We start from the raw sequence: 56,225 nt of genomic DNA, 5'->3' as shown, positions 1-56,225 counted from the left end.
ACGGCGAAGGCGATATCGGACGGCGGGGCAATGGCGTCGGTGGCGTAGTGACAGAGGGCCACGGCACCGTCGGCATAGCGCCGGTACGGCGGCGGCTGGCGCGTGCAGCGCTCGTCTGCCATCGGGCAACGTGAAACGAACAGGCAGCCAACCGGCGGACCGTAGGGATTCGGCAATTCACCGTCGCGAGCCTGATAGTGCGCGAATGCGGTCTGGCCCGGCATCGCCGCCAGCAGGGCTCGCGTATACGGATGGCGCGGTGCGCCGAACAGCACGTCGCGGTCGGCCTGCTCCATCAGCTTGCCGAAGTACATGACCAGCACGCGATTGCTGATGTGGCGAACCACCGCCAGGTCATGCGCAATGAACAGGATCGCGAGATCGAAGCGACGCTGCAGATCGCGCAGAAGATTGATGATCTGGGCCTGTACCGACACGTCGAGCGCGGAGACCACTTCGTCGCAGATCAACAGTTTCGGCCTTGCAATCAGCGCGCGCGCGATTGCAATGCGCTGGCATTGGCCGCCGGAAAATTCGCGCGGGTAGCGCTCGGCGTCGGCCGCCGACAAGCCTACCTGTTCGAGCATTTCATGCACGCGCGCGCGGCGCTCCCCGCGGCCGAGTTCCGGGCACAGAATTTTCAACGGCTCGCCGATGCTGCGGCCGATCTTGAGACGCGGATTGAGACTCGCCTGCGGGTCCTGGAACACCATCTGGACGTCACGGCGCAGTGCGCGCCAATCCTTCTTGTCGAGTCCCTTCAGCTCACGGCCCTCGAAGCGTACCGAACCGGCCTGGATCGGCTGCAGGCCGACCAGTGCGCGCGCCAGCGTCGACTTGCCGGAACCCGATTCGCCGACCACGCCAAGCGTCTCGCCACGCCGCAGATTGAAGTTGATGTCGTCGACCGCGCGCAGCCTCGGCATCGCTTGCCAGGGCAGCCAGCGGCGGCCGGGATACTGGATGCGAAGCTGGCGAACCGCCAACAGCGGCGAATTGGAATCGGTGTTGCTCAAGGAAATTCTTTTCGGGCTTAACAGCTGCTGCAGAGGCGCGTAAGGCGTCGTCGTGAGCAGCCCCGAGTTCGCATTGGCGGCGCGCAAGCTGTGCTGGGCACAGCGAGCACCGCCGATGCGAGATCGGGGGGCGCAGCAGACGGATCGCGTCTTACTCCAGAAGCGAGCGGAGCATCCATGCGGTCTTCTCATGCAGCTGCATGCGCTGCGTCAGCAGATCGCAGGTGGGCTCGTCCGCCGCCTGCTCGGCGGTGCCGAAGATGCTGCGTGCGGTCTTGGCGCAGGCTTCGTGGCCCTTGACCAGCAGACGCACCATTTCCATGGCCTCGGGCACACCGTCGGTTTCCGGGATCGAGGACAGCGCCGCGTACTGCTTGTAGGTACCGGGCGCCGGAAAACCCAGCGCACGGATGCGTTCGGCGACCAGGTCGACCGCGGTCGCCGATTCCATGTAGTGACCTTCGAACATCAGGTGCAGGGTGTTGAACATCGGGCCCGTGACGTTCCAGTGGAAGTTGTGGGTCTTCAGGTACAACGTATACTCGTCGGCGAGCAGGCGTGACAGGCCATCGGCGATGTTCTTGCGACCGGTCTTGTCGATGCCGATGTCGATCTTGGCGCTCGGCGCTTCCTTGCTCGGCTTCTGCTTGCTCATGGAGATCTCCGTCAATGGGGCGAGCGCGCAGTCTAATCCGCCGATGCTGAATGGCGGAAATCAAGTCTTTGGCGGTTCACGATTGGCACTGGCTATGGCCGCCCGGGTCCGTTTCCGCCGGCGGCGCTAGGCCGACAGCAGCTTGTGCTTGCGGTAGTAGCTGAAGATGTCGTTGAGATTGCGCTTCGGCTTCCAGCCGAAGGTCTCGCCGAACAGGCTGCCGTCGATGATGACCGGGTACTTGAAGTAGTTGATCAGGTAGGGCGGGAAGAAGCTGTTCCAGTTCAGCGCGCCGCTGATCAGCTTCGGCAGCAGCGGCGGGATCGACGGCACCGGCAGCTTGCGGCAACCGGCCTGCTCGACCGCGACCTGATAGGTCACGTAGTCATCCGGTGCGACGTTGTAGATGCCCGGCTTGTTGCGCTCGAACGCGAGCACCAGCGCGTCGGCCATGTCATCGACATGCAGGAACTGCATCAGCGGCGAGAAGCCGACCAGCACCGGCACCAGCGAGCGCGACAACAGCAGCGACATCGTGTTGCGCACGCCGGGACCCAGCACGTTGCAGGGCCGCAGGATGGTGATGTTCAGCTCCGGCGCCTTCCACAGGTAGATCTGCGCGAGGTTTTCCAGCTCGACCGAATCGACCAGGTCCTGCGTCACCTCGCTGGCCTTCAGCGGCGTGTCCTCGTCGAGCAACGCCGGGTTGTAGGCCGACGCGCCGTAGACGAAGTAGGTGGAGTGCACCAGCACCTGACCGACCCCGTACTTGCGGCACAGCTCGAACAGCTTCTTGCTGCCCAGCACATTGGCGTTGTAGCGGCGCGTGCGGTCGTGCTCGTGCGGGAAGATGCGTCCGATGTGCAGGACCGCGTCGATCCTGTGCTTGCGGAACACATCCTCGAAGCCACGCTTGTGGATTTCGACCTTGTACGACGGAATATCGGCGTCGGTTTCGACCTTGCGGCGGAAGTCGACCGCGACCACATTGTAGCGTCCGTGCAGCCGCGCGATGACGCGCTTGGCCAGCGAGCCGGCGGCGCCGGTGACGAGGACGGTTTTCATTTTCTCGTTCATGAAAGTGCGCCGCTCAGAACACGCTCGTCCGTTCTGCCAGGCCGCGATCGATCAGCTCGCGGATCTTGTCCTTGACCAGTTCGACGCGGGCGGTGACTTCCTCTTCGCAGCTGGCGGTCTTGTCGAAGCACATCGCTTCACCGAAATTGAGATACACCCTGGCCGGCAGCGGCAGCAGCGGGCCGAGCGGCACATACGGCAGGCCCAGCAGCTTCGCCAGTGGTGACAGATTGGCGAGTGAAGGCATCGTCTCCTCGCAGCCAACCACGCCGACCGGCACGATCGTCGCACCGGTCTGCATTGCCATGTGCATGAAGCCGTTGCCGAAGCGCTGCAGCTGGTAGCGGTGGCGGTAGAGCTTCCCGGAACCGCGCACGCCTTCCGGGAAGACAATGATGGCCTCGCCCTGCTCCAGCATCTTGATGCAGTTCAGCGGGTCGCCGATCACGGCGCCGATGCCGGTCAGCATGCTGCCGAGCCACGGAACGGTCGGAAAGAAGCGCTCGACCATTGCCCGCGGTGCGCGCGGTCCGTCCGGATTCATCGCCATCGCGCCGGCGATCATCACGCCGTCGAGCGGCAGCTGCCCGGAGTGATTGGCCACCAGCAGTACCGGGCCTTGCGCGGGAATGTTCTCGACGCCGTGCGAGGTGACGCGGAAGTATTTGTCGTACAGCAGCTTGACGACACCCAGACCGAGCTTGGCGGCGTTCTCGTTGTAGCCCCAGGCATCGTAGCCGAAGCTGCCGACCGGCTTGGGCATGCGCGCGATCCGCTCCTCGATCTCGGGGGTGACGATCTGCCGGTACAGCGCCTCGCGCGAAGCGAGCCTGGTCAGCGCTTTCAACATGTCGTAAGCCTGCATGCCGCCACCGGTTGCCCCGGCTCCCCTGATCGTGTCGATCACACGTTATGCGAAAGCGATGCCAGAAGGCCAGCATCGGGCGCAGGCTGATGCGCCCGGCATGATCAGCCCGCCGGAATCAGCGTCGACACCTGCAGCAGATGGATGAACGGCTGCGGGAAGATGCCGAGCGCCAGCATCAGCAACATTGCCAGCAGGGTCATGATGCCGCCCGTACGTTGCGCCCAGTCGAGCGGCGCGCTGAAGCGGTGCTTGCTCGGATCGAGCAGGAACAGCGAGATCATCAGGCGCAGGTAGTAGTACAGGCCGATCGCGCTGCCGACGACCACCGCGCCAAGCAGCCACCACAGGTGCGCATCGACGCCGGTCGTGATCACGTAGAACTTGCCGATGAAGCCCGCGGTCAGCGGAATGCCGGCCAGCGACAACAGCATCGCGGTCAGGATCGAGGCAAGATATGGCCGGCGCCAGAACAGGCCGCGATAGTCGTAGATGACGTCGGCGTCGCGCTCGCCCATCGGGCTCGAACTCAGCGTCACGACACCGAAGGCGCCGAGTGAGGTGACCACGTAGGTCAGCAGATACGCGCCGACCGCTTCGACCGCCAGCGGACCACCGGCGATCAGCGCCACCATGCAGTAGCCGAAGTGGGCGATCGACGAATACGCCAGCATGCGCTTGACGTTGTTCTGCCGGACCGCGAGCAGATTGCCGACGACGATCGAGGCGAATGCGAGCCAGCTCAGCACTTGCACCAGCGAGGCCTGGTAATAGCCGCCGGCCTCGACAAAGTAGCGCATCAGCACTGCGAATACCGCCGTCTTCGACGCCGTCGCCAGATAACTGGCGACCGGCGCCGGTGCACCCTCGTAGACATCCGGCGTCCACAGATGGAACGGCACCAGCGAGAGCTTGAACCCGAGGCCGATCAGCAGCAGCGCACCGCCGAGCATGCCGATCCGGCTGCCCCCGGCGGCAAAGTAGCCGCCGACGTCGGCGAAGCTCAGGCTGCCTACCTGCGAGTAGATCAGCGCGATACCGAACAGCAGGAAGGCCGAGGCCACCGCCGACAGCACCAGATACTTGAGGCCGCCCTCGAGTGGCCGGCGACTCTTCACCGGGTAGGCGATCATCGCGTACAGCGGGATGCTGAGCAGTTCCAGGCCGATGAACAGCGATGCGAAGTGCTGCGCGCAGGCCAGCGTCAGACCGCCGAGCGCCGACAGGCACAGCAGCAGGTACATCTCTTCCTTCTCGCCCTTGAAGCCTTCGAGATAGGCGTGCGAAAGCGTTGCCGTCGCCAGCGTCGCGACCAGGATCAGCGCCATGTAGAACAGCGCATAACCGTCGACGACCAGCAGCGGCGTGACCGTCATCGCCGGCTGCGCAACGTAGATCATCGCGCCGCAGGCGATCAGTGCCAGGTTCAGGCCGATCACCGACAAGGTCGCGTTGCCCTGGTGATGGCGCTTGCAGGCGATCGCCAGCATGACGACGACGATCGTCGCCGAGACCAGCAGCAGAGGCGACATCGCGGCGAACTGGATATCCGTCAGCATCATGGCGCGACTCCGTTCAGAGCCTGCGCGGCACTGTAGATGCTGTGTACCTGATGCATGGACGCCGCCGACGTATCGAGCACGAGTTGCGGATACAGGCCCAGACCCAGCAGCAGCAGCATCAGGACTGCCATCATGCCCAGTTCACGCTTGCCCAGATCCTTGAGCGGCGGCGCGCCTTCGGCCGGCGCCCCGTGGAATGCACGCTGCACGAGGATCAGCGCATAGACCGCGCCGAACACCAGACCGCTGGACGCGAGGATCGTGATCAGCGGACTGATCGGCCAGCTGCCGAGCAGGATCAGGAACTCGCCGACGAAGTTGCCGAGTCCCGGCATGCCCAGCGCGGCGATCGTGAAGAACAGCGCGATCGGCGGCAGGTACGGGAAGCGCGCCCACAGCCCGCCCATCTTGCTCAGTTCGCGGGTATGGATGCGCTCGTAGATTTCGCCGCAGAGGATGAACAGCGCGCCGGCCGAAAGTCCGTGCGCGAGCATCTGCACGACCACGCCCTGCAGGGCCTGCGGCGTGCCGGCGTAGATGCCGATCAGCACGAAGCCCATGTGGCTGACCGAGGAATACGCGACGAGACGCTTGATGTCGTTCTGCGAGAAGCACAGGAATGCGCCGTACAACACGCCGAGCACACCGAAGCTCATCGCCACCGGCGCGAATTGCGCCGAAGCATTCGGGAACAGCGGCAGCGCGAAACGCAGCATGCCGTAGGCCGCCGTCTTCAGCAGGATGCCGGCGAGATCGACCGAACCCGCAGTCGGCGCCTGCGAGTGCGCATCCGGCAGCCAGGAATGCAGCGGCACCATCGGCGTCTTGACCGCAAACGCGATGAAGAAGCCGAGCATCAGCATCATCTCGACCTTCGGCGCCATCACCGTCTTCAGCAGCACCATGTAATCGAAGGTGATCGTGCCGGTCTGCTGGTAGTGGACGATGACCAGACCGAGGATCGACAACAGCATGATCAGGCCGGACGCCTGCGTGAAGATGAAGAACTTGGTCGCCGCGTAGATGCGTCCCTTGCCGCCCGGGGAGTTGTGTCCCCAGAGCGCGATCAGGAAGTACATCGGCACCAGCATCATTTCCCAGAGGAAGAAGAACAGGAACAGGTCCAGCGTCAGGAACACGCCGACCACGCCGCCGAGATTCCACAGCAGGTTGAGATGGAAGAAGCCGACATTGCGATCGATTTCCCGCCATGAGCAGGCCACCGCCATCACGCCGAGCAGGTTGGTCAGCACCACCAGCAGCAGCGACAAGCCGTCGATGCCCAGATGCAGGGAGATGCCGAAGCGCGGAATCCACGGCAGCTGATATTCGATCGTCCACTGCGGCACGCCACCGATCGCGGCCAGCGAGTAGTCGCCGACACACCACAGCCAGACCGAGATGCCGAGCGCGATCAGCATCGTCGCCAGCGCGATCCAGCGCGGGAAGCCGCGGCCGACGACACGCTCGCCCTGCCAGGCCAGCAGGCCGCCGATGAAGGGAATGAGAATGAGCCAGAGCAGAATCATGGTGGGCGGCTTCTACAGGAGGATCACGGCGGCGACCACGACGACCGCACCGGCCGCCGTCGCGCCCGCGTACCAGCGCAACTGGCCGGTTTGCGTGTGCGTGAACTGCGCGTTCAGCGCCATGGTCAGGCGCGGGATCAGGCCAATGGTCTGGTCCGCGACATCGCGGCGGTTGACGCGGACGAGGAACAGATAGGTCTGCACGAACAGCTTGTCGTACAGCCAGTCGAAGCCGAACGCCGCCCGCCACCAGCGGAACAGCAGGGTGCCGAGCGTCGAATTCCTTATCGCCGCCGCGGCCGCGCGATTCTTCAGGAAGAAGAACCATGCGCAGAAGATGCCGGCGAACGAGGTCAGCACCGACGCCGCCATCAGCGTGTGCTCGATCTGTTCGGCGCTCTCGCCGATCGCCGCCTGCGGCAACACCGCATCGAGCGGGATATGGATCCAGCCACCGAACAGGGCGGCGACGGCCAGCACCGCCAGCGGCAGCGAGTGATCGGCGCCGTGCGGCTTGTGGATCTCGTGCGTGTGACCGTGCTCGTCGACGTGCGGAGCGCCGAAGAACGCGATGAAGATCAGGCGGAAGGTGTACAGCGCCGTCATGAACGCGCCGGCCAGCCCCATCCAGTAGAACTCGCGATGGCCGTAGGCCCAGGCCTGGAACAGGATCTGGTCCTTGGAGAAGAAGCCGGAGGTCAGCGGGAAGGCCACGAGCCCCAGCGAGCCGATCAGGAACACCCAGAACGTGAACGGAATCTGCTTGCGCAGACCGCCCATCTTGAAGATGTCCTGTTCGTGGTGGCAGGCAAGGATCACCGAGCCGGCCGACAGGAACAGCAGCGCCTTGAAGAACGCGTGCGTCATCAGGTGGAACACGGCCGGCTGATACGCGCCCGCGCCCAGCGCCAGGAACATGTAGCCGATCTGCGACATCGTCGAGTACGCGAGGATCTTCTTGATGTCGCTCTGCGTCAGGGCGATGAAGCCGGCCATCAACAGGGTCAGACCACCGACCCAGCCGACCAGGTTCAGCACGTCCGGCGCCAGCTCGAACAGTACATGCGTGCGGGCGATCAGGTAGACGCCGGCGGTCACCATGGTCGCCGCGTGGATCAGTGCCGAAACCGGCGTCGGACCGGCCATCGCGTCCGGCAACCAGGTCTGCAGCGGCAGCTGCGCCGACTTGCCGACAGCGCCGCCGAGCAGCAATAGCGCCGCAGCGGTCACCATCGGTCCACCTTCGGCCCATTTCTGCGGCGCCAGCATCATCAGCTGCTGGATGTCGAGCGTGCCGAGACCGTGGAACAGGATGAACAGGCCGATCGCCATGAAGGTGTCGCCGATGCGCGTGACGACGAAGGCCTTGCGCGCGGCCGCACCGTTGGCCGCGTCCTTGTACCAGAAGCCGATCAGCAGATACGAGGCCAGACCGACACCTTCCCAGCCGAAGTACAGGAACAGCAGGTTGTCGCCGAGCACGAGGAACAGCATCGCCGCCACGAACAGGTTCATGTACGCGAAGAAGCGCGGATACGCTTCATCGCCGCGCATGTACCACGACGCGAACAGATGAATGAAGAAGCCGACGCCGGTGATGACGCACATCATCAGCATCGACAGCTCGTCGAGTCGCAAGGCGAACCGCGGCGCGAAGCCGTCGACGTCCATCCAGGTCCACAGCACCTGGGTGTACGACTCGCCGGCCGGCAGCTGGTAGAACTGCCAGCCGATCGTCGCCGTCAGCAGCGCCGACAGACCGATCGAGCCGACGCCGATCACCGCGGCGGCGTTTTCGGAAATGCGGGTACGCCCCAGGGCCAGCACGAGAAAGCCGAGCAGCGGGAAGGTGAAGACGAGGAAAAGGAGATCGAGCATCAGCGCGTTTTCCGGGAGCACAGTGACGCCATCCCTGGCGCGACGTTGACTCGGTGAGCAAGGCCCGGCCCGGGCATCCGTGCCCGTGCGTTCAAGACCGCTGAAAACTTCGTTTTCATGGCACGGTCTCTCACCCTCGCATCTCGCTCGCAGCATCCACATCCAGGGTGCGGAAGCGGCGGTACAGCTGGATCAGGATCGCCAGACCGACGGAGGCTTCGGAGGCGGCGAGCGACAGCACGAGGATGAACATGATCTGGCCGTCCGGCTGCTGCCAGCGGCTGCCGGCCACCACGAAGGCGAGCGCCGTCGAGTTCATCATCACTTCCAGCGACATCAGCATGAACAGGATGTCGCGCCGCATCATCACGCCGGCCAGCCCGAGCGCAAACAGGATGGCGGCGACCGCCAGTCCGTGTTCCATCGGGATGCCGACCAGACCTGTCGTTTCCATAACTTTCTTGTCGTTGTCCTAGTCGTGGCGTCCGAGATGGTAGGCCGCGACCAGTGCCGCGAGCAGCAGCATCGAGCCGAGTTCGACTGCCAGCAGATAGGGACCGAACAGATGCACGCCGACCTGCCTGGCATCGATCTCCGCAAGTCCGGCCGCATGCAGCGGCCCGCCGAGCAGTACGTCGAGCAGGCCGGCCAGCAGCAGACCCGCCAGCACCGCTGGCGCAAACCAGGTCTTCGGCGTCAGCCAGCGACGCTCCTGATCGGTGGTCGCGGTGCCGAGATTGAGCATCATCACCACGAACACGAACAACACCATGATCGCGCCGGCGTAGACGATGATTTCCAGCGCGCCGGCAAACGGCGCCCCGAGCATGAAGAACATGCCGGCGACCGCGAGCAGCGACACCACCAGATTCAGCAGCGCATGTACCGGATTGCGGCCGGTGATCACCAGCAGCGTGGCGGCGATCGCGATCGCCGCAGCGAGATAGAAGAAGAACGTCATGGCAGCAGCCCCTTGACGTCGACCGGTGCGGCCTCGTTCGCCGCCGTGCCCTTGGGCTTGCCGGCGATCGCCATGCCGGCGACACGGTAGAAGTTGTAGTCCGGATACTTGCCGGTGCCGCTGATCAGCAGGTCTTCCTTTTCATAGACCAGACTCTGACGCTTGTACTCGGCGAGTTCGAAGTCCGGCGTCAGCTGGATCGCCGTGGTCGGACAGGCTTCCTCGCACAGGCCGCAGAAGATGCAGCGCGAGAAGTTGATGCGGAACCACTCGGGATACCAGCGGCCGTCCTCGGGCTTCTCGGCCTTCTGCAACGAGATGCAGCCGACCGGGCAGGCGACCGCGCACAGATTGCAGGCGACGCAGCGCTCTTCGCCGTCCGGATCGCGGGTCAGCACGATGCGGCCGCGATAGCGCGGCGGCAGATAGGGCTTCACTTCCGGATACGGAATGACGTCCCGCTTGCGCCACGAGTGCGAGAAGATCATGACGATCGTGCGCAACTGCGTGTACACGCCCCACAGCAGCGCCTTGATCTGCTGCCACCAGGTCCGCTTTTCAGCAGCTTGATAAGCCATCTCAGGCTCCGTGCGAACGGGCGACGACCACGGCCGCCGTTCCCAGCAAATTGATCAGACTCAGGGGCAGGCAGACTTTCCAGCCCGCGGCCATCATCTGGTCGTAACGCGGCCGCGGCAGCGACGCGCGCAGAAGGATGAAGCTGGACATGAAGACCAGGCACTTGATCGCGAACCACGGGAACGCCAGCCACGGATGGCTGTCCACGCCCGGCCCGCTCCAGCCGCCGAAGAACAGCGCGACCGTGATGGCCGATACCAGCACGATGCCGACGTATTCGCCGACGAAGAACATGCCGAACTTCATGCCGGAATACTCGGTGTGGAAGCCGGCCGCGAGTTCCGACTCGGCTTCCGGCAGATCGAAGGGCGTGCGATGCACGACCGCGATCGCGGCGAGCACGAACGTGCAGAAGCCGAAAAACTGCGGAACGATGTACCAGCCGTGTTCGGCCTGGGCAACGACGATGTCACGCAGATTGAACGAGCCGGCGAGCATGACGATGCCCATCAGCGCGATGCCCATGAACACTTCGTACGACACCGTCTGTGCGGTAACGCGCAGACCGCCGAGCAATGCGTACTTGCTGTTGCTGGACCAGCCGCCGAGCATCACGGCGTAGACCTCGAGCCCGGCGATCGCCAGGAACAGCAGCACACCGACGTTGAAGTCCGCGACACCCCAGGTTGGTGTCACCGGCACCAGCGCGAACATCAGCAGCATCAGGCCCATCGCAAGGCCGGGCGCGAGGATGAACGTGAACTTGTCGACGAACGGCGGCAGCCAGTCTTCCTTGAAGAAGATCTTGACCATGTCGGCGATCACCTGGCCGAGACCGAACGGCCCGATGCGGTTCGGACCATAGCGGTCCTGCCACAGGCCGAGCAGGCGACGTTCGAGCCAGATCATCCACGCCGCGACGACGACCGTGACCAGCAGGATGACGATCGCCTTGACGCTGGCGATCAATGCCGCGGTGAACTGCGGGTGCGCGGCAAACCAGTTGACGACGGTATCGAGCATCGTCTCAGCCTCCGCTCACGGTGGCCATCAGGCCGTCGGCGAGAAACGGAATGCCGGCAAAACCGGCCGGCAGGCCGATCGTGCCGGCCGGCAGGGTCTCGCTGATCCTGGTCGGCAGCTGCAGCAGCGTGCCGGCGATCGCGACGGTCGCGTGACCGTTGGCGCCGGTCTTCGCGAAATCGACGCGCGGGATGGCGACGAACGCCGGAATCGCGCGCTCGCGAATCGGTTCGGCGCGCGACGACAGTTCGTCGCCTCCGAAATGCAAATGCAGCGCCAGCACGCGGAAGGCATCGCCGGACGCCACGAACGCCGCCGGCACGTCGCTGAAATAGCGTGGCGTCGCGCCGCCGGCAAACAACAGCTTGCCAGGATTGCCGCCGCGCAGATTGCCGCCGACTTCCTGCTGCAACTTGTTCCACGCCGACGGACTGTTCCAGCCCGGCGCCCAGGCGTACGGCAGCAGTTCGGTCGGCCGATCGAGACTGCCGGTGCCGTTGTAGCCCTCCATGGAGAAGCTCAGCGCGGTGTCGGCGTCCTGCGGCTGACGCGGCTCGTGCACGCTCTGGTTGGCGCGCATTGCGGTGCGGCCGGAGTAGCGATGCGGCTCGCGCGCGATCTTCATGCCGTCGATGCGGAACGCCGCATTCGGCGCCGCGTCGACGATGCCGGCCAGCGCCGGGACGGCCTGCGCACAGGCGGCGGTCATGTCGTCGAGAATCTTCCAGCGGCTTTCGCCATCGACGCTCGCCAGCCAGCGCCAGGACTCGGTAAGACCGATGCTGGCGTCGTAGTAGCCGGGATCGAAGACCTGGAAGTGACGCTGCGCGCGGCCCTCGTAGTTGACCAGCGTGCCGTCGCCTTCGAACACCGTCGCGGCCGGCAGCACGACCTGCGCACGCGCCGTCGTCGCCGACGCGCTGTGATCGATGACGATCAGATTCTTGACCTTGGCCAGCGCCGCATCGAGCAGCGCCTTCGGCGCGCGACGCTCGAGATCGTTCTCGAGTACGACCAGGGTGTCGGCTTCGCCACTGCTCAGCGCGGCAAGCGCCGCGGCCAGCGGCTGCGGGTCGAGCAGCGCGAGCCCGTAGCTGTTGGCCTCCGGCAGCGTCAGCACGAGGCCGGTGTCGGCAGTCTTCGCCTTCAGCGCCCAGGCGATGTTCGCCGCGGCCTGCATGACCGCCGCGGAACCGGCACCGGTGCCGGACACGATCAACGGCCGCTTGGCCCCGGCGAGCACCTCGGCGACGGTCCGGGCCAGCGCTGCGCTCCGGTGATCAAGATCGCCGACCGCAGGTGATGCGCCGTCGAGTTCGTGCGCAATCGCGAAGCCGAGCCGCGCCAGGTCTTCCGGCGCCGCACGCAGCTTGTCGCGTGCGATGTCGTCGAGCCGCGTCGCATCGACGCTGGCGACGAACACCGGATAGCTGTCGCGCTGCAGCAGGTCGGCCAGCGCGATCGTCTGCCATTCGGCAACTTTCTTCTCGGCGGCCAGCGCCTGGCCCTTGCCGCGTGCCGCCTGTCGCAGCGCCAGCGCGACACGCGGCGCGGTTGCCGTCACATCTTCGCCGAGCACCAGTACGGCATCGGCATTCTCGATTTCGGTGATCGTCGCGGCCCGCACCGGACCCTCGCGAACAATCGACAGTGCCAGCTTGACCAGCGCGCCTTCCCCGGTCGCGTGACCATCGTGGAAGTTCGCCGCGCCGACCAGTTCGCGCAGCGCGTAGTTGGCTTCGACCGACGCGCGCGGCGAACCGATCGCAAGCGTCTTCCTTGCGCCGTTGATCGCGGTGCGCGCCGCGGCGACGGCGACGTCGCCGGCCACGGTCTGGCCATTGATCAGCGCCTGCCGCGGACGATCCTTCAGATTCGTGTAGCCGTAACCGAAGCGGCCGCGGTCGCAGAGGAAGTAGCCGTTGAGATCGCCGTGGTAGCGATTCTCGATGCGGCGGATCTCGCCGTAGCGCTCACCGGGCGAAACATTGCAGCCGACCGCGCAGCCCGTGCAGATGCTCGGCGAATACTGCATGTCCCACTTGCGCGTGTAGCGCTCGGAGTGGGTCTTGTCGGTGAACACGCCGGTCGGACAGACCTCGGTGAGGTTGCCGGAGAATTCGGATTCCAGCGCGCCGTCCTCGACGCGGCCGAAGTAGACGTTGGCCGCCGCGCCGTAGACGCCGAGATCGGTGCCGCCGGCGTAGTCCTTGTAATACCGCACGCAGCGGTAGCAGGAGATGCAGCGGTTCATCTCGTGCCCGATGAACGGGCCGAGATCCTGGTTCAGGTGCGTGCGCTTGTCGAAGCGATACGAACGGCTGTGATGCGCCGTCATCACTGTCATGTCCTGCAGGTGACAGTGGCCGCCTTCCTCGCAGACCGGGCAGTCGTGCGGGTGATTGGTCATCAGGAACTCGACGACCGAGGCACGGAAATCCTTGGCTTCGTCGTCGGCGATCGAGATATAGGTGCCGTTCGACGCCGGCGTCATGCACGACATGACGATGCGGCCCATCTTGTCGGTCTCGTCGCGGTAGGACTTGACCGCGCACTGGCGGCACGCGCCGACGCTGCCGAGCGCCGGATGCCAGCAGAAATACGGAATGTCGAGGCCGAGGTTCAGACAGGCCTGCAGCAGGTTGTCTGCCCCGTCGACTTCGTACTGCTTGCCGTCTACGTGAATCGTGGCCATAAATTAATCGACTAAGCGACTTTGGCGTCGAGGACGCCGGTTTGCGCGAGATCGTGCACGTCGTCGGCTTTCGCCGCCGTCGGCGAAACCCCGGCTTCGAATTCGGCGCGGAAGAATTTCAGCGCGGACTGCAGCGGTTCCATCGCCCCGGGCGCGTGCGCGCAGAACGTGCGGCCCGGGCCGAGCAGCCTGGTGAGACGTTCCAGTTCGGCGAGATCGTCGGCGTGGCCGCGGCCCTGCTCCAGCGCCATCAGCATCTTCACGCTCCACGGCAGACCGTCGCGACACGGCGTACACCAGCCGCAGGATTCGCGCGCGAAGAACTCTTCGAGATTGCGCACCACCGACACCATGTTCTGCTTGTCGTCGACGACCGTCAGCAGGCCGGTGCCCATGCGCGAGCCGGCCTTGGCGATGGTGTCGAAGTCCATTGCCAGATCGAGATGTTCGGGCAGCAGGAAGTCGGTCGACGCGCCACCGGGCAACCAGGCCTTGAGGCGGTAGCCGTCCTTCATGCCGCCGCCATGATCCTCGAGGATTTCGCGCGCGCTGGTGCCGATCGGCAATTCGTAGACACCGGTGCGCCTGGCACGGCCGGACACGCCGTACAGCTTGGTGCCGCCGTCCTTGGACTTGCCCTGCGACAAACCCTTGAACCAGTCGGCGCCGTTGATGACGATCGGCGGAATGTTGAACAGCGACTCGACGTTGTTGACGACGGTGGGCCGCCCCCAGGCGCCGGCGATCTGCGGGAACGGCGGTTTGGCGCGCGGATTCGCGCGGCGCCCTTCCAACGAATTGATCAGCGCGGTTTCTTCGCCGCAGATGTAGCGGCCGGCGCCGGTGTGCACGAAGCAGTCGTAGTTCCAGCCGGAACCGAGGATATTCTGGCCGAGCAGTCCGGCCGCACGCGCTTCGGCCAGCGCCTTGTTCAGACGTTCGGCGGCGACCACGTATTCACCGCGCAGGAAGATGTAGCCGGTACAGGCGCCGATCGCATAGCCGGCGACGATCATCGCTTCCACCATCTGGTGCGGTGCGCCTTCCATCAGCAGGCGATCCTTGAAGGTGCCCGGCTCCATTTCGTCGGCGTTGCAGACCAGATATTTGGCGCCGGCATCCGGGCCCATCGGCACCAGGCCCCACTTCACGCCGGTCGGAAAGCCCGCGCCACCGCGACCGCGCAGATTCGAATCCTTGACCCGCGACTGCACGTCGGCCGGCGACAGCTCCTTGAGCGCCTTGCGCAGCGCCAGGTAGCCGCCACTGGCTTCGTAGGTGCGCAGATCCTGCGGCGCGGCGAGATTGACGCGCGCGGTCAGCGGCTTGACCAGCAGGTCCTGTTCGAGACTCATTACTTGTAGGCCTCCAGCATCGTCGCGACCTTGTCCGGCGTGACGTCGCCATGCAGATCGTCGTCGATCATCAGCGTCGGGCCCTTGTCGCAGGCCCCGAGACAGCAGATCGGCAACAGCGTGAAACGGCCGTCGGCCGTGGTCTGACCGTAGCGGATGCCCAGCGCACGCTCGAGCGCGGCCCTGATCTCGTCATAGCCGGTCAGAAAGCATGAAATGCTGTCGCAGACCTTGATCACATGACGGCCGACGGGCTTGCGGAAGATCAGCGAGTAGAAGGTCGCGACCCCTTCGAGTTCGGCGGCACCGATGCCGATGATCTCGGCGACCGGCGCGATCGCGCCGTCCGGCACCCAGCCGCGGCTCGCCTGGATGATCTTCAGCGCGCCGATGCTCGCGGCGCGACCATCCGGATAGTGCGCGACCTCGTGCTCGATCGCGTGGCGTTCCTCGCCCGTCAGCACGAATGGCGGCTCGACCCTGGCGGCGGTCTTGCCGGTCAGTTCCGCGAGTTTGATGACCGTATCGGATGTGCTCATGTCAGCGGTCCACGTCGGCCATGACGAAGTCGATCGACGCGATGTAGGCAATCAGGTCGGGAATCATCTGTCCGCGGATCACGCTGGGAATCTGCTGCAGATGCGCGAAGCTCGGCGTGCGGATGCGCGTGCGGTAACTCATCGTGCTGCCGTCGGAGGTCAGGTAGTAGCTGTTGAGGCCCTTCGTCGCCTCGATCATCACGCTCGCCTCGCCCGCCGGAATCACCGGCCCCCACGACACCTGCAGGAAGTGCGTGATCAGGGTTTCGATGTCCTTGAGCGTGCGGTCCTTCGGCGGCGGCGTCGTCAAGGGATGGTCGGCCTTGTACGGACCCGACGGCATGTTGTCGAGGCACTGCTGGATGATGCGCACCGACTGGCGCATTTCCTCGACACGCACGATCAGACGGTCGTAGGCATCGCCGTACTTGCCGGTCGGGATTTCGAAATCGAAATTCTCGTAGCCGCAGTACGGCCGCGTCTTGCGCAAATCGTAGGCCATGCCGGTGGCACGCAGACCGCCGCCGGTCGTGCCCCATTCCATCGCCTGGGCGGTGTCGTAGGCCGCGACGTGACGCGTGCGCGAAACGACGATCGAATTTTCGAGCGCCGCCTTCTGGTACTCGTCGAGCCGCTTCGGCAGATGCTCGATGAACTCGCGGACCAGACGGTCCCAGCCCTGCGGCAGGTCGTGCGCCAGGCCGCCGATGCGATACCAGGCCGGGTGCATGCGAAAGCCGGTGACGGCCTCGATCACGTCGTAGGCCTTCTGGCGATCGACGAACGCGAAGAACACCGGCGACATCGCGCCGACGTCCTGCAGGAAAGTGCCGAAGAACAGCAGGTGCGAGGTGATGCGGAAGAACTCCGACATCATGATGCGCACGGTCTGCGCACGCGCCGGCACCGTGATGCCGGCGAGCTTCTCGACCGCCATCACGTACGGCAGATTGTTCATCACGCCGCCGAGATAATCGATGCGGTCGGTATACGGAATGTACGAGTGCCAGCTCTGGCGCTCGCCCATCTTCTCGGCGCCACGGTGGTGATAGCCGATGTCCGGCACGCAGTCGACGATTTCCTCGCCGTCCAGCTGCAGGACGATGCGGAATGCACCGTGCGCGGACGGATGGTTGGGCCCGAGGTTGAGGAACATGAAGTCCTCGTTGTCGGTGCCCTTCTTCATGCCCCAGTCTTCGGGCTTGAACAGCAGCGCTTCCTGATCGAGATCCTGGCGCATCTGGTCGAGCACGAACGGATCGAACTCGGTGGCGCGCGCCGCGTGTTCCTTGCGCAGCGGATGGCCGACCCAGCGCGGCGGCAGCATGATGCGACGCAGGCTCGGGTGGCCGTCGAACACGATGCCGAACAGGTCCCAGACTTCGCGCTCGTACCAGTTCGCGTTCTCGTAAACGGTCGTCGCCGTCGGCAGATGCGGGTACTCGCCCTTCAGCGCAACCTTCAGCCGGATATCGGGACTGCCGCTGCGCGTCATGTCGCGCTCGATCGACAGCAGCTGGTAGACGACCGTGAAGTCGGCGGCCGGCAGATCCTGGCGATGCTTGCGCAGGCGCTCGTCGACCGCGGTCAGGTCGTAGAGCATCTTGTACGGCTTGGCGACGCCATTCTTGAGGTGGCGCAGCACGTCGACGATCTGCTCGGCGCGAACCCAGAGGGTCGGCATGCCATCGCGCGTGCGCTGCGGCACGAACGCGCTTTCACCGAAGCGCGCGTACAGATCGCGGATGACCTCGTTCTCGAGGCCAGGGACGGAGAGCGGTGCGTCGTCAGCCATCGCGACTCAAACCTGGTCCGGAGTGCGCAGCGTCGTCTGCGCGCTGCGCTCGGGTCGCAGCGTCTCCCGCCGCGATGGAAAATCGGCCTTGTAGACGCCCTGGTCACCGACCACCCACGACAGCGGCCGGCGCTCCTTGCCGATCGCGTCCTGCAGCAGGTTCAGCGCCTGCAGGAAGGCTTCCGGGCGCGGCGGGCAGCCGGGCACGTAGACGTCGACCGGCAGGAACTTGTCGACGCCCTGCACCACCGAGTAGATGTCGTACATGCCGCCCGAGTTCGCGCAGGAACCCATGCTGATCACCCACTTCGGTTCGAGCATCTGCTCGTAGAGGCGCTGCACCACCGGCGCCATCTTCATGAAGCAGGTGCCGGCGATCACCATCAGGTCGGCCTGACGCGGTGACGCGCGTATGACCTCGGCGCCGAAACGCGCGAGATCGTGCGTCGGCGTGAACGCGGTCGCCATCTCGACATAGCAGCAGGACAGGCCGAAGTTGTAAGGCCAGATCGAGTTCTTGCGGCCCCAGTTGACGACGCCATGCATCATGTCCTCGAGCTTGCCGAGGAAGATGTTCTTGTTGAGGTGCTCTTCGAGCGGATCGGCAACCTTGCTGCGCTGCTCCATCGGGTAGCGCGGCGCGTTCTTGTCGATGCGGGTGAGGGTGTATTCCATGGCTGCTTGCTCTGGTGGCTGGCGGCGACGCTTAGCGCGCGGGACCGGCGGATCGTTCCGCCGATCGCTCCTGCTGCAGGCGCGCGCGTGAAGCGGGCGCCCATTCCAGCGCGCCGATCTTCCACAGATAGACGAGGCTGGCGCCGAGAATGAAGATGAAGACGAAAGCCTCGATGAATCCGGCCCAGCCCGCTTCGCGAACCGATACCGCCCAGGCGTACAGGAACAGGGCTTCGACGTCGAAGATCACGAAGAACATCGCGACCAGATAGAACTTCGCCGAGAAGCGCAGGCGCGCGCCACCCTGACCGACGACACCGGACTCGAACGGCTCGTCCTTGGCACGCCCCCAGTCACGACCGCCGAGTACCCACGACAGCCCGAGCATGAGCCCCACGATGCCCAGGACCGCCACGACGTAGACGATCAAAGACCACGTGTCTGCTGACCATGCGCTGATGGGGGCCATCGCAAGCCTCGTTGGGTACTTTCTGGATCGGCGCCGCGGCGACATTGCCGGCCGGCATCCGCTTGAGTCGCGGAATTGTATATGACTGAACGCGCAATGCCGACCGTTTGCGGGAGGAAATGTCGGCACATAGGCGCTAAATGGCGGGCGATGCCGGTGAAGCTTTTGTCATCTGCGTTCGCATGACCGGCATCGTCACGGCGCGCGAACGCCCCGCCCGCTTCCCTGTTGCCGCCTCTTCAGACCACGCGTGGCTGGCTGCGGCGCGCACGCTTGAGCGCCCGACGCGCGGCCACGATATTGCGCGCGACCCCCGCCGCCGTCTCCGGCGCATCGAAGCGGGCGACGTGGAACAGGGCGTCGCCTTCATAGACCAGCGGCAGCGCCGTGCTGCCGACGACCACGCCATGTGCGCTGGCCAGCACCGGCGTCTCCGGGCCGCCGAAGGGATCGCCGATCACGCCGAGCACCTCGCCCTTGCGCACCTGCTCGCCGAGCGCCACCTGTACGCGCAAGACGCCGCTGGCGGCCGCGCGCACCCAGCTGCTGCTGCGCGCGATCACCGGTTCCGGCAGGCGCGTCGCGGCACGTGCCGCCGGCAGCATGTCGAGGGCGCTCATGACATTCAGCAGGCCGCGCACACCGGTGCGAATCGCCATTTCGTCGAAGCGCAGAGCCTCGCCGGCTTCGTACAGCAGGACCGGGATGCCGTGCTCGGTCGTGTACTCGCGCAGCGTGCCGGAGCGCGGCGTCGAATTGAGCAGCAGCGGCGCGCCGAATGCCTGCGCCAGCCGCAGGGTCTGCGGATTGGCGAGATCGCCGCGGATGTGCGGCAGGTTCGGCCTGTGGATCGCGCCGGTGTGCAGGTCGACACCGTATTGCGAGCGGCCGACGATCTCGCGCAGGAACAATTTCGCGAGCCGCGCCGCCAGCGAGCCCTTGTCGCTGCCGGGAAAGCTGCGATTGAGATCGCGGCGGTCCGGCAGATAACGCGACTGGTGAAGGAATGCCAGGGTGTTGACGACTGGCACCGCGAGCAGCGTGCCGCGCAGCTGCCGCAGGCCGCGCTGCAACAGCAGGCGGCGAATGATCTCGACGCCGATGATTTCGTCGCCATGCAGCGCCGCGCTGACGAACAGGGTCGGCCCCGGCTCACGGCCGTGCAGCACCCGCACCGGAAGGCTGACCGGGGTATTCGTATAAAGACTGACGACCGGCAGCTCGACCAGCCGGCCTTCGCCCGGCCGCAGCACCTGTCCGCCGATCTCGAAGTTGCCGGCCATTGCCGTCATCCCCTGGCCTTGCCGCGCGAACCCCGCGGCTGCGCGTGGCCTTCGATGAACTCGATGATGCGCTCGGCGATGTCGATGCCGGACGCGGTCTCGATGCCTTCCAGCCCCGGCGAGGAATTGACTTCCATGACCATCGGCCCGGACGCCGACCGCAGCAGATCGACGCCGGCCACATTGAGTCCCATGATCTTCGCCGCGCGCAACGCAGTACGCCGTTCCGCGGGCGTGATCTCGACCGGGCTGGCGCTGCCGCCGCGGTGCAGATTGGAGCGGAACTCGCCGGAACAGGCGGTACGCTGCATCGACGCCACCACCTCGTCGCCGACCACCAGGCAACGGATGTCGCAGCCCTGCGCTTCGCGGACGAATTCCTGCACCAGGAAATACGCATCGAGTCCGCGGAATGCCTCGATCACCGATGACGCGGCATTGGCGGTCTCGGCCAGCACCACGCCCTCACCCTGCGTCCCCTCGATCAGTTTGATCACCATCGGCGCGCCGCCCACCAGTTGCATCACGCCTTCGGTGTCGTCCGGCGCATGCGCGAACGCGGTGCGCGGCAGACCGACCCCCTTGCGCGCCAGCAACTGCAGGGCGCGCAGCTTGTCGCGCGCGCGCGCGATCGCCACCGATTCGTTGAGCGTGTAGACATCCTGCATCTCGAACTGGCGCACGACGGCCGTGCCGTAAAACGTCACGGACGCACCGATGCGCGGGATCACCGCATCGAAACGTTCGAGCCGTTTGCCGCGGTACCAGATCTCCGGATTGCCCGGCTGGATATTCATGTAGCAGCGCAGCACGTCGATGACCTGCACCTTGTGGCCGCGCGCTTCGGCCGCCTCGACCAGGCGCCGGGTCGAATACAGCCTGCGGTTGCGGGACAGCAGCGCGATCTTCATGCCGCCACCTTCGGCCGACGGATGCGACCCTGCACGAAGCTGGCCGCCGGATCGACCGCGAAGCGCCCGGCGATCGCCGTGCGGCCCAGCAGCATGCGGAAGCGCAGAGCATGCCGCGCGCTCAGCGAGACCTCGACATTCCAGCGCTCGCCACCGAGCAGGATCGCGGTGCTGATGAACGGACGCAGTTCACGGTGACCGCCGGAGTCCGTCACCCAGCGCCGATCGATCAGTTCGGCTTCGCACCATTGTTCGTCCGTCGATTTCTGCAGCGGCTGCAGCGAAAAACGCACACGGCCGTTGTCCAGCGTTTCGATCGTCGTTGCGTGCAGGGCCGACGAGCGTGCGCCGGTATCGACCTTGGCCTTGATTCTGGCGATCCCCAGCTCCGGCAACGCCAGCCATTCACGCCAGCCCAGCACCGGCAAATCCGTCGCCTCGCCTCGCTTCACCGACCGCTCCTGTCGCAGAACGCCATGACCGGCCGCTAGCATAGCGGCGACAAGCGGCGAACGCGCCTATACTTCGCCGCATCGCCGATGGGGGTTACAAGATGGCCGAGTCGCAGTTCAATTCGTTTGCCGAGTTCTACTCGTTCTACCTGTCCGAGCACGCCAACACGACCGCGCGGCGCCTGCATTTCATCGGCAGCTGCCTGGCGCTGGCCTGCTTCGCGTTCGGCCTCGCCAAAGGCATCTGGTGGTACTTCCTCGCCGCATTGATCGCCGGCTACGGCTTCGCCTGGGTGGGCCACTTCTTCTTCGAGAAAAACCGGCCGGCAACGTTCTCGCACCCGTTCTACTCGTTCGCCGGCGACTGGCGCATGTGGTGGGAAACGCTGATCGGCAGACTGCCGTTCTGAAGTGACGCCGGCGCACATCGACGATCGCGAACTGCTCGCCGGTCTCGCCGATGGCAGCCTGCCGGCGGCCCGCTTCGATCACGAAAATCATGTGCGCGTCGCCTGGCTGTGCTTGCGCGATGCAGATGGCCGCGCCGCCGGCGAAGCACGGTTCTGCAATCTGCTGCGCACGTACGTCGCCGGGCTCGGCGCCAGCGACAAGTACCATCACACGCTGAGCGTCGCGCTGCTGCGCCTGATCGACGCGCGTCGGCGCGTGCGCCCGGAACTGGACTGGCCGGCGTTCGCGGCGCTGCATCGGGAACTGTTTGTCGACGCGCGCGGCCTGCTGGCGCGACACTATTCGGCGGCGCGCCTGAACAGCGCCGCGGCGCGGCGCGAATTCGTCGACGCCGATGGTGAGCCACTGCCGTAGACCGATGGGCAATTTCTGCCCGACGACAACGGTTTCGGCGTAGAATCCGCGCCCTTCGCGGACTCCTTTTGCATCATGCCGGACCTTCATCATTTTGACGTCATCGTCATCGGCGGCGGCCATGCCGGCACCGAAGCGGCGCTCGCGCCGGCGCGCATGGGCTGTCGCACGCTGCTGGTCACGCAGTCGATCGAAACGCTGGGCCAGATGTCGTGCAATCCGGCGATCGGCGGCATCGGCAAGGGCCATCTGGTCAAGGAAATCGACGCGCTCGGCGGCCTGATGGCGCGCGCTGCCGATCGCGCCGGCATCCAGTTCCGCATTCTCAACGGCTCGAAAGGTCCCGCGGTGCGCGCCACGCGCGCGCAAGCCGACCGCATGCTCTACAAGTGGGCCGTGCGCGAAGCACTGGAAAACCAGCCGAACCTGACGCTGTTCCAGCAGGAGGTCGAAGACCTGATCGTGGAAGGCGGAGCGGTGCGCGGCATCGTCACCCGGCTCGGCCTCAGATTCCACGCCCCGGCCGTGGTGCTGACCACCGGCACCTTCCTCGGCGGTCGCATTCATGTCGGCATGGAAAACCATCAGGGCGGACGCGCCGGCGATCCGCCCAGCAATGCGCTCGCCACGCGCCTGCGCGAGCTGCATCCACGTGTCGGTCGCCTGAAGACCGGCACGCCGCCACGGCTGGACGGCCGCACGATCGACTGGGATGTGCTGACGCCGCAGCCGGGCGACATGCCGACGCCGGTGTTCTCGTTTCTTGGCTGCCGCGCCGATCATCCGCGCCAGATACCCTGCCATCTGACCGCGACCAATGCCGAGACGCACGCGATCATCCGCAGCGGCTTCGATCGTTCGCCGATGTTCACGGGCGTCATCGAAGGTGTCGGCCCGCGCTACTGCCCTAGCGTCGAAGACAAGGTCAACCGTTTTGCCGGCAAGGACAGCCATCAGGTGTTCCTCGAACCGGAAGGCCTGAACACGCGCGAGATCTATCCGAACGGCATTTCGACTTCGCTGCCGTACGACATCCAGGAACGCTTCGTGCGCACGATCCGCGGCCTCGAAGCGGCGCGCATCACGCGTCCCGGCTACGCGATCGAATACGACTACTTCGATCCGCGCGATCTCAAGCGTTCGCTGGAAACCAAGCTCATTGACGGCCTCTATTTCGCCGGCCAGATCAATGGCACGACCGGCTACGAGGAGGCCGCGGCGCAGGGTCTGCTGGCCGGACTCAATGCCGCGCTGCAGGTGCAGGGTCGCGAAGCCTGGACGCCGCAGCGCCACGAGGCCTACATCGGCGTGCTGATCGACGACCTGACCACGCGCGGCACCACCGAGCCGTACCGCATGTTCACGTCGCGCGCCGAACACCGCCTGCTGCTGCGCGAAGACAATGCCGATCTGCGCCTGACCGCCCAGGGCCGCGAACTCGGCCTGGTCGACGACCTGCGCTGGGACGCCTTTGCACGCAAGCGCGACGCAATCGACGCCGAACGCAGCCGCATCGACGCACTCTGGCTGAAGCCGGCGCAGCTGGCGCAGCCCGCGTTCACCGAACATTTTGGCGCCGCGCCGGTCGACAGCGGCGCCTCGGCGCGTGATCTGCTGCGCCGCCCGGAAGGCAGTTACGCGCTGCTGCAGACACTGGAACTGGCGCCGGCCGACATCGATCCGCAGGTCGCCGAACAGGTCGAAGTGCAGGCCAAGTACGCCGGCTACATCGAACGCCAGCAGTTCGAGATCGATCGCGTGCGCCGCTACGAAGACGCGCGACTTCCGCTCGATCTGGACTACGTGGCGGTTACCGGCCTGTCCAATGAAGTACGCCTGAAGCTGGCCGAACACCGCCCGGAAACCGTCGCCCAGGCCGGCCGGATTTCGGGCGTGACCCCGGCGGCGGTGTCGCTGCTGCTCGTTCATCTGAAGAAAATCGGGCAGTTGCGGCGTTCCGCCTGAACGGTTCATTTTCGATTCAGGGCCTGACGGTATCTTGCTAGCCAAGGCCAGTCCCCCAAGTCCTGCATCCCCCCAGCAGGACGCCCCGAAGGGCTCTCTCATCCCCCCCCGAGAGAGCCCTTTTTTTGTGTCCGGACGCCGGCCACTTGCGCCCTCGCCATGCGCGACCGATGATGAATTCCCACGCAACGATTAGGGGGAATTCTCATGCGCAAGCGCGTCGCGCCGCTGCTGGCGGCAAGCCTGCTGATCCCGATCGCCAGTGCTGCGTTCGCGGATGCCGGCGTCCACGAAGGGCAATGGCGCTATACGATGAAGATGGACGGCATGCCGATGCCACCGGAGATGAAAAACTTCGATGCGTCGGAGCTGCCCCCGGAAGTCCGGTCGCGGATGCCGCAGTTCAACGGCAACACCATGACCATGAATTTCGAGCGCTGCCTGACCGAGAAGGATCTGGTCCCGCACCAGGAAAACGGCAAGGAACACTGCAAGATCACCAAGATGGATCGCCACGGCGGCACGGTCGACTGGTCGTCCACCTGCGATACCCCCAAGGGCAAGATGGATGCCGTCGGGACGGCGACGTACAGCGGCGACACGATGACCGCCACCACGCACATGACCGGTACCGGCGATGACGGCAGGCCGCTCGACATGACGCAGAACATGACGGGCCAGTATGTCGGGCCCTGCCCGCAATAGAGATCCGGCCGGTTCAGAACCGGTTCAGTGTCGCATTCCAGAATCGCCAGCCTTCCACCGGAGTGATGCCATGAAATACCGCCTTTCAGCCCTCGCCCTCATTGCCGCCGCAGCCGCGATGAGCGGCCCCGCATTTGCCGCCAGCGTCGATGTCGGCGCGCATGTCGAGGCGGCACCCGCAGCCAGCGCCGATGCCGACGCCAGCGCCGCCACGACCACCGACAGCATCAAGGCTGCCGGCGCCGAAATGGGCCATGAAGCGAAGGTCGACGCACAGGCCGGCGTTGCCAAGGCCGGCGATGCCGCCGCCGCGACCGGCGCCAAGGTCAAGGCGGGTGCAAAGACCGCCGCACACAAGACCAGGCATGTCGCCAAGTCGGCGGCCGCCGCGACCGGTTCGGCGCTCGGCGCCGTCGGTGGCGCTGTCGGCGGTGTGGTGCACGGCACGGCCGACGCCGCGACCACCGGCGTCAGCGTCGACGCGGATGCCAAAGTCGGCGCGCAGTAGGCACGCCATTGCTTGCAGGCAAAGGCCCTCTCGTGAACGAGAGGGCCTTTGCCTTGCCCGCCGTCAGCAGCAGTGGCTGATCGCGCGCAACACGTCGGAGCGCGAGATCTGACCGACCAGCTTGCCGTCGTCGACGACCGGATAACGCCGGAAGTGGCTGTTGTTGATGAACAGCCCCGCGAGGTGGGTCAGGCTCGTGTCGGAGCTGACCGTTTCGACCGTGGTACTCATGTACTGGCTGATCGGCCCGGCCACGCAAGTGTCCTGCGCGGCGACCATCGCGATCTGCAGGCAATCGCGCTCCGAGAGCATGCCGACCAGCTTGCCGCTGGCGTCAACTACGGGCGCCCCCGAGTGGCCGCTCTTGACCAGCTGGTGCACCGCGTTCATCACTTCCATTTCCGGCGTGAACGTCATCAGCCTGGAGCTCATGTAATCACGAACACAGACTTTTTCCAGCGTGGCCATATCGCTCTCCTCGACCGCCGTGCGCTTCTGCCGGTGGACGATACCGGCTGCTTGACGACCGCTCAAGCCTACGCTGATTTATGTGTCAGGCGCTGCGCGAAAATGCCGCGACATTGTCGACTCAGTCACGCATCAGCCAGCCGTGCAGCTGGTGCCCGCGGTCGCGCAGCCAGCGTTTGTGCTGCTCGAAATCCGGCATCTGCCGCTCGACCAGCGCCCAGAAACGGGACGAATGGTCCATGTGCATCAGATGACAGAGCTCGTGCACCGCGACGTAGCGGAACACCTCGACCGGCGCCATCACCAGCCGCCACGACAGGCAGATCACGGCGCCCGGATTGCAGCTGCCCCACTGCGTCTGAGGGTCATTGATGCGCAGCTCGCGGTAGACGACACCGAGCGGCGCAGCGGCAGCGTCCAGATGCGTGCGCGCATCGAGCCGGGCCTTATGGATCAGCGCCTGACGCAGGGCGACATCGAGTTTCGCGGTCTGCCCGTCCGCCGGCGCCGCCAGCACGACGACGCGATCCGTTTCGAAGCGCACCGCCGCCCGCCGCAGCCGCGCCGCTTCGAGTCTCAGCGGCAGCTCGCGGCCGCGCAGCAGCAGCCGGTCGCTGCCGTCCCAGCGCAGGCGGGCCGGCGCCGGATGCGCCGAGCTCTGCAGCGCCAGCTCCAGCAGCTTGCTGCGCACCCAGGCTTCGCGCGTACGGAAGAACGCCACGGCCTCGGCGCGCGCCACCCAGCGCGGATAGATCAGCGACACGCTGCGATCGGGCCGCACTTCGATGCGGATGTTGCGGGCCTTGGCGCTGACCCGCTCGGTCAGCGTGTAGTCCTCGCGGAACAGCTCGATCTGGCGATCCGTCTCGTTCATGGCGCGGCGGCTGCGACCAAAAAGTGGCCGTGACGCTCGACAGGCGCTTCAGGGCGGACTATCGGCATCTTCATGCGCCATCTATCCACAGGCTTGTCCCCGGATTCTGGGAATAAGTCAGTCGCATGTCAGTGCGCGACATACCCGATCTTCGCGAGCACGCCGTCGAGCTCGTCCAGCGAGTGGAACTTGACGCGCAGCTCGCCCTTGCCGGCCTTGTCGGCTGTCACGATCACCGGGCACGCGAGATGGTCGGACAGATCGCGCTCCAGCACCTGCCAGTCGGTCGGCTTGCCCGGCCGGAACACGACCAGCTTGTCGCGCGTGGCCGCGATGCGCTGTTCGAGGCCGCGCACCGTCAGCTTGTGACGGATGATCTCGTCGGCCCAGCCGAGCTGCTGCTCGAACGGCACGCCGGCCAGCACCTTGGCGTGGCCGAGCAGGATGTGTCCTTCGTTGACCAGCTTGGCGACATCGGGCACCAGATTGAGCAGGCGCAGATAGTTGGTGACGTACTCGCGCGACTTGCCGATGCGCTCGCCGATCGCCGCGTGCTTGAGATCGAACAGTTCGCCGAGCCGCTTCAGGCCGGCAGCGGTTTCCATCGGCGTCAGCGATTCGCGCTGCAGGTTTTCGATCAGGCCGAGCACGAAGGCTTCGGTATCGGACAGATCGTCGCGAATGATTGCCGGCATCTCGTGCAGGCCGGCCTGCTGCGCCGCGCGCCAGCGACGTTCGCCGGCGAGCAGCTCGTAACCCCAGACCCGCGTGCGCAGGACGATCGGCTGCACGACGCCGGACTCGCGAATGCTCTCGGCCAGCTCGCGCAAGGCGTCCGCGTCGAAGTGCCGGCGCGCCTGCTGGCTGCCGGGGCGGATCAGGTCGATCGGGACATCACGGATTTCGCCGCTGGGGCGCTTGCGACTCATGCCGGCATTTTAATCCCTGCCGCTGTACCGCCGCGGAATTTTTACGTCTCCGTGACCATCCTGCGGCCGGCGCACGTCGGCCGCGCGGCGCATGAGATAATGTGCGGGGAGAACAACGAGAAGACGGACAGACCATGGAAGAGCATTTCCGCGCGATCATCGAGTCGATCGGCGAAAACCCGGAGCGCGAAGGCCTGCTGCGCACGCCGCTGCGCGCGGCCAAGGCGATGGAATTCCTGACCCAGGGTTACGAGCAGGACGTCGAGGAGATCGTCAACGGCGCGGTGTTCGAATCGAGCAACGACGAGATGGTGATCGTCCGCAACATCGAGCTGTATTCGCTGTGCGAGCACCACCTGCTGCCGTTCATCGGCAAGGCGCATGTCGCCTACCTGCCGTCCGGCAAGGTCATCGGCCTGTCGAAGATTCCGCGCATCGTCGACATGTTCGCGCGCCGTCTGCAGATCCAGGAAAACCTGACGCAGCAGATCGGCACCTGCATCCAGACCGTGACCGGCGCGCACGGCGTCGGTGTCGTCATCGAAGCGCAGCATTTGTGCGCGATGATGCGCGGCGTGCAGAAGCAGAATTCGACGATGGTCACTTCGGTGATGCTCGGCCGCTTCCGTGAAGATCACCGCACCCGCGAGGAGTTCCTCACCCTTGCGCATCGCGGGTAAGACGGATTTCCTATACTCTGGATTTCGTGGGCCTCTGGCCGGTAGCAGCGGTCATCCGACCGCGGAGTCATGACGATGTCTGGTGTAGCGCGCAGCGCGCAGTTCGGTCTCGCCGATCGCATCGAAGTTCTCGCTTCGATCGAAGATGCCGTGATTCAGCAGATGACGCTTCATGTCGAGAAGCGGCGCCTCTGGTTTCCCAACGACCTGATGCCGGCGGACGCCGATCTGGATGCCGCCGCCGATGGTGAACTCGCGCGCATCCGCGATGCCGCGCGCGGCCTGCCGGACACGGTTCGCGTCGCCGTCGCGCTGAACCTGCTGACCGAGGAAGGCCTGCCGCATTTCCATCGCCTGATCGCGACCCATCTCGGCAACAGCGGACCGTGGCGCGACTGGAACAATCTGTGGACGGCCGAAGAAGATCGTCACGGCTGCGCGCTGCGTGACTACGTGCGCGATGCCCGCCTGTTCGACATGGGTGCGCTCGAAGCACTGCAGTACCGCTACATCGAGGCCGGTTTCAATCCGGAGTGGGAAAGCGACCCGTATCGTCTGCTTGCGTACACCTCGCTGCAGGAAAAGGCCACGCAGTTCTCGCATGCCAATACCGGCCGCCTGTGCGCCAGCGTCGAGCCGATGGCGCAGAAGGTGCTCGCGCATCTGGCCGGCGACGAATCGCGCCACTATCAGTTCTACCGTGCGGTGTTCGGCGCGATCCTCGATCGCGATCCCAACCACGCGCTGGTCTCGCTGCTCAAGGTGACGCTGAACTTCGCGATGCCGGGCGCCGCGATCGCCGGCTACGACGAAATGAGCGAAGTCGTGCGTCGTGCCGGCATCTTCTGCGCACGCCAGTACCAGGAGATCGTCGAGGAGCTGCTGGCCTTCTGGAAGATCGGCGCCATGAGCGGCCTGTCCGCGGCTGGCCGTCAGGCCCAGGAAAAGCTGATGAAAGTGCCGGCGCGTCTGGCCCGCATGGCGGATTTCCAGGATGCCAAGAGCGCGGTCCGCGATTTCAGCTTCGACTTCATCTATGGCCGCACCCTGCGCGCCTGAGGCGTCGGTCGCACGCGCAGAAACCCGAAGCGCGCTTTCCCGAAGGAAGTTCTCGACAAGCATGTCATCGCGACTCCTGCCTCCCCTGTCGCAAGACGATGGGGGAGCGGGAGTTTCATTTTGATGGCGCCCTAAGGCTGACCCGGACCGGCCGGCGCAGCGGCGGCTGATTCGGTCTCTGGCGCTGTCGGCGTCGGCGTCGGCGTCGGCGTCGGCGTCGGCGTCGGCGTCGGCGTCGGCGATGCACTTTGCAGTGTGCTGTCGGCGACCGGAAGCGCCGCGCCCGGTGTCGCGCCGCCGGCTGCGGCGGCGGGTGGCGGCAGGTCCTGCACATCGAGCGACACCGGATTGATCACGCCCGGCTCGTCGCGCAGTTTCACGTACAGCTGACCGTCGCTCGGATGCGGCACCGGCAGGCTGGCGCCGGGAAAACCGTCGGACACGCGCACGGCCTGGTCGAACTGCGGCGTGCCCGATACCGAATCGAGCAGGAACAGATCGGCGCCGGACAGCACGCAAGCCAGTTTCGGATCGGCCGGACACTTGAGCGTGCGCAGCACCGGCAGGCGCACCAGCGTCGCCAGGGGCTGCCAGTCGCCGGCGACATCATTGACCACGGCGCGGAATTTCAGCGGCCCGAACGCGGAGAAGCCGAAGGCCTTCGCCGGTTCGATGGTCGCCAGCGCAACCTTGGAATTCTCGAGCTTGATGCCGCCATTGCCGATGCTCAGCGTCGTCGAGAACGACTCGTCGGCGGTCGCCACTTCGATCGTCTGCTGCGGCGTGAAGCGCGTCGGTGTCTGCGCGCGCATCGAGAAGGTCAGGCGCGCGTCCTGCGGCAACTCGTCGGCGTCGCCGAGCTGGATGTTGCCGCTGGCGCTGTCCGGCGACAGCCGCACACTCTTGCTGATCAGACCGACGCTCGGCCGCGGCAGATCGATGACCGCCTTGAGCTTGACCACGCGACCGTCCTTCAGCGTGACCTTCGCGCTGGCGCCGCTGTCCGGCTTCAGCTGCGCGGCGGCCTGCGTGTCGGCCGCGTTCATCACCAGCTGATCGTTGCCGCCCTGCGTGGTCAGCGCGCCCGGCTGGAATACGAGATCACCGATCGCGAGGCTCGCCACTTCGTCGAGGCGGCTGCCGCCGAGCACGCCCTGCGCATCGCCGGCATGAATCGTGAAGCCGTCGAGGCGCCCCGGATTCGAGAACACCTGTATCGGAATCAGGTGCGGCTTGTTCGAGCCGTACTGGTCGATCATCAGGCTCATCGTGCCGGGCTGCGCGTCCTGCAGCGGCAGCTTCACTTCAACCAATCCCGGCTTCAGCGGCTTCCACTCGGCCTTCAGCTCCTTGCCGTCCGGATCGCGCAACATGATGTTGTCGACACAGCTGACGCTGTCGGTCTGCAGATGCACGGTATCCGGGCGACCGACGATCAGCGCGTCCTGATCGCCCTCGGCGAGTGCCCAGTCATTGGTGTGCGCATTGGTCAGCTCGAACCCCGGACCGCTGTAGGGCTCGAAGCCCCAGTAGCCCTGCAGGGACGCGCGAATCGTGTCGCCGAGATCGGCCGACTGCAGGCGCGCGGTGTTGACGACATAACCACCCTGCGCCGCATCGGCGTGCGCCGGCAGACGGATGGTCTTGCCGTCCTTGCCACTGACACTGAGCGTGATGTCATGCGCGTAGTCGGTCGAGAACGCCAGCGGCGCGCCTTCCACCGGCAGCACCAGATCGTCGCGGCTTGCGCAGTAGATGTCGGTCGGATCGACCGCGTGCAGCGGCGGCAGACGCGGCTTCTCGACGGCCGGCAGTGCGACCACCATCACCGACTTCGGGTTGTAGAACGACGGCGGCGTGTTCAGCGTCAGCGCCAGCTTGTTGCCGTGATGCGAGGACAGTGCCGGAATGTACTGATACTGCGCGGTGCTGAACGAATCGAAGATGCGGACGATGTCGAGCACCGATGCGATGTACGGGCTGTACACGCCGTAGCCGAGCTCCGGCGTGACGCTGGCCGACATCACCAGATCGGCCGCCGGACCGGAGGTCAGCGTCTCGGCGATCGACATGCTGTGGCCGTCGTTGAGGATCAGCGAATCCTGATTCTGCGTCAGGCACGCCGCCTGCAGCTGCGGAATCTTGTCGAGGCATTTTTCGTCGACCTTGATCGCGAGACTGCGCGCGAGCAGCGGCGCGACCACTTTCAGCTGCGCCGGGTCGCCGTAGTCGAGCACGTGCACGGCCGACAGATAACGATCGAGCCGCGAGCGATCGAGCGTCGCCTGATTCAGATCCTGCGTCGCGCGCACGAACGCGCCCGGCCGCCCCTGCACGGAACTGACGATGCCGTCGAAATCGCCATTGGTTTCCGGCGCCAGAAACACCAGCACCTGCTGCGCGCCCTTGGGCACCGTCACGCTCAGGCCATCGCGCGCGCACGCCCCCGTCCAGGTCTTGCACGGAGAGAACCAGCTCTTCGGCGGCGGATTGGTCGGCCCGCTGAGAAAGGCCGCGACCATCAGGTAATGCGCGGACTGCGAAGCCGGGAATTCCGGCTTGATCCAGATGCGATCGCCTTCCGCGAGATTCGGCACTTCCGAGGCCGGCAGGATCGTCTTGCCGCGCGTGATGACCACATCCATCGTCGGCCCGGCCAGGTCGAACGGGGCGGGCGCGGCGGCAGCCGCCACGGTACTCGACAGCGACAGCAGCAACAGCGGAAGGACGCGAAGACTCATGGCCATGGTTTTCAACACGTAGCGATCACTCGAAAAAGCCCGCACCTGCATTTCCCTGCCCGCTCACGGAAAGCACTCCGGACGGGCACTGCCGGCGGCGACACAGCGCATAGACCGGTCAACTTCAGCACAGCTTCGATGAACGCCGACCGACAAAGTTCATCGAGCGGGCATCGTCGCTACCGATAGCGGCCGACGATGCCATCCCAGCTTTTCCCGGCCGCCACCAGCAGCGCCGCGAAGGCCTGGCGTTCGGCCTCCAGGCGTTTGCCGTCGAGCGTCGCGTCCGAACCCCAGGCATCGGCCAGACCGCCGACGCTCGCATCCGCCTGCGTCGCACCGTAGGTGAAGCCGGTTCGCACATCGACGAACGCGAGCGAGGCCGTCGAGCTGACCGCTGCATCGGCATCCGGCTTGTCGCCCAGCGCGATCTTGCTGGCCGGATCGCGATCATGGCCATCGATGCGGAAGCGGGTCGCGACCGTGAACACCATCAAGACGTCCGCCTGCATCTTCGCCGCGGCGAAACGCAGATCGGCGAGCGACTCGAAGCTCGCCGGCAGCAGCGATGCGTCGAACACCGCCACCGACGCCACCTGCGGCCAGTGCGCGACCGTCTGCAATTGCGGCGGCGTCATCAGTTCCGGCGGTGCAATGACACTGAAGCGCCCCTTGCCGTAACCGTTCGCCGACAGCGAGCGGTAGTCGGCCGCCTGCACCCGCACCGCGACCATACTGAGCGGAAACTGCGGCGACGGCTGCTGCGCGGTATCGGCGACATCGCCGCCACCGATCTGCGCCAGCAACGCCGGCCCACCCGGCGTCATGTAGCTGGCGCAGCCCGCACTGCCGAAGACCACGGCGAAAATGGCAATGAGATGACGCAAGGGCAAGCTCCGGATCGGCTCGGCCGCAAAGTCTAGCGTCGAAGACCGACAGCGGGATGAACGGCGGCTTGCTTGCGGGGCGGTCGCGTGCCGCGTCTAATCAGGCCTGCACCCTCGCGCACCATTTCGCCGAACCCGCCGAGCCTCCTCGGCCGGCGCCGGGGACACGGTGACATTCACAGGCCCGCTACATGAAGAACCGCAATGCCGAGGTCGCACGCTTCATCACGATCCCGCTGAGTCACTACTGCGAGAAGGCGCGCTGGGCGCTCGACCGCGCGGCGCTGCCCTACCGCGAGGAGCCGCACATTCCGCTGCTGCATCGTCTTTCGACGAAGCGAAGCGGCGGCGGCACGGTGCCGGTGCTGATTCACGCGGGCCGGTGCTTCGTCGAATCCACCGCGATCCTCGTGCTGGCCGACAACTTCAGCGGCGGCGCACTGTATCCGCAGGACGCGGGGCAACGGCATCAGGTGGAGTCGCTGGTTGCGCGCTTCGACAGGGAACTCGGCCCGCACACGCGGCGCTGGGCCTATGCGCAACTGCTGTCCGATACCGCGCTGCTGCGACGAATCTGGGCGACCCGCGCGCCGCGCGCCGAGACCCTGCTGCTGCCGGTGATCGTGCCGCTGGCGCGCCGGCTGGTTCGCGCCGGCTATCGGGTGACACCGGAAAGCGGGCAACGGTCGATCGAGCGCGTGCACGGGATTTTCCGCGAGGTGGAAGAGCGCCTGCGCGACGGTCGCCGCTATCTGGTCGGCGATCGCTTCAGCGCGGCCGATCTCGGCTTTGCGGCGCTGGCCGCTCCGGTGCTGTTCCCGGCCGGCTGCCGCGCGGTGCTTCCGGCGCTCGACGAAGTGCCGGCGGCCGTGCGCGAAGAAGTGCTGCGTCTGCGCGACACGGACGCGGGACGCTTTGCATTGCGGCTTTATCTTCAGGAGCGGGACACGCCGGCGGCGGCGCGCTCCGCTACGGCTTGAGGCCGCGCACGATCATCTGCAGTTCATGCCGCGGCGCTGCGGCACGCGACCTGTCGGTCTCGATGCCGCGCACAGCGAGGGACCGATGCGCTATCTGATTGCGCTGGTGGTGCCACTGTTCGTGCAGTTCTATGCGCTGCTGCTCGTCTTCGATGCATCGCGCGGCGGCGGCTCGTTCATGGGCCTCTTGGCGATTCCGGTGGCGGCGATCGCCGTGCCGGTGCTGGCGATTTCCGGATTCCTCGGTGCGCGCGGGACGCTGCCCCTGAGCCGTGTCGCCCTGATGAGCTTCGCGATCGCGCTGCTACCGCCAATCGTGCTGCTGGTCTTGCGCCTGCTGGAGTCCTGAGGCGCGCGGTGGCCGTTCCCGGTCGCCGCGGATTTGTCGTGGCCCGCCGCAGTTCGCGACAATCGCCGCAGGCCCCGCGATGCGAAGACAATGAAAGACTGCATCCTGCATAACCCGCGCTGCAGCAAGAGCCGCGAAACCCTGAAGCTGCTGCACGAGCGCGGCGTTGAATTGCCGATCGTCGAATATCTGCAACAGCCCCTGTCGAAATCCGAACTGCGCAAACTCTGCGAGCTGCTCGGCGTCAAACCGCTGGCGATCGTGCGGACCAGGGAAGAGCTGTTCGGCGAACTCGGCCTGGCGCGGGACAACGGCTACAGCGACGCGCAATGGCTGGACGTGCTCGCCAGTCACCCGAAGCTGATGGAACGCCCGATCGTGGTCCTTCACGGCCGCGCGGCGATCGGCCGGCCGCCGGAAAACGTGCTCAGCCTGCTGGCCTGAGACCGACGCGCCGCGCAAGACCGCGCAGCACGGGGCGCAGCGCGAAATACAGCAGCGCTGCCACGAACGGTGCGATCAGCAGCCACACCGCGACGCCGCAGAGCGCGGTCATGCCGTAGTCGGCGACGAACTGCAGCGGCCCGGCCTTGAAGCGGACGATCAGCTCGCCGATCGAGAAGATCGGCAGATGCGGCCGACGGAACAGGGTTTCGCCGGCACGGTAGAACGGCAGCAGCAGGATCAGCTGCAGCGGATAGAACAGATAGTTGGCGAGCTGGATCAGCGGCTGGTTGAGGCGCAGCCGCAAGGCGACCAGCGCGCAGATCAGCGTCGTCGCGCCGAGGATCGGAAACACACTGATGACGCTGGCCAGCGCCAGAGTCAGGGCGATGCGCTCCGGCGTGATGCCCTGCTTGAGCTGGGCAACGATCGGATCGACACACCAGCGCCGCCAGAGCGACGGTCTGGCTGTCGGGGCGAACGCGCTGCCGGCGTCGCTCATGGCCGGCGCAACAGCAGGTCCGCGGGCCTGGCGTCAGGCGGCAGGCGCCAGAGCTGGATCAGCATGTACGTGGCGATCGCGATATTGCCGAGGCCGAAGATCAGGATCAGCCAGATCCCGCGCGCAAGGTTCGAGCGCTCCTTGTAGGCCACCCACAGCCAGATCGTGAAGAACGCGAGATAGGTGTCGACCAGCGTCGCAATGAACCAGGGATGCGTGGCGACCGCACGCGGGGTTTGCCACATCGGCAGCTGCAGGCTGGCCCAGCCGGTCGCGGACAGGATCGCCAGCAGGGCGAGGGTGAAAACGAGCTTGAGCCGGGAGGTCATGGCAATTTCCGAAACGAACAGGGACTGGACGACAGTACGGCGCAAGACGCTTATCGGACGCGCTGGCGGCGCCGCACGCGCCGCGCCGGCCGGCCGCCGGCGGCTGCGAACTGACGCTTGCGGTAAACGCCGGGCGAAAGCTGCGTCCAGCGCCGGAATGCGTTGTGAAAGGTGCTCTGCTCGGTGTAGCCGAGCAGGAACGCGATCTGCGTCAGCGACACCTGCGGATCGCGCAGCAGATTCTCGGCGGTGTGGCGGCGCACCTCGTCGAGCACGCGCTGATACGACTGCCCGAACGCTTCGAGGCGGCGCTGCAGCGTGCGCGGCGTCAGCGCCAGCGCACCGGCCGAATCGGCGAGTGCGACACGGCCATTGGCGAGATTGCGGCTCAGCACGGTCTTCAGGCTGCGCAACAGTTCCGGTTCGCCGGCCAGACGCTGCAGCATCGACTGTGCGCGTGCCTCGACCTGGCGGCGCAGATCGTCGTCGGCATGGGCCACCGGCAGATGCATGTAGGTGGTCGGAAAGACCATCTTGCTGTCGGGCTGCCCGAATTTCAGGGCCCCGCCGAAGACCTGCTCGTAGGCACTGACATCGACCGGCCGCGGAAAATGCAGATGCGCGTCGTAGCGCAGACCGGGGCGGTCAGACAGCCAGCGCATGAACATGGCGCGCGCGCCGAGCATGAACTGCGCAACGCTGGGCGCCGCCGGCGTGTCGTATGGCCAGCGCCAAAGAAAATGCACGCGATCGCCCTTGATGATCGCCTCGGGCTGACCGATCTGGCCGAGCAGGCGGATGTACCGTCCGAGCTGCGCCGCAACCTCGCCGAGGGTTTCGCAATTCATCAGCACATGGCCGAGTACGCCGAGATGGCGGACGTGCAGGCTGGCGCCGGCCTTCAGCGGCAGCGACGGGTCCTTGCAGTGCGCGATCGCCAGCTCGAACATCGCGATCCACTCGGCGAGCGGAATTTCCTCGTGCCCGCGGCCGGCGTCGAGCTGCGCGACGCGCGCCGGGCCGTACAGCCGATCCGGATCGACGCCGCGCGTGCGCAGATAGTCGAGCAGGCCGCGCGCGTACAGCGAGCTGATCACGCCACCCGGCGGCAGGGCTTTTCTGTCGGTCGTCACGATGTCGTCATTTCTCAATCAAACGGCGGCATCCGTCAAGGCGCGAGACGCACTCCCCGGGCAGCGGTTCGCGACGCCGCATGGCGGCTTGCCGGGCGCCACCGGGTCGGCCCGTTTCGCCGCATTGCAACGCCTCCCGTCGCTCGTCTCGACCACGTACACCTCGCTTCTCGTTCCCGGCACTGCGGCAAAACGGGCTCGGCCACGGCGACGCCTCTGGGCTGACGGCCCTAGTGGCTGCCGCCGTGGCCGCCGGCGCGGATATGCAAGGCCGATTCGCGCATGTCGATCTCGTACAGCAGCGCGTTCATCACGGTGTCGTTGATGTCGTCTTCGCGATGCATGCGCATGATCTCGTCGCGCTCGGCACCGATGCCGATCAGACGCAGCTCGGTTTCCGCCGCGCTGCGCTGCGCCACGCTCTGCACCGTGTTCTGTTCCTCTCGCAATCCCTTGATGCGCAGTTCGTAGTTGTCGATCAGCCGACCGGCCGCGTCGGCGACCGGCGAGATCTCGTCGGCATCGCGGTCGCGGCGCTGCGCACGCTTCGCCGCCTCGGCGACCGCGGCGATCGCGGCTTCGCAGGCACGCAAGCGCGCGATCTTCTCTTCTTCGGTTTCCGGGTCTTCGTCGACTGCCATGCCACGCAGCAGCAGAGGCAGACCGACGGCTGCGGCCAGCAGCGACATCATGATCACCGTGGTCGCAAGGAAGATCATCAGATTGCGCTCGGGGAACGCGACACCGCTTTCCAGCGCAAACGGCACCGACAGCACACCGGCCAGCGTGATCGCACCGCGCACGCCGGCGAAGGCGGTCGCCCACAGCAGGCGGCTGCGCGGCATGGGGCGCGTCGCGTCGCCGCGCCAGCTCGCATAGAAGCGCGTGACGTGCAGCAGCAGCCAGACCCAGACCAGGCGCACGACGATCAACGCCGCGACGATCACCAGCGCGTAACCGAGCAGGCGCCCTGCGCCCAGCAGGCCGGCGCTCTTCCAGGCTTCGTCCAGTGCCTTGCCGATGATGTCCGGCAGCTGCAGCCCGAGCAGCACGAAGATCACGCCGTTGAGCACGTACTCGATCATCGACCAGATGTGTGTCGAGGCGATGCGCGCTTGTGCGCCGGGGTCCATCGCCGCACTCTTCAGATTCAGCGCCATGCCCGCCGCGACCGCGGCGAGAATGCCGGACACGCCGATTTCCTCAGCCGCCAGATAGGCGGCGAACGGCAGCAGCAGGATCATCGCGATCGACCCCTGCGCCTCGACTTCGGTCCAGCCGGACAACCACTTCTGGAACACGCCGAGCGCCCAGCCGAGCAACGCGCCGACGCCGAGGCCGCCGGCCGCGACGAACACGAAGGCCAGCGACGCATCCGACAGTGAAAATGCGCCGGTGGTAGCGGCGGCGATCGCGAACTTGAACGTGGTCAGGCCGGAAGCGTCGTTCATCATCGCCTCGCCTTCGAGCACGTACATCAGCTGCTTGGGAATGCCGCTGCGGCCCGCCAGTGCGCGCACCGCAACGGCGTCGGTCGGCGACAGCACCGCCGCCAACGCGAACGAAGCGGCGAGCGGCAGCGAAGGAATCAGCCAGTGCAGCAGATAGCCGACCGCCACCACCGTGAACAGCACCAGTCCGAGCGCCAGCCCCAGAATGCGCTCGCGCAGGCGGAAGAACTCGCGCTTCGGCGTGCGCCAGCCGTCGGCGAACAGCAGGGGCGGGATGAACAGCAGCAGGAACAGCTTCGGCTCCAGATCGACGTGCAGACCGAAGCTCGGCACGCTGATCGCCGCGCCCAGCGCGATCTGCGTCAGCGGCAGCGGCAGACGCGCGACACGCACCAGCACCGCGGAGACCGCGACGCACAGCAGCAACGCGAGGACGAGGATGGCGGCGCTCATGGCATGGACGGGCGACAGGAATCAGGCGGCGACGGTAGTGACACGCGCAGGGTCGGTTGCCGAATCGGTGCGGGCATCGCTCAGCGCGGCTCGCGCCGCAGCAAATCGATGACGGTATCGAGCCGCTGCGCGATACCCTGCAGCGCCAGCAACGTCGCATCGGGTCCGCGGCCGGCATCTGCTTCGGCATGGGTCTCGCGCAGACGGCGCCGGGCCACGAGAATGCGGTTGCGGAAATCCTGTGCATCGATGATGCCGATCAGGCGCATGTCGTTGGCCTGCCCCTGCCGCTGACCGGCCGTCTCGAACCTGAGGACGGCCAGGTCGAAACGCTTGAGTATCGGCCCTTCGACGAAGGTGACGTCCTGAATGTTCTCGATCGGGATCGTCTTTTCCACCGTCAGCAGAATACCCTTGCGGAAGCGCAGTGTGCGGGCATCGAGCTCGCACTCGAGCCGCTCGAAGTAATGCCGGGCCCACCATTGCCCGACGCCGCAAAGCCAGATCAGCGCGAACGGCAGACCAACGATCGTCAATGCCAGGGTGCCACCGATACTCAGCACCAGGTAGGGACGGATCAGCGGATTGAAACGGGCATGGACGGGGGCATCGACGGTCATCGCGGAGTTCCGGGCCGAAACAAGGTTCCGACTCTAGCCGATACGCCGCAAGGCCCGCGGCCCTTGCGCGCGAGGGCCTGAGGAACGATCGTGTCGCGATGAACATCGGCATCATTTCCGACACCCACGGCCTGCTGCGGCCGCAGGCGCTGACGGCCTTGCAGGGCAGTGAACTGATCGTCCACGCCGGCGACATCGGCGCACCGGCCGTGCTCGACGCGCTGCGTGAACTGGCGCCGCTGGTGGCGATCCGCGGCAACAACGACAGCGACGCCTGGGCGCAGGACCTGCCGGACGAACTCGATTTCGAAGCCGGCGGCCGGCAGCTGCATTTGCTGCACGATCGCAAGACCCTGCGCCTCGATCCGCAACGCAACGGCATCGCAGCCGTCATCAGCGGCCACTCGCACAAGCCCGGTATCGAGACGCGCGACGGCGTGTTGTATCTCAATCCGGGCAGCGCCGGCCCGCGCCGCTTCAGTCTGCCGGTGACGATCGCCCGCCTGCGGATCGACGGTGAATCGCTCGCCGCCGAAATCGTCGAACTGATGTAAAACCCCGCATCGCCGCTCGCGACGAGACGGCACAATGGGCGACGCCTCGCACCCGGCCGATCGCCATGAACACGAAAAAGCTGCAGTCCTACGTCAATGCGCTCTGGGACGACGAAATCGTCCCGCAGCTGACCGACTACATCCGCATCCCGAACAAGAGCCCGATGTTCGATCCGCAGTGGGCCGAACACGGCTACATGGACGCCGCGGTCGCGCTGATGGAAAGCTGGGCGCGCGGCAAGCTGCCGGCGCTGGCCGGCGCCACGCTCGAAGTCGTGCGCCTGCCCGGCCGCACCCCGCTGATCTACATTGACGTGCCCGCCGCCAACGGCGGATCGGATGACGACTGCGTGCTGCTGTACGGCCACCTCGACAAGCAGCCGGAGATGAGCGGCTGGACCGAGGGCTACGGTCCGTGGACCCCGCGTCTGGTCGGCGACAAGCTCTACGGGCGCGGCGGCGCCGACGACGGCTATGCGATCTTCGGCTCGCTCGCCGCGCTGCTCGCGCTGCGCGATCAGGGCCTGCCGCAGGCGCGCTGCGTGGTGATGATCGAAGCCTGCGAGGAATCGGGCAGCTATGACCTTCCGTTCTATGTCGATTACCTTGCCCCGCGCATCGGCAGTCCGTCGCTGGTGATCTGTCTGGATTCCGGTTGCGGCAACTACGAACAGCTGTGGCTGACGACCAGCCTGCGCGGTCTCACCGGCGGCAACCTGCGCGTGCAGGTGCTCGAAGAAGGCGTGCATTCGGGCGATGCGTCCGGCGCCGTACCGTCGAGCTTCCGCATCCTGCGCGAACTGCTGTCGCGTCTCGAAAACGAGAACAACGGCGAGATCAAACCCGGCGATTTCCACGTCGAGATTCCCCGTCAACGCATTGAACAGGCGAAGCGGGTTTCGGAAACGCTCGGCACCGATCTGTACACCAAGTTCCCTTTCACCGACGGCATGCAGCCGGTCACGCCGGACCTCACCGAACTGGTGCTCAATCGCACCTGGCGCCCGCAGCTCGCGGTCACCGGCATCGACGGCATGCCGCCACTCGCCAGCGCCGGCAACGTGTTGCGGCCGTATACCACCGTGAAGTTGTCGCTGCGCATTCCGCCGACGCTCGACGGCGTGAAGGCCGGCGAAGCGCTGAAGAAGCTGCTCGAAACCGATCCACCGTACGGCGCCAAGGTCACGCTCGATCTGGAGAAAGCCGGTGGCGGCTGGAATGCGCCGGCGCTGTCGCAGTGGCTGGAAGATGCCGTCGCGCAAGCGTCGCAGACCTATTTCGGCAGGCCTGCCGCCTACATGGGCGAAGGCGGCTCGATTCCGTTCATGGGCATGCTCGGCGAGAAATTCCCGGACGCACAGTTCCTGATCACCGGCGTACTCGGCCCGCATTCCAATGCGCATGGCCCGAACGAATTCCTGCACATCCCGATGGGCAAACGCGTGACGATGGTGGTGGCCGACGTGCTGGAAAAGCACGCGTTGCCACGCTGAACATGCCAGGCCGCACCACCATGCGGCGTCGTTTGCGTCGGAAGCTCGCATGCGTCATCGCATGCCTGCTGGCGCTGGCATCGATCGGCTCGGGGGCCGCCGGCACCAACGTCGGCGGTCAGAGCCGGCGCGTCGAGCTGTCGCGGCAGGATCGCGTGACCGTCCGCGGACTGGCCTGCACGCCATACGGCGTCGGAATCGAAAGCATGGCGCCGGCGCTGCGCTGGAGCTATGGCGGCAAATTCACTCCGGTCATCGAAGTGTCGCTGCGATGTGCGCCGCATGACCGCGTCGACGGCCTGCCCAGTCACTACAACGTCGAGTGCCGCCGCGATGCCGATCGCCCCGATCGCGCCTGGCAATGCCTGGGCTGGAAGGCGATTCTGGTGCCGACGCCGATCGGCGACATCGCGATCGAACCCGGCCCCTATTCCGACGACTTCGCGACCCGCACGGTACGCGCCGCGCTGGACACCAGCCGCTTCCAGCACGAGGTCCACACCGCCCTGCCCAGCGGCTGCCGACTGGCATCGAACTGGGACGGCAGCGGCCAGGAGCTTGCCGAACTGTCTTGCGCGAGCGGCCATCGCTTCCTGTTCTCGTTCTGGTGCCCTCAGGGCGACTGTCCACGCCTGATGACGGTAACGCCTCCCGGCCTGTGAGACACACCCGGCTCCCGGCGCACCCTTTGCCGGCTGCTCGATGTGCGGCACTTCGCAGTTCTCGAACGGTCCGGCATTCAGCGTCCCGTCCCTGCCGTATGCTGCGCGTACCGCATGGGAGTGCGGGATCGGGGGCGGCATGGGCGAAATCACCACACTGTTGCAACGTGCGCAAGGCGGCGACACGCAGGCGCATCAGGCGCTTTTCACCTGCGTGTACAACGAGCTGCGCGTCCTCGCCCGCGCCCGCCTCGCGCAGGAGTCGGCGCTGACGCAACTCGATGCGACCGGCCTGGTGCACGAAACCTATCTGCGTTTGAGCAACGGTGTTGCCTTGCCGGCCACCGATCGTCGCGCCTTCTTCGCTTTGGCAGCCGCAGTCATGCGCAACGTCCTGGTCGACCACGCGCGCCGCCGCCAGTCGGCAAAGCGCGGCGGCGGCGTGGCACCGGTAACTCTGATCACGCAAGTCGCGGCCGAGTGCGAAGCCGACGAACCAACCGACGTCGAGGCGCTGGACGCGGCACTCAAGCAATTGCAGCGTTTCGATCCACGCTGCCACGACGTCGTCGAGCTGCGCTATTTCGGCGGGCTGTCGCTGGAGGAAATTGCCGAATCGCTGAATATGTCGCTGGCGACCGTCAAGCGGGACTGGCAGAAGGCACGAGCATTTCTGTTCAGATCGATGCGGAGCTGAGGCCATGGACGAGCCTGACAATGTGACCGGCTGGCGCGCCGCCTTCGCGGCGTTCGAGCGCCTGCTCGGTCTGGAAAGCACCGAGCGCGAACAGGCAATCGAAAAACTTCGTGCGCAGGACCCGGGTCTGTGGGTGCAGGTGCACACATTGTTGCGCGCCGACGAACAGGCCGAACGGGCGGCCTTTCTCGATCAGCACCAGGGCAATTCCGAGCGGCAGCAGATTCAGATCGGCAGCACGCTCGGCGCCTATCGCATAGAACGGCGACTGGGCGAAGGCGGCATGGGCGAAGTCTGGCTCGCACGACGCGCCGACGGCCTGTTCGAGACCCCGGTTGCGCTGAAACTGCTGCACCTGCACCTCGGGCAATCGTCGGCACGCGAACGCTTTCTGCGGGAAGGCCGCATCCTCGGCGAGCTCGCGCATCGCCACGTCGCGCGTCTGCTCGATGCCGGCATCCTGCCGGGCGGCCAGCTCTATCTGGCAATCGAGTATGTCGAGGGCGATCGCATCGATCGCTGGTGCGACGCCCGGCAGCTCGATCTGCCTGCGCGCATCACCCTGTTCCTGCAAGTCTGCGCCGCCGTCAGCCATGCGCATGCACACCTGGTCGTGCATCGCGACATCAAACCGTCGAACATTCTCGTGACACCGGACGGCGAGGCGAAGCTGCTCGACTTCGGCATTGCCAAACTCGTCGAGCACGAAACCGGCTCCGGGGCCGAGACCGAACTGACGCGCCTCGGCGGCCGGGCGATGACGCCGGAGTACGCCGCACCCGAGCAGATGAGCGGTGCCGCGATCACCGTCGTCACCGATGTCTACTCGCTCGGCGTGCTGCTGTACTGGCTGCTCAGCGGCCGACGCCCCTACGGCGATGCCGGACAGACCTATTCGCAGATCGAGCGGCAGATACTCGATGCCGAAGTGCCGCCGATGAGCCACTGGCGCATCAGCGAACGCAGCCGGATCCTGCCGGAGGCCAGCGCCATCGCCCGCACGCGCGGCAGCCTGCCGCGAAAGCTGCGGGAAGCACTGAAAGGCGACCTCGACACCATCGTCGGCAAGGCCTTGCAGAAAGCACCGGGACGTCGCTATGCGTCGGTCGATGCACTTGCCGACGATCTGCGGCGCCATCTCGACAACCAGCCCGTGCTCGCCAGGCCCGACACGTTCAGCTACCGGGTGCGCAAGTTCGGGCGACGGCACCGCCTCACCGTGGCCGCGACCGCGCTCGTCACCATCACCTTGCTCGGCGGCCTCGCCGGCACCTTCTGGCAGGCACACCGCGCGCGCGGAGGCGGCGCGCGCCGACGCCCAGGCCGAGTTGGCGCGTCAGCAAGCGGTCGAAGCTCAGGAGGAAACGCAAAGAGTACGCAAGACGAAACAGTTCTTCGTCTCGATCTTTCAGAACGCCGATCCGATGCTGCGCAAGGACCGCGCCCCCCTTACCGTCGCCGGCGCCCTGGACGACGCCGTCAATCGCGTCGACATCGAGCTCGACGACGATCCGAAATTGCAGGCCGATCTGCTCAACGATCTCGGAGAGATCAAGGCCAATTCCGGTCATCTCACGGAAGCACAGGCCATGTTCCGCCGCGCGCTGCCGCTGCAGGAAAAAACGCTGGCAGCCGACGACCCGGCTCTCGCCAACACGCTTGTCAACCTCGGCGTCATCGGCCGGTACCTGAGTGAACCCGTCGGCGAGCTGCAGGCATACATGAGCCGCGCGGTCGCCATCCTCGAACAGCACGCGGACAGCGAGGGCGAGGCCTTGGCCAACGCACGCGAGGGCCTTGCAGGCATTTATCTGGAACAGCACAAGGACGCAGAGGCACAGGTGTTGATGGAGCAGATGCTGGCCTACGCCCGCCAGCACGCGGGCGCGAATACGCGGCAGCTTGGCCTCGCACTCGGGAACCTGGGGGCCCTCGCCTATCACCGCCATCACTACGACGAAGCCAGGCGCTATCTCACCGAATGCCTGGGCGTCCTCGAGTCGTCCTACGGGCCCGAGTCGGCTGCCCTGAACGATTGTCTGGCGACGATGAGCGAATTGTCCGACGCGCTCGGGGACTTGCCGGCGACCGTCCGCTACGCCGAACGCAACGAGCTGGTGACTCGGGCGGTCGAGGGCGACCATCCGTTCCGCGCTCGGTCGCTCGCAATGCTCGGCGAAGCACGCCGCGAGCAAGGTCGTGACGCCGAGAGCGAAAGTCTGTTGCTGCAGGCACTCGCGATGTACGAACGCCTTGGCCTGGCGCACGACCTTTTCACGACGGCCAGTCTCGCGCGCCTGCGCGACAAAGCCCACCGCTATGCCGACGTGTTGCGCCTGGCCGACGGCGGGCTTACGCAATGTGCAAAGGACTCGACCTTGACGGACTGCCGCTCGCTTACCGAACTGCGGGCACGAGCGCAGGCAGCGCTCGCCCGAAAAGGCTGAAGTGCCGTGGCGGTCCGGCCCGCCGCAGGCCCGCACTTTTCGCGAATCCGCCACAGCGCGCCGGCGCCGTCGGAATGACCGCGAGCCGCACCGAACTGGCGCAACGGCGCGACACGGCGGTGCGCAGAACCGCCCAGGCGATCACCTGCACCCCGAAACCGTGACGGATCGCACACACAGCCGCGTTTTTTCAACAACAGATGAGCCGTTTGCGAACCAGACTGCGCCTTAGTCCATGAGAGCGGAATGTTCTCTCGGAATCTTCAGGGAGTGGAGTGATGGACAAGCAAACGGAAGAAAAGCTCGCCGGCCTGCTGTTGAGCGGCGATGTGGCGGCACAGATGGGGGTCGGTACGGCGCGACGCTATTTCGAGGTGACGATCACGCAGCTGCCGGCGACGACGCGTTCGATCGCCGAGCGTCTGGCCAGCCTGCGCCGGCGCTTCGGAATGAACGGACAGAACCCGGACGTCGGCGATCGGACACAAGCCGCCACGGTTGAAGGAGATCGGCAATGAGCGCAATTCTTCTGGTCGATTTCATCATCGCCGCGAGCACGCTCAGCATCGCGGTACTGGCCGGGCTGCTGCTGCACGACCACCAGCAGATCACGGCCGAAGCGGAAGCGGCCGCGACGTCGGTGCGCGACACGGCTCAGGCCGGCAGCGAAGGCGCTGAGGCAAGCGTCGATGTCGCCGCACCGATCGCCGAACTGCAGCCCTGGCGCCAGGCGGCCTGAGCCGGATCAGGCCGGAATCGCCAGCCCGCGTTGCACCGCCGGGCGCGCGAGAAAGGCATCGAGGACGCGCTGCACGTTGCGGAAGTCGGAAAAGCCGACGATCTCGCGTGCAGCGTAGAAGCCGATCAGATTGCGTACCCAGGGAAACGTCGCGATGTCGGCGATGGTGTACGTCTCGCCCATGATCCAGGCGCGTCCCTGCAGCCGTTGATCGAGCACCTGCAGCAGACGCCGGCTTTCGGCGACATAGCGATCGCGTGGCCGCTTGTCCTCGTAGTCCTTGCCGGCGAATTTGTGGAAGAAGCCGAGCTGGCCGAACATCGGGCCGATGCCGCCCATCTGGAACATCAGCCACTGGATGGTTTCGTAGCGGCCGGCCGCATGGGCAGGCATGAACAGACCGTGCCTGTCGGCGAGATAGATCAGGATCGCACCGGACTCGAACAGCGGCAGCGGCGCGCCATCCGGGCCGTGCGGATCGAGGATCGCCGGAATCTTGTTGTTCGGATTGAGCGACAGAAACGCCGGCGAGTGCTGATCGTCGGCCTCGAAGCTGACCTTGTGCGCCTCGTACGGCAGGCCGCATTCCTCGAGCATGATCGAGACCTTCACGCCGTTCGGCGTCGGCAGCGAATACAGCTGGAGGCGATCCGGGTGCTGCGCCGGCCATTTGGCCGTGATCGGGAATGCGGACAGCTCGGCGGCAGTCATGGGCAGGCGTCTCCGGGAGATGAGTCGATCATCGTAGCAAGCCACCAGCCCGCGCCCGACGCGAGGATCGGCAGGCGCTCGCGTCGAGCCCCATCATCGCGATGAACCCGAAAGCCGCTGGCGGTGGTCCAGGCGATTCGTCGCGCCGCGTGTCGCGGCTTCGAATCGCGATGCGGGCACAGGCCTACTGCGCCGCGGCAGCGGCGACCGGCACATTGGCGTCGGGGTTGCGGTCCTTGATCAGCTTGCGCAGGAACGGAATCAGCAGGATCAGCGCGATGCCGACGGCGACACTGCCGGCACCGAGTTGCGCGAACAAGGTGGCGTAGACCGGATCGGTCGCCAGCGCGGTGGTGCCGGCGGGCTCCGGAATCATTCCGGAAAAGTCTCCGGCGAACAGCGAGGCCAGACCGGTCACCAGCATCCAGCTTCCCATCATGATGCCCTGGTACTGGCGCGGCGCGAGCTTGCCGATCATCGCGTAGCCGATCGGCGAGATCAGCAATTCGCCGACGCTCTGGAAGATGTAGCTGGCAAACAACCAGCCGAAGCCGACGATGCCCTGCTCGTCGGCAAAGTGGATGCCGGCCGGCAGCGCGAGAAAGCCCAGCCCCATCAGCAGCAGCGACGCGGCGAACTGCACCGGAATGTCGAGATTCCAGCCGCGCGCGCGCAGGCGGACGAACCAGGCGGCCAGCAAGGGGCCACCGACGACGATGACGACGGTGTTGATGTTTTGAATCCACTGCGGCGCCACGGTCACGCCCCAGACCTGCAGATCGACGTTGTTGACCGCGAACAGCTGCAGACCGCTCGGCGCCATTTGATACAGCGCCCAGAACACCAGTGAACCGAGCGTGAGAATCAGATAGGCCCACATGTTGTGGCGTTCGAGACGATCGCGATGCGTCACGGTGAGCCAGACCAGGGCCGCGGCGACCACGGCGCATATCGCCTTGACCAGAGTCTCGGTCGTGTCCGGATACTGCAGCAGGCTGCGGACGATCGGCACCAGCAGGACCAGGATCGCGAGGCCGATGGCAAAGCGCCGGCGAAACGCGGCGCCGGTGGCTTCCAGCAGGGTCGTGTTGCGATCCGCCAGCGACTTCCAGTTGAATGCCGCCAGCACGATCGCGCTGAAATTGCCGAGCGTCGCGAACAGGAACAGACTGCTGTAGTTCTCGGTGAGCTGGTAATGCCCGGCGACCGTGAAGCCGATGAAGAAGCCGACATTCATGCCGGCGTAGTTCCACAGGAACGCACCCTCGCGACGGCTGTCCTCGGGCGCGAAGCGCTGCGTCAACATCATGTTGATGCAGGTCACGTTCAAGCCGCTGCCGGTCAGGAACAGGGCCAGCCCCCAGTAGAAACCGGTTGCGCTGCCGGTCGCGATCAGACCACAGCCGATCACCTGCAGGACCATGCCGCCGACGAAGAGATTGCGATTGCTGAGGAAGCGCCCGCCGAGATAACCGCCGAACAAATGCAGCCCGTAATTGAAGGCGCCGAACACCCCCATCACGGCGGTTGCCTGCTTGATCGGAAAATTCAGGTGCCGGGTCGTGTACAGGACCAGCGTCGAATACAGCACGGCAAATCCCAGTGTCGCGAAGATCTGGATGAAGAACAGCGCGCCCGTGCCTTCCGGAATCCTGTTGCGCGTGCGCGGTGTCGATGACAAGGCCGATCTCCCTGGGCGTGCGCCTGCGCGGCGGCGGCGAAGGACCGTCGGAGCGCGCGGGCGTGATGGGCAAGGATACCCGAGCGCGGGTCCGCGTCATGTCACGGGTTCGCAGCCGATCGTGGCCCCTGCGCGGTTCGCTTCGACGAGCCGCCGGCGCATAATCGACCGCACTCGGGTCCGGGACGGGCTGGCGATTGACCGACAACGATGACTAGCCGCGCACGCGCATCGATCCATGTCGAAGCAGAACTCGCTGCGCCCAGCGCGCAGGTGCAGCTCATCGAGTACCGCTTCGACGAGCCGCCGACCAGCGTCGTCCATCTCGACGACAAGATCCGCGTCGAACTGTGTCTGAACACGAGACACCGCAGCGCCCGCGCCAGCTTTGTCGACTACTGGACCACCGAGCACTTCGAGCGCATCGGTGAATTGTTCGTGGTGCCGCCGACCCTCGACATGGCAGCCCGCGCCGACGAAGACCGCACCCTGAAATCGCTGGTCTGCATGCTCGAAGTGGCGCCGGTGATGGCGCTGTTCGACCGCCTGCCGGAATTCACCGACCGCTTCCTGATCCTCGGCCTCGACGTCCGCGACGCGAATGTCCGCTACCTGATGCTGCGCCTGGCCGACGAGGCTCGGCACCCGGGTTTCGCCAGCCAGATTCTCGTCGAGTCGATCGCCGCGCAGCTGGGCGTCGATCTGCTGCGCTACGGCGCCGCGCTGCCGGAACGCCAGATTCGCGGCGGCCTGGCAGCCTGGCAGCTGCGGCGCATCGAGGAACGGCTGTACGAGATTCGCAGCAGTCCGAGCCTGCATGAACTGGCCGAACTCTGCTGCATCTCCGTGCGCCAGCTGACGCGCAGCTTTCGCAGCACGCGCGGCTGCTCGGTCGGCGCCTTCGTGGTCGATCGCCAGATCACCCACGCCAAGCGCATGCTCGCCGCCGATGAAAGCGTCGGCGCAATTGCCGGCGCGCTGGGCTTTTCTTCCTCGTCCAATTTCTGCGCGGCGTTCCGGCGCTCGGTCGGCATGACGCCCGGCGAGTACCAGCAATCGCTGCTCGCCCACCGCTCGTTCTACGCGGCGGGCTTCAAGCCGGACGATCGGCCCGCTCGCGCCTGAGCCACGGCAAGGGCGTCACCGACGGCGGCTTCGACTGCAGCCAGCCGCGCGCTTTGGCCCGATTTCAATGTCCGGTCCGGAAACCAGCCTAGACCCGGTCGTCGCGCCTGCATACCGTGTGGCCGACAGACGAACGCTCGGCATGGACCGCATGCGTCGCAGGGGAGGAATGTGTGAAGCAAGATGCCTTGAAGCGATTTTCCCGCCGAGGCGCAGCGTCGCTGGCACTGTGTCCGGCCTTGCTGCTGGCCTTGCCGGCTGCGGCACAGCAGACCGCCTCGCCTGGCGATGAGGCGACACAGGTCGCGCCGTCCGCGGCGTCCGGTCCGGAAGCGACGACCGATGTCTACAGCAGCATCCCGCTACCGGCGGCACCACCTGCGCCGGTCGCCGCTCCGCAAGCCGCGCCGGCAAGCGGGATCGCGGAAGTCATCGTCACCGCGCGGCGCACCGCGGAAAACCTGCAGGACGTGCCGGTCGCCATTTCGACGATGAACGCCGACGATCTGCAGCGCGAGCAGATCAACACGCCGCAGGATCTGCAGGGCCGTGTGCCATCGCTGGTGATCAGTTCCAGCAGCCAGATGCGCAACACCGAATCGCCGACCATCCGCGGCCAGGGCGCGCAGTACGGCGCCAGCCCCGGCGTGGTGATCTACATGGCGGAAGTGCCGCTGCCGTCGGACCCGGTCGCCAACAACCAGGGCGGTCCCGGCAAGTTCCTCGATCTCTCCAATCTGCAGATCCTCAAGGGATCGCAGGGCACGCTGTTCGGTCGCAACACCACGGGCGGCGCGATGCTGCTGGAACCCCACAAGCCCGAACCCGAATTCTCCGCGTCGCTGCAGGCGGGCGCCTCGAGCTACGCCGGCCAGAGCTACGAGGGCATGGTCAACATTCCGTTGATCGGCGACACGCTGATGTCGCGCTTCGCGGGGCAGTTCGTGCAGCGCGATGGCTTCACCAGGGACGTCGTGAGCGGCAAGGACTACGACAGCAAGCACTACTGGACCGGGCGTGGCGCGCTGACCTGGCGGCCGACCGACAGCGTCGAAAACTACTTCATGGGGTACTACACCAACAGCAGCGACAACGGCACGGCGACGGTCATCAAGCAGGTCAACCGGGAGGGAATCAATCAGGCCATTCCGGCGACGGTCGGGCTCGGCGCGCTTTCGCAGATTCCCGGCCTGGACCTGACGCAGGTCGCCAATCTCGGCTGCCTGGTCGTGAATCTGTTCGGGCCGTCGACCAACTGCGGACAGGACATCCTCGACGAGCAGGCGGCGCGCGGCAACCGCAAGGTCCAGCTCAGTGCCGATCCGACGGACAATCTGAACACCGGCGCAGTCGTCGATCAGTTCAGCTACGACCTCGATGAAGATCTGAAGCTGCGCAACATCGCCAGCTATTCGTCCTTCACGCATCAGTATCGCTGGGACCTCGACGGTTCGCGCGCCGCATTCAACGACTTCATCAATCCGCGCGACAACGACGAAGCCAATCTCGACACCGTCACCGAAGAGTTGCAGTTGCAGGGCAAGGCGCTGAACGATGCGCTCAAGTACGTGGTCGGCGGCTATTACGAGCACACCGACTCGAAGGGCCAGATCGATGGCACCTCGCTGTTCTTCGTCAACGTCGTGCAGAAGTACGATTTGACGAAGCGCTCGATCGCTCCGTTCGCCCAGGGCACCTATGATCTCGGCGCACTGTTCGATGCCCTGTCGGGCCTGAGCCTGACTGCCGGTGTCCGCTATACCTGGGACGACACCGACGGCACGGCATCGATCCGGCAAGTCGCGGCCGGCCTCGTGCCGCTGGTCGATGCGTCGCACGACGCCGAAGCCAAAGCCTCGGCGCTGACCTACACGGCGGGGCTGGACTACAAGCTCGGCACGACGCTGCTGTACGGCAAGGTCAGCCGCGGCTACAAGTCCGGGGGCATCTCGGTGGTCGTGGTCAATCCCGACCATTACACCTACAAGCCGGAATACGTGACCAACTACGAGCTCGGCGAGAAAACCGACTTCGAGATCGCCGGCATTCCGGCCCGCATCAACTCGGCGGTCTACTACACGGACTACAAGAACCTGCAGAAGGCCGGTTCCGACGCCTACGTGCCGCCGCACTCCTTGAGCCCGGTCCCGCAGCTCGGCGAAGCCATCTTCAACGTCGGCAAGGCCTGGGTCGCCGGTTTCGAAATGGACGCGACGATCGAACCGTTCACCGGCTTCACCTTCGTCGGCAGCTACGGCTACACCCGCGGCGAATACCAGAAGTTCGATCTGCTCTACGCCGGCGCCACGCAGCAGCTGGACTGCAGCGGCCAGCAGCGGCAAAGCGGTGACGTGCTGGAGCTGAGCTGCATTCCCTACGATGCGCCGCGCCATCAGTACAGCCTGTCGGCCCGTTATCTGCTGCCGTTCGATCCCGCGTACGGCGACATCGAGCCGTCCGTGACCTACGCCTGGACCGACTCGCACTACTCGGCGCAGACCACCTTGCCTGGCGACGAGCCGGGTGCCGAACTGCCCGCGGCCGGGCTGCTCAACGCGAGCATCAGCTGGCGCCACATCATGAACTCGCAGTTCGATCTGCAGCTGTACGGAACCAATCTCGCCAACAAGGAATACCGGATCTCGAACAGCAACCAGTGGCATCTGACGTACTTCGACTCCGCGATCTATTCGGAGCCTCGCATTGTTGGCGCCAATCTCAGCTATCGCTGGGGCAATTGAGACAACACGAATCCATGTCCGAAGGCTGCCGCCGGCCGAAGTGGCCGCGGCTGAAACCATGAACGAGAGCATGCAATGAACACCCGCGGCCAACGCATCCTGCTGTGGATCACGCCATTCGCCGGCGCGCTGTTCGTGCTGGCCTGGTTCATGTTTCCGGTGTTCTCGCCGCAGATGTCGCCGACACTGAGTCCGCAAGAAGTTGCCGCCTTCTTTCGTGCCAATGTCTCGGGAATACTGGGCGTCGTCATTCTCGGCAATCTGATCGGCGCCTCGCTGGCACCACTGTTCGCGGTGACGGCGACGCAGATGTCGCGCATCGGCAACTCCAGCGCGGTCTTCACCTACGCGTACATCATCTGCATCGGCATCGGCACGACGTCGTTCATCCTCGCCGACTATTGCTGGGGCGTTGCCGCCTTTCGCCCTGATCGCGATCCGCAGCTGATCAGCCTGCTCAACGACATGGCGTGGTTTCTGTTCACGGCGCCGGTCGGGGCCATCGTCGTGCAGAACCTCTGCCTTGCCTTGTGCGTCTATCTCGACAGCCGCACCGAACCGGTGTTTCCACGCTGGGTCGCGCATTTCAACGTCGCGACCGCCGTATTGATGATCCCGGGCGCATTCTCGCTGCTGTACAAGACCGGACCGCTGGCGTGGAACGGCAGCCTGTCTTTCAGCTTGCGCCTGGCCACGTTCTCGGTCTACGTCGCGGTGATGTTCCTGGTACTGCTGCGCGTCGTCGGCAATCAACGTGACAACGCGGAGATGATCGCGTGAACACGACGACCGCATCGACCCTGCCCGCCGCAGCTGCGCAAAAGATCCCGTGGCGCAAAAGCAAGAAGCTCGATCAGTGGATCTGCTACTGGAGCGTACCGTTCTTCTACAATCTGTTCGGCATTGTCTTCGTGCCGCTGAGCTGGATGATGCCACCGCGCTCGCCGAGCAGTCCGTTGCCGGATGTCGTCGCGTTCATGCAGTCGCACAATCTGCTGCTCGCCTGCGCAATCCTCACGCTCGCCTACGGTCTGGCGCCGGTCTCGAACGCGGTCTATCTGACACAGATGAAGCGCATGTCGGTGAACCCGGCGTTTCGCGTGACCCTGATGATCGGCTCGATCGCCGGCGCCATCGTCGGCATGCTGTTCCCGCTGTTCTGCTTCGGTCTCGGCGCCTTCCGCTCGGGTTACGAGCCAGCCGTACTGCAGATGCTCTACGACTTCGGCTATCTGGCGTTCATCGGCTCGCTGGGCTGTTTCTGCGCGATGTGGATGGCGTTCGGCCTCGCGATCCTGCTCGACCACAACAACATCCTGCCGAAGTGGCTGGGTTACTACACGGTCTGGCAATTCGTCACCGAACTGGTCGCCGCGCCGGTCTGGATCGACAAGTCGGGCGCGTTCGGCTGGAACGGGCTGATGACATTCTGGCTGGCGATGCTGATCTACGTGCCCTGGCAGTTCATCGTCTACGTCTGCATCTACAAGGCGATCCGGGATCAGCCCGAAGACGAGCTGGACAACGCAGTGGCACGCAAGCCGGGTCGTGCCCCGGCGGGAGCCGGCGCGTGACCGTGGCCGACGCCAGCGCCGTGGTCGATCGCGACACGCGCACGACGGTGGTGACAAGGTCCCGGCACGTACCCGGTGAGCCGAGCATGTGGTTCTTCGTGATCGGCGACCTGTTCATTTTCGCCATCTACTTTGTCCTCTACGTGGTCTATCGACAGCAGCAGCACGCACTGTTCCTGAGCAGCGAACAGCATCTGAATCAGGGCATCGGCGCGATCAACACCGTGGTCCTGCTCACCAGTTCGCTGTTCGTCGCGCTCGGCACCCAGACCGCGCGCCTCGGCAAGGCGCGCGACGCGATGCGGCTGTTCGTCTTCGCGGCCGCGACCGGCGCGCTCTTCCCGATCCTGAAATTGGTCGAGTGGCTGCCCGAACTCGGCGCCGGACTGACGCCGGGACACAATCTGTTCTTCATGTTCTATTACGTGATGGCCGGCCTGCATCTCTGTCACGTGATGCTTGGCCTGGTGATCATGTGCTTCGTGATCCGCGATCTGCGGATATCGAAAGCCCCCGACATGAAGTTCATCGAAGCCGGCGCCACCTACTGGCACATGGTCGATCTGCTGTGGCTGGTGCTGTTCGCGCTGTTCTATCTGATGAGGTAGCGCATGACCGCGTATCTGCGAAACCCCCTGACCATCGTCTGGGCGTTCCTGTCGTTCAGCACGGTCGTTTCCTGGGCGCTCAGCCGCGATGTCGGCGGCAGCGCACAGATGAGCGCCCTCGTCACGACCGGCGTGCTGCTGATTGCGGCGGTAAAAGCGCAGTTCGTGATCCGCTATTTCATGGAAGTCCGCCACGCGCCGGCGTGGCTCCAGCGCACCCTGAATGCCTGGCTGATCCTGCTGTTCGCCTTCCTGCTCGGCGCTTATTTCGCAGGCCTGTGATCCGTCTTTCGCTCACCTTCACGGGGAACGCCTGCCTGCCGCGGCGAGCGTCGAACGCATCGCTCGCGTCGCCACGCCGGAGCGCACCGATTCAGATGGCGGTGACGGTTATCGGCAGCCGCTCGTGGCGTCGCACCTGCAGGCTCGGCACCCAGCGCGGCGCTCTCGACGGATCAAGTGCGATGCAGGCGGTGCGGGCGAGCAGTCTGCGCAGCACGATCTGGCCTTCCAGCCTGGCGAGTGGCGCGCCCACGCACATGTGAATGCCCTTGCCGAAGCTCATGTGCCGGCGCGTCCGCGCCAGGTCGATCTCGTCGGGATTTTCGAAGGCGGCCGAATCGCGGTTGCCGGCGCTCCAGAACATCAGGACCGTCGCGCCTGCCGGAATCGCGACGCCACCCAGGACGGTGTCGCGCGTGGCAACGCGCAGGTGGTGCCGGAAAGGCGATTCCAGCCGCAATACTTCCTCCATGAAGTTCGGGATCAGTTCCGGCTGCGCGCGAAGTTGCCGCTGCAGGGCCTGATCGTCGGCCAGGATTCGCACCGCATTGCCCAGCAGGCTGGTCGTCGATTCGCCGCCAGCCGCGAGCATGATGTGCAGTATCGCCCGGGCTTCCGACTCGCGCAGCGCGCCGCTTTCCACACTTCGGCTGACCGAGGCCAGAATGTTGTCGCCCACCGCGGAAGCGGCGCGCAGCTGGGCCGCGATCCAGCGATGCGTGACAAAGCTGCGCAGCAGGCAGATCGCCAACTGCAGCAGCGTCGACGTTCCACCCACCACGGCAGACGAGTCGAACGCGGCCTGCAGCATCTTCCTGATGTCGCCGCCCTTGAACCCGATCAACTTGTTGACGATGGCGATCGGCAGCGGATTTGCCACGGATGCCATGAAATCGCCCGAACCCGCTTGCAGCAGACGATCGATGCATTGATCCGCAAGTTGTTCAATCTCCGGCGCCATCGCCGCCATCCGTCTGGCGACCAGATCCGGAAACACGGCCCGCCTGTGCGCCGTATGGGCCGGCGGATCGGCGGTCGCCAGGACCTGCAGGAGACCGCCACGCGTCAGACGGGCCGGTGTTCCATCGCGCCGTTGGTAGACGACACTGCGCATGTGGGAGGAGAAATCCTCGACGCGGCCGGCTGCTTCCTCCAGCAAGGCGTAGCTGGTCACCATGAATATCCCGGTCCCGGGCACATGCCACACCGGCGCGGTCCGGCGCAGATGCGCATAGAGCGGATATGGATGATCGAGCACCTCGCGATTCAGCAGCATCGCTGCCGGGATATGCTCCGCCAGGCAAGTCTCGATCTTCACAGCAATGACCTTTCATCCATAATTGACAGCATGCTGTCATTTCGACATTTCGGCGTCAAATGCATTCGACCAAGCCCGGAACACCCAACAAGCCGACGAACGACCTGATCGTCGAGGTCTTTCGCCTCAACGGCAGCCTTCTGGCCACGGCCGACCGGCTGGTTTCGAAATTCGGAATCACCGCCGCACGATGGCAGGTTCTGGGCGCGATCGGCCTGCCCGAGGAGCCGGAAACCGTGGCCCGCCTCGCGCGCAACATGGGCCTGAGCCGGCAAAGCGTGCAGCGCGTGGTCAACGAGATGGTCGACGAGGGCATGCTCCGTCTCCTGGAAAATCCTCACCACGCCCGCGCCAGGCTCGTGACGATGACCG

57 protein-coding genes and 1 pseudogene (2 of these 58 running past the window's edge) are annotated in these 56,225 nt (G+C 65.7%); 25 read left to right on the top strand and 33 right to left on the bottom strand.

Features of this window, described 5'->3' with window-relative positions:
- The 20 genes from G7Y85_RS09770 to G7Y85_RS09675 form a co-directional block, all read right to left on the bottom strand.
- Positions 1-1,016: the 5' portion of an ABC transporter ATP-binding protein gene (locus G7Y85_RS09770; RefSeq protein WP_166255620.1), read on the bottom strand. The gene continues 28 nt to the left of window position 1, outside the view; only the first 1,016 of its 1,044 coding nucleotides appear in the window; it begins with the start codon at positions 1,014-1,016; its stop codon lies beyond the left edge, outside the window.
- Positions 1,017-1,167: 151 nt separating this feature from the next.
- On the bottom strand, positions 1,168-1,671 hold the full coding sequence (locus G7Y85_RS09765) for a Dps family protein (protein WP_166255616.1): 504 nt from the start codon (positions 1,669-1,671) through the stop codon (positions 1,168-1,170).
- A gap of 126 nt (positions 1,672-1,797) precedes the next feature.
- A complete protein-coding gene (locus tag G7Y85_RS09760) occupies positions 1,798-2,748 on the bottom strand; it encodes an SDR family oxidoreductase (RefSeq protein ID WP_166255613.1) in 951 nt (316 codons plus the stop codon).
- 13 nt (positions 2,749-2,761) lie between these two features.
- Positions 2,762-3,598 (bottom strand): lysophospholipid acyltransferase family protein, encoded by an 837-nt coding sequence (locus G7Y85_RS09755; RefSeq protein ID WP_241696096.1) that lies wholly within the window; start codon positions 3,596-3,598, stop codon positions 2,762-2,764.
- 119 nt (positions 3,599-3,717) lie between these two features.
- Positions 3,718-5,175 carry an NADH-quinone oxidoreductase subunit NuoN gene (gene nuoN, locus G7Y85_RS09750; RefSeq protein WP_166255607.1) on the bottom strand — a complete coding sequence of 486 codons (1,458 nt, stop codon included), beginning with the start codon at positions 5,173-5,175 and terminating at the stop codon, positions 3,718-3,720.
- The gene (nuoM, locus tag G7Y85_RS09745) at positions 5,172-6,704 is read right to left on the bottom strand and encodes an NADH-quinone oxidoreductase subunit M (RefSeq protein WP_166255604.1); all 1,533 of its coding nucleotides are present in this window, start codon (positions 6,702-6,704) and stop codon (positions 5,172-5,174) included. Before nuoM ends, nuoN begins: the two co-directional genes overlap by 4 nt.
- A 12-nt stretch (positions 6,705-6,716) precedes the next feature.
- Positions 6,717-8,582: an NADH-quinone oxidoreductase subunit L gene (gene nuoL / locus G7Y85_RS09740; RefSeq protein ID WP_166255601.1), complete on the bottom strand. Its 1,866-nt coding sequence runs from the start codon at positions 8,580-8,582 to the stop codon at positions 6,717-6,719.
- Between the two features lie 130 nt (positions 8,583-8,712).
- Entirely contained in the window at positions 8,713-9,021 is a 309-nt protein-coding gene (gene nuoK / locus G7Y85_RS09735; RefSeq protein WP_166256000.1) for an NADH-quinone oxidoreductase subunit NuoK, read from the bottom strand.
- A 33-nt stretch (positions 9,022-9,054) separates the two neighbouring features.
- A complete protein-coding gene (gene nuoJ / locus G7Y85_RS09730) occupies positions 9,055-9,543 on the bottom strand; it encodes an NADH-quinone oxidoreductase subunit J (RefSeq protein ID WP_166255598.1) in 489 nt (162 codons plus the stop codon).
- A complete protein-coding gene (gene nuoI, locus G7Y85_RS09725) occupies positions 9,540-10,121 on the bottom strand; it encodes an NADH-quinone oxidoreductase subunit NuoI (RefSeq protein ID WP_166255595.1) in 582 nt (193 codons plus the stop codon). The genes nuoJ and nuoI overlap by 4 nt, the downstream gene beginning before the upstream one ends.
- A gap of 1 nt (position 10,122) precedes the next feature.
- The gene (nuoH, locus tag G7Y85_RS09720; protein WP_166255592.1) at positions 10,123-11,145 is read right to left on the bottom strand and encodes an NADH-quinone oxidoreductase subunit NuoH; all 1,023 of its coding nucleotides are present in this window, start codon (positions 11,143-11,145) and stop codon (positions 10,123-10,125) included.
- 4 nt (positions 11,146-11,149) lie between these two features.
- Entirely contained in the window at positions 11,150-13,840 is a 2,691-nt protein-coding gene (nuoG, locus tag G7Y85_RS09715; protein WP_166255589.1) for an NADH-quinone oxidoreductase subunit NuoG, read from the bottom strand.
- A gap of 11 nt (positions 13,841-13,851) precedes the next feature.
- Positions 13,852-15,195, bottom strand: coding sequence for an NADH-quinone oxidoreductase subunit NuoF (gene nuoF / locus G7Y85_RS09710; protein WP_166255586.1), 1,344 nt, complete (start codon positions 15,193-15,195; stop codon positions 13,852-13,854).
- Positions 15,195-15,734 carry an NADH-quinone oxidoreductase subunit NuoE gene (gene nuoE / locus G7Y85_RS09705; RefSeq protein ID WP_166255583.1) on the bottom strand — a complete coding sequence of 180 codons (540 nt, stop codon included), beginning with the start codon at positions 15,732-15,734 and terminating at the stop codon, positions 15,195-15,197. The genes nuoF and nuoE overlap by 1 nt, the downstream gene beginning before the upstream one ends.
- A 1-nt stretch (position 15,735) precedes the next feature.
- Positions 15,736-17,529: an NADH-quinone oxidoreductase subunit C/D gene (gene nuoC, locus G7Y85_RS09700; RefSeq protein ID WP_166255580.1), complete on the bottom strand. Its 1,794-nt coding sequence runs from the start codon at positions 17,527-17,529 to the stop codon at positions 15,736-15,738.
- A gap of 6 nt (positions 17,530-17,535) precedes the next feature.
- Positions 17,536-18,204: a NuoB/complex I 20 kDa subunit family protein gene (locus G7Y85_RS09695; protein ID WP_166255577.1), complete on the bottom strand. Its 669-nt coding sequence runs from the start codon at positions 18,202-18,204 to the stop codon at positions 17,536-17,538.
- 31 nt (positions 18,205-18,235) lie between these two features.
- The gene (gene ndhC, locus G7Y85_RS09690; protein ID WP_166255574.1) at positions 18,236-18,673 is read right to left on the bottom strand and encodes an NADH-quinone oxidoreductase subunit A; all 438 of its coding nucleotides are present in this window, start codon (positions 18,671-18,673) and stop codon (positions 18,236-18,238) included.
- A gap of 239 nt (positions 18,674-18,912) precedes the next feature.
- Positions 18,913-19,956, bottom strand: coding sequence for a succinylglutamate desuccinylase/aspartoacylase family protein (locus G7Y85_RS09685; protein ID WP_174839755.1), 1,044 nt, complete (start codon positions 19,954-19,956; stop codon positions 18,913-18,915).
- Positions 19,957-19,961: 5 nt separating this feature from the next.
- The gene (gene rimK / locus G7Y85_RS09680; RefSeq protein WP_166255568.1) at positions 19,962-20,867 is read right to left on the bottom strand and encodes a 30S ribosomal protein S6--L-glutamate ligase; all 906 of its coding nucleotides are present in this window, start codon (positions 20,865-20,867) and stop codon (positions 19,962-19,964) included.
- Complete coding sequence (locus G7Y85_RS09675; RefSeq protein WP_366514940.1) at positions 20,864-21,319, bottom strand: ATP-dependent zinc protease family protein; 456 nt, start codon at positions 21,317-21,319, stop codon at positions 20,864-20,866. The genes rimK and G7Y85_RS09675 overlap by 4 nt, the downstream gene beginning before the upstream one ends.
- Positions 21,320-21,420: 101 nt before the next feature.
- Between G7Y85_RS09675 and G7Y85_RS09670 the strand changes: the two genes are divergently transcribed.
- The 5 genes from G7Y85_RS09670 to G7Y85_RS09650 all read left to right on the top strand — a co-directional run bounded on the left by G7Y85_RS09670 (position 21,421) and on the right by G7Y85_RS09650 (position 25,322).
- Positions 21,421-21,729 carry an Mpo1-like protein gene (locus G7Y85_RS09670; protein WP_166255562.1) on the top strand — a complete coding sequence of 103 codons (309 nt, stop codon included), beginning with the start codon at positions 21,421-21,423 and terminating at the stop codon, positions 21,727-21,729.
- 1 nt (position 21,730) lies between these two features.
- Positions 21,731-22,144: a hypothetical protein gene (locus G7Y85_RS09665; protein WP_166255559.1), complete on the top strand. Its 414-nt coding sequence runs from the start codon at positions 21,731-21,733 to the stop codon at positions 22,142-22,144.
- Positions 22,145-22,219: 75 nt separating this feature from the next.
- Positions 22,220-24,109 carry a tRNA uridine-5-carboxymethylaminomethyl(34) synthesis enzyme MnmG gene (gene mnmG / locus G7Y85_RS09660; protein WP_166255556.1) on the top strand — a complete coding sequence of 630 codons (1,890 nt, stop codon included), beginning with the start codon at positions 22,220-22,222 and terminating at the stop codon, positions 24,107-24,109.
- A gap of 207 nt (positions 24,110-24,316) precedes the next feature.
- Positions 24,317-24,814, top strand: a complete 498-nt coding sequence (locus G7Y85_RS09655; protein ID WP_166255553.1) for a DUF3617 domain-containing protein — start codon at positions 24,317-24,319, stop codon at positions 24,812-24,814.
- A 70-nt stretch (positions 24,815-24,884) separates the two neighbouring features.
- Positions 24,885-25,322: a hypothetical protein gene (locus G7Y85_RS09650; protein ID WP_166255550.1), complete on the top strand. Its 438-nt coding sequence runs from the start codon at positions 24,885-24,887 to the stop codon at positions 25,320-25,322.
- Positions 25,323-25,385: 63 nt separating this feature from the next.
- Here the strand turns inward: G7Y85_RS09650 and G7Y85_RS09645 are convergent, their stop codons facing one another.
- The 3 genes from G7Y85_RS09645 to G7Y85_RS09635 all read right to left on the bottom strand — a co-directional run bounded on the left by G7Y85_RS09645 (position 25,386) and on the right by G7Y85_RS09635 (position 27,593).
- Positions 25,386-25,790, bottom strand: coding sequence for a CBS domain-containing protein (locus G7Y85_RS09645; RefSeq protein WP_166255547.1), 405 nt, complete (start codon positions 25,788-25,790; stop codon positions 25,386-25,388).
- Between the two features lie 121 nt (positions 25,791-25,911).
- Positions 25,912-26,664 (bottom strand): M48 family metallopeptidase, encoded by a 753-nt coding sequence (locus G7Y85_RS09640; RefSeq protein ID WP_166255544.1) that lies wholly within the window; start codon positions 26,662-26,664, stop codon positions 25,912-25,914.
- 128 nt (positions 26,665-26,792) lie between these two features.
- The gene (locus G7Y85_RS09635; protein WP_166255541.1) at positions 26,793-27,593 is read right to left on the bottom strand and encodes a ParB/RepB/Spo0J family partition protein; all 801 of its coding nucleotides are present in this window, start codon (positions 27,591-27,593) and stop codon (positions 26,793-26,795) included.
- A 101-nt stretch (positions 27,594-27,694) separates the two neighbouring features.
- Between G7Y85_RS09635 and folE the strand changes: the two genes are divergently transcribed.
- Together folE and G7Y85_RS09625 are read left to right on the top strand one after the other, a co-directional pair.
- Positions 27,695-28,273 carry a GTP cyclohydrolase I FolE gene (folE, locus tag G7Y85_RS09630; protein ID WP_366514939.1) on the top strand — a complete coding sequence of 193 codons (579 nt, stop codon included), beginning with the start codon at positions 27,695-27,697 and terminating at the stop codon, positions 28,271-28,273.
- A gap of 75 nt (positions 28,274-28,348) precedes the next feature.
- Complete coding sequence (locus tag G7Y85_RS09625; protein WP_166255534.1) at positions 28,349-29,332, top strand: acyl-ACP desaturase; 984 nt, start codon at positions 28,349-28,351, stop codon at positions 29,330-29,332.
- A 131-nt stretch (positions 29,333-29,463) separates the two neighbouring features.
- Here G7Y85_RS09625 and G7Y85_RS09620 read toward each other — a convergent pair whose 3' ends face one another.
- Together G7Y85_RS09620 and G7Y85_RS09615 are read right to left on the bottom strand one after the other, a co-directional pair.
- Positions 29,464-32,073 carry a hypothetical protein gene (locus G7Y85_RS09620; protein ID WP_241696095.1) on the bottom strand — a complete coding sequence of 870 codons (2,610 nt, stop codon included), beginning with the start codon at positions 32,071-32,073 and terminating at the stop codon, positions 29,464-29,466.
- 179 nt (positions 32,074-32,252) lie between these two features.
- Positions 32,253-32,960, bottom strand: a complete 708-nt coding sequence (locus tag G7Y85_RS09615) for a hypothetical protein (RefSeq protein WP_166255531.1) — start codon at positions 32,958-32,960, stop codon at positions 32,253-32,255.
- 191 nt (positions 32,961-33,151) lie between these two features.
- Here G7Y85_RS09615 and G7Y85_RS09610 point away from each other — a divergent pair, with 191 nt between their 5' ends.
- The 3 genes from G7Y85_RS09610 to arsC all read left to right on the top strand — a co-directional run bounded on the left by G7Y85_RS09610 (position 33,152) and on the right by arsC (position 34,733).
- Complete coding sequence (locus G7Y85_RS09610; protein WP_166255528.1) at positions 33,152-33,940, top strand: glutathione S-transferase family protein; 789 nt, start codon at positions 33,152-33,154, stop codon at positions 33,938-33,940.
- 85 nt (positions 33,941-34,025) lie between these two features.
- Positions 34,026-34,289 (top strand): hypothetical protein, encoded by a 264-nt coding sequence (locus tag G7Y85_RS09605; protein ID WP_166255525.1) that lies wholly within the window; start codon positions 34,026-34,028, stop codon positions 34,287-34,289.
- 90 nt (positions 34,290-34,379) lie between these two features.
- Positions 34,380-34,733 (top strand): arsenate reductase (glutaredoxin), encoded by a 354-nt coding sequence (gene arsC, locus G7Y85_RS09600; protein WP_166255522.1) that lies wholly within the window; start codon positions 34,380-34,382, stop codon positions 34,731-34,733.
- Here arsC and G7Y85_RS09595 read toward each other — a convergent pair.
- The 5 genes from G7Y85_RS09595 to G7Y85_RS09575 all read right to left on the bottom strand — a co-directional run bounded on the left by G7Y85_RS09595 (position 34,717) and on the right by G7Y85_RS09575 (position 39,221).
- Positions 34,717-35,235: a DUF2062 domain-containing protein gene (locus G7Y85_RS09595; RefSeq protein WP_166255519.1), complete on the bottom strand. Its 519-nt coding sequence runs from the start codon at positions 35,233-35,235 to the stop codon at positions 34,717-34,719. The two genes, arsC and G7Y85_RS09595, sit on opposite strands and share 17 nt — an antisense overlap.
- On the bottom strand, positions 35,232-35,564 hold the full coding sequence (locus G7Y85_RS09590) for a DUF1475 family protein (protein ID WP_166255516.1): 333 nt from the start codon (positions 35,562-35,564) through the stop codon (positions 35,232-35,234). Before G7Y85_RS09590 ends, G7Y85_RS09595 begins: the two co-directional genes overlap by 4 nt.
- A 50-nt stretch (positions 35,565-35,614) precedes the next feature.
- Complete coding sequence (locus G7Y85_RS09585) at positions 35,615-36,697, bottom strand: AraC family transcriptional regulator (RefSeq protein WP_166255512.1); 1,083 nt, start codon at positions 36,695-36,697, stop codon at positions 35,615-35,617.
- Positions 36,698-36,927: 230 nt separating this feature from the next.
- The gene (locus tag G7Y85_RS09580; protein ID WP_166255509.1) at positions 36,928-38,601 is read right to left on the bottom strand and encodes a Na+/H+ antiporter; all 1,674 of its coding nucleotides are present in this window, start codon (positions 38,599-38,601) and stop codon (positions 36,928-36,930) included.
- Between the two features lie 80 nt (positions 38,602-38,681).
- Entirely contained in the window at positions 38,682-39,221 is a 540-nt protein-coding gene (locus G7Y85_RS09575) for a PH domain-containing protein (protein ID WP_166255506.1), read from the bottom strand.
- Positions 39,222-39,319: 98 nt separating this feature from the next.
- Here G7Y85_RS09575 and G7Y85_RS09570 point away from each other — a divergent pair, with 98 nt between their 5' ends.
- From G7Y85_RS09570 to G7Y85_RS09535, 8 genes and pseudogenes are all read left to right on the top strand, one after another.
- Positions 39,320-39,775 (top strand): metallophosphoesterase family protein, encoded by a 456-nt coding sequence (locus tag G7Y85_RS09570; protein WP_166255503.1) that lies wholly within the window; start codon positions 39,320-39,322, stop codon positions 39,773-39,775.
- 65 nt (positions 39,776-39,840) lie between these two features.
- A complete protein-coding gene (locus G7Y85_RS09565) occupies positions 39,841-41,268 on the top strand; it encodes a M20 family metallopeptidase (protein WP_166255500.1) in 1,428 nt (475 codons plus the stop codon).
- Between the two features lie 20 nt (positions 41,269-41,288).
- Positions 41,289-41,930, top strand: a complete 642-nt coding sequence (locus tag G7Y85_RS09560; protein ID WP_166255497.1) for a hypothetical protein — start codon at positions 41,289-41,291, stop codon at positions 41,928-41,930.
- A gap of 139 nt (positions 41,931-42,069) precedes the next feature.
- Positions 42,070-42,627, top strand: coding sequence for an ECF-type sigma factor (locus tag G7Y85_RS09555; protein ID WP_166255494.1), 558 nt, complete (start codon positions 42,070-42,072; stop codon positions 42,625-42,627).
- 4 nt (positions 42,628-42,631) lie between these two features.
- Positions 42,632-43,681: pseudogene (locus G7Y85_RS20635) on the top strand (serine/threonine-protein kinase); the annotation flags it as partial.
- Between the two features lie 274 nt (positions 43,682-43,955).
- On the top strand, positions 43,956-45,074 hold the full coding sequence (locus tag G7Y85_RS09545; protein ID WP_241696093.1) for a tetratricopeptide repeat protein: 1,119 nt from the start codon (positions 43,956-43,958) through the stop codon (positions 45,072-45,074).
- Between the two features lie 278 nt (positions 45,075-45,352).
- On the top strand, positions 45,353-45,592 hold the full coding sequence (locus G7Y85_RS09540) for a hypothetical protein (RefSeq protein ID WP_166255485.1): 240 nt from the start codon (positions 45,353-45,355) through the stop codon (positions 45,590-45,592).
- Positions 45,589-45,813, top strand: coding sequence for a hypothetical protein (locus G7Y85_RS09535; RefSeq protein ID WP_166255482.1), 225 nt, complete (start codon positions 45,589-45,591; stop codon positions 45,811-45,813). Before G7Y85_RS09540 ends, G7Y85_RS09535 begins: the two co-directional genes overlap by 4 nt.
- 6 nt (positions 45,814-45,819) lie before the next feature.
- Here the strand turns inward: G7Y85_RS09535 and G7Y85_RS09530 are convergent, their stop codons facing one another.
- Together G7Y85_RS09530 and G7Y85_RS09525 are read right to left on the bottom strand one after the other, a co-directional pair.
- A complete protein-coding gene (locus G7Y85_RS09530) occupies positions 45,820-46,524 on the bottom strand; it encodes a glutathione S-transferase N-terminal domain-containing protein (RefSeq protein ID WP_166255479.1) in 705 nt (234 codons plus the stop codon).
- Positions 46,525-46,708: 184 nt separating this feature from the next.
- Positions 46,709-48,205, bottom strand: coding sequence for a peptide MFS transporter (locus G7Y85_RS09525; protein ID WP_166255476.1), 1,497 nt, complete (start codon positions 48,203-48,205; stop codon positions 46,709-46,711).
- 210 nt (positions 48,206-48,415) lie between these two features.
- Between G7Y85_RS09525 and G7Y85_RS09520 the strand changes: the two genes are divergently transcribed.
- The 6 genes from G7Y85_RS09520 to G7Y85_RS09495 all read left to right on the top strand — a co-directional run bounded on the left by G7Y85_RS09520 (position 48,416) and on the right by G7Y85_RS09495 (position 54,535).
- On the top strand, positions 48,416-49,330 hold the full coding sequence (locus tag G7Y85_RS09520) for a helix-turn-helix transcriptional regulator (RefSeq protein WP_166255473.1): 915 nt from the start codon (positions 48,416-48,418) through the stop codon (positions 49,328-49,330).
- A 188-nt stretch (positions 49,331-49,518) separates the two neighbouring features.
- On the top strand, positions 49,519-52,071 hold the full coding sequence (locus G7Y85_RS09515; protein ID WP_166255470.1) for a TonB-dependent receptor: 2,553 nt from the start codon (positions 49,519-49,521) through the stop codon (positions 52,069-52,071).
- 75 nt (positions 52,072-52,146) lie between these two features.
- A complete protein-coding gene (locus tag G7Y85_RS09510) occupies positions 52,147-52,851 on the top strand; it encodes a hypothetical protein (protein WP_166255467.1) in 705 nt (234 codons plus the stop codon).
- The gene (locus G7Y85_RS09505; RefSeq protein ID WP_166255464.1) at positions 52,848-53,645 is read left to right on the top strand and encodes a hypothetical protein; all 798 of its coding nucleotides are present in this window, start codon (positions 52,848-52,850) and stop codon (positions 53,643-53,645) included. The genes G7Y85_RS09510 and G7Y85_RS09505 overlap by 4 nt, the downstream gene beginning before the upstream one ends.
- A gap of 20 nt (positions 53,646-53,665) precedes the next feature.
- The gene (locus G7Y85_RS09500) at positions 53,666-54,253 is read left to right on the top strand and encodes a cytochrome c oxidase subunit 3 (RefSeq protein ID WP_366514943.1); all 588 of its coding nucleotides are present in this window, start codon (positions 53,666-53,668) and stop codon (positions 54,251-54,253) included.
- Positions 54,254-54,256: 3 nt separating this feature from the next.
- A complete protein-coding gene (locus tag G7Y85_RS09495; RefSeq protein ID WP_166255461.1) occupies positions 54,257-54,535 on the top strand; it encodes a cytochrome C oxidase subunit IV family protein in 279 nt (92 codons plus the stop codon).
- Between the two features lie 91 nt (positions 54,536-54,626).
- On the opposite strand, the gene G7Y85_RS09490 is transcribed toward G7Y85_RS09495, so the two are convergent.
- The gene (locus G7Y85_RS09490) at positions 54,627-55,505 is read right to left on the bottom strand and encodes a cytochrome P450 (protein WP_206675549.1); all 879 of its coding nucleotides are present in this window, start codon (positions 55,503-55,505) and stop codon (positions 54,627-54,629) included.
- A 407-nt stretch (positions 55,506-55,912) separates the two neighbouring features.
- Here G7Y85_RS09490 and G7Y85_RS09485 point away from each other — a divergent pair, with 407 nt between their 5' ends.
- A protein-coding gene (locus G7Y85_RS09485; protein WP_166255458.1) for a MarR family winged helix-turn-helix transcriptional regulator crosses the window boundary here: on the top strand, positions 55,913-56,225 show its 5' portion. The gene runs 146 nt beyond the window's last position; only the first 313 of its 459 coding nucleotides appear in the window; its start codon is at positions 55,913-55,915; its stop codon lies beyond the right edge, outside the window.

It is taken from the genome of Solimonas terrae, assembly GCF_011067135.1.
Lineage (GTDB): Bacteria > Pseudomonadota > Gammaproteobacteria > Nevskiales > Nevskiaceae > Solimonas > Solimonas terrae.
The sequence above is the reverse complement of the archived record's forward strand: the minus strand, read 5'-3'. Positions and strand labels throughout refer to the sequence as shown.

Coding starts and splice junctions, on each gene's coding strand:
- G7Y85_RS09765 (WP_166255616.1), bottom strand. CDS start 1,671: ATGAGCAAGCAGAAGCCGAGCAAGGAAGCGCCGAGCGCCAAGATCGAC.
- G7Y85_RS09760 (WP_166255613.1), bottom strand. CDS start 2,748: ATGAACGAGAAAATGAAAACCGTCCTCGTCACCGGCGCCGCCGGCTCG.
- G7Y85_RS09755 (WP_241696096.1), bottom strand. CDS start 3,598: ATGTTGAAAGCGCTGACCAGGCTCGCTTCGCGCGAGGCGCTGTACCGG.
- nuoN (WP_166255607.1), bottom strand. CDS start 5,175: ATGATGCTGACGGATATCCAGTTCGCCGCGATGTCGCCTCTGCTGCTG.
- nuoM (WP_166255604.1), bottom strand. CDS start 6,704: ATGATTCTGCTCTGGCTCATTCTCATTCCCTTCATCGGCGGCCTGCTG.
- nuoL (WP_166255601.1), bottom strand. CDS start 8,582: ATGCTCGATCTCCTTTTCCTCGTCTTCACCTTCCCGCTGCTCGGCTTT.
- nuoJ (WP_166255598.1), bottom strand. CDS start 9,543: ATGACGTTCTTCTTCTATCTCGCTGCGGCGATCGCGATCGCCGCCACG.
- nuoI (WP_166255595.1), bottom strand. CDS start 10,121: ATGGCTTATCAAGCTGCTGAAAAGCGGACCTGGTGGCAGCAGATCAAG.
- nuoH (WP_166255592.1), bottom strand. CDS start 11,145: ATGCTCGATACCGTCGTCAACTGGTTTGCCGCGCACCCGCAGTTCACC.
- nuoG (WP_166255589.1), bottom strand. CDS start 13,840: ATGGCCACGATTCACGTAGACGGCAAGCAGTACGAAGTCGACGGGGCA.
- nuoF (WP_166255586.1), bottom strand. CDS start 15,195: ATGAGTCTCGAACAGGACCTGCTGGTCAAGCCGCTGACCGCGCGCGTC.
- nuoE (WP_166255583.1), bottom strand. CDS start 15,734: ATGAGCACATCCGATACGGTCATCAAACTCGCGGAACTGACCGGCAAG.
- nuoC (WP_166255580.1), bottom strand. CDS start 17,529: ATGGCTGACGACGCACCGCTCTCCGTCCCTGGCCTCGAGAACGAGGTC.
- G7Y85_RS09695 (WP_166255577.1), bottom strand. CDS start 18,204: ATGGAATACACCCTCACCCGCATCGACAAGAACGCGCCGCGCTACCCG.
- ndhC (WP_166255574.1), bottom strand. CDS start 18,673: ATGGCCCCCATCAGCGCATGGTCAGCAGACACGTGGTCTTTGATCGTC.
- G7Y85_RS09685 (WP_174839755.1), bottom strand. CDS start 19,956: ATGGCCGGCAACTTCGAGATCGGCGGACAGGTGCTGCGGCCGGGCGAA.
- rimK (WP_166255568.1), bottom strand. CDS start 20,867: ATGAAGATCGCGCTGCTGTCCCGCAACCGCAGGCTGTATTCGACCCGG.
- G7Y85_RS09670 (WP_166255562.1), top strand. CDS start 21,421: ATGGCCGAGTCGCAGTTCAATTCGTTTGCCGAGTTCTACTCGTTCTAC.
- mnmG (WP_166255556.1), top strand. CDS start 22,220: ATGCCGGACCTTCATCATTTTGACGTCATCGTCATCGGCGGCGGCCAT.
- G7Y85_RS09655 (WP_166255553.1), top strand. CDS start 24,317: ATGCGCAAGCGCGTCGCGCCGCTGCTGGCGGCAAGCCTGCTGATCCCG.
- G7Y85_RS09650 (WP_166255550.1), top strand. CDS start 24,885: ATGAAATACCGCCTTTCAGCCCTCGCCCTCATTGCCGCCGCAGCCGCG.
- G7Y85_RS09645 (WP_166255547.1), bottom strand. CDS start 25,790: ATGGCCACGCTGGAAAAAGTCTGTGTTCGTGATTACATGAGCTCCAGG.
- G7Y85_RS09640 (WP_166255544.1), bottom strand. CDS start 26,664: ATGAACGAGACGGATCGCCAGATCGAGCTGTTCCGCGAGGACTACACG.
- G7Y85_RS09635 (WP_166255541.1), bottom strand. CDS start 27,593: ATGAGTCGCAAGCGCCCCAGCGGCGAAATCCGTGATGTCCCGATCGAC.
- G7Y85_RS09625 (WP_166255534.1), top strand. CDS start 28,349: ATGTCTGGTGTAGCGCGCAGCGCGCAGTTCGGTCTCGCCGATCGCATC.
- G7Y85_RS09620 (WP_241696095.1), bottom strand. CDS start 32,073: ATGAGTCTTCGCGTCCTTCCGCTGTTGCTGCTGTCGCTGTCGAGTACC.
- G7Y85_RS09610 (WP_166255528.1), top strand. CDS start 33,152: ATGAAGAACCGCAATGCCGAGGTCGCACGCTTCATCACGATCCCGCTG.
- G7Y85_RS09605 (WP_166255525.1), top strand. CDS start 34,026: ATGCGCTATCTGATTGCGCTGGTGGTGCCACTGTTCGTGCAGTTCTAT.
- arsC (WP_166255522.1), top strand. CDS start 34,380: ATGAAAGACTGCATCCTGCATAACCCGCGCTGCAGCAAGAGCCGCGAA.
- G7Y85_RS09595 (WP_166255519.1), bottom strand. CDS start 35,235: ATGAGCGACGCCGGCAGCGCGTTCGCCCCGACAGCCAGACCGTCGCTC.
- G7Y85_RS09590 (WP_166255516.1), bottom strand. CDS start 35,564: ATGACCTCCCGGCTCAAGCTCGTTTTCACCCTCGCCCTGCTGGCGATC.
- G7Y85_RS09580 (WP_166255509.1), bottom strand. CDS start 38,601: ATGAGCGCCGCCATCCTCGTCCTCGCGTTGCTGCTGTGCGTCGCGGTC.
- G7Y85_RS09575 (WP_166255506.1), bottom strand. CDS start 39,221: ATGACCGTCGATGCCCCCGTCCATGCCCGTTTCAATCCGCTGATCCGT.
- G7Y85_RS09570 (WP_166255503.1), top strand. CDS start 39,320: ATGAACATCGGCATCATTTCCGACACCCACGGCCTGCTGCGGCCGCAG.
- G7Y85_RS09565 (WP_166255500.1), top strand. CDS start 39,841: ATGAACACGAAAAAGCTGCAGTCCTACGTCAATGCGCTCTGGGACGAC.
- G7Y85_RS09560 (WP_166255497.1), top strand. CDS start 41,289: ATGCGGCGTCGTTTGCGTCGGAAGCTCGCATGCGTCATCGCATGCCTG.
- G7Y85_RS09555 (WP_166255494.1), top strand. CDS start 42,070: ATGGGCGAAATCACCACACTGTTGCAACGTGCGCAAGGCGGCGACACG.
- G7Y85_RS09540 (WP_166255485.1), top strand. CDS start 45,353: ATGGACAAGCAAACGGAAGAAAAGCTCGCCGGCCTGCTGTTGAGCGGC.
- G7Y85_RS09535 (WP_166255482.1), top strand. CDS start 45,589: ATGAGCGCAATTCTTCTGGTCGATTTCATCATCGCCGCGAGCACGCTC.
- G7Y85_RS09530 (WP_166255479.1), bottom strand. CDS start 46,524: ATGACTGCCGCCGAGCTGTCCGCATTCCCGATCACGGCCAAATGGCCG.
- G7Y85_RS09520 (WP_166255473.1), top strand. CDS start 48,416: ATGACTAGCCGCGCACGCGCATCGATCCATGTCGAAGCAGAACTCGCT.
- G7Y85_RS09510 (WP_166255467.1), top strand. CDS start 52,147: ATGAACACCCGCGGCCAACGCATCCTGCTGTGGATCACGCCATTCGCC.
- G7Y85_RS09495 (WP_166255461.1), top strand. CDS start 54,257: ATGACCGCGTATCTGCGAAACCCCCTGACCATCGTCTGGGCGTTCCTG.
- G7Y85_RS09490 (WP_206675549.1), bottom strand. CDS start 55,505: ATGGCGGCGATGGCGCCGGAGATTGAACAACTTGCGGATCAATGCATC.